General features: G+C 51.7%; 60 protein-coding genes, 1 tRNA gene and 6 pseudogenes (1 of these 67 cut by a window edge). 49 read left to right on the top strand and 18 right to left on the bottom strand.

The window, feature by feature from the left end:
- On the bottom strand, positions 1 to 1865 hold the 5' portion of the coding sequence (locus B5E53_RS09490; protein WP_140401474.1) for a SulP family inorganic anion transporter. 298 nt of this gene lie to the left of the window's left edge; the window shows 1865 of its 2163 coding nt (coding positions 1–1865); the start codon lies at positions 1863 to 1865; its stop codon lies beyond the left edge, outside the window.
- An 852-nt stretch (positions 1866 to 2717) separates the two neighbouring features.
- On the opposite strand from B5E53_RS09490, the gene B5E53_RS09480 reads away from it, so the two are divergent.
- From B5E53_RS09480 to B5E53_RS09390, 16 genes and pseudogenes are all read left to right on the top strand, one after another.
- The gene (locus B5E53_RS09480) at positions 2718 to 4406 is read left to right on the top strand and encodes a carbon starvation protein A (RefSeq protein ID WP_087314394.1); all 1689 of its coding nucleotides are present in this window, start codon (positions 2718 to 2720) and stop codon (positions 4404 to 4406) included.
- 370 nt (positions 4407 to 4776) lie between these two features.
- Entirely contained in the window at positions 4777 to 4980 is a 204-nt protein-coding gene (locus B5E53_RS09475; RefSeq protein ID WP_087235317.1) for a helix-turn-helix domain-containing protein, read from the top strand.
- Positions 4981 to 5251: 271 nt separating this feature from the next.
- Positions 5252 to 6151 carry a DUF6017 domain-containing protein gene (locus B5E53_RS09470; protein WP_087314392.1) on the top strand — a complete coding sequence of 300 codons (900 nt, stop codon included), beginning with the start codon at positions 5252 to 5254 and terminating at the stop codon, positions 6149 to 6151.
- Positions 6152 to 6156: 5 nt separating this feature from the next.
- Positions 6157 to 6639 carry a PcfB family protein gene (locus B5E53_RS09465; protein ID WP_087314390.1) on the top strand — a complete coding sequence of 161 codons (483 nt, stop codon included), beginning with the start codon at positions 6157 to 6159 and terminating at the stop codon, positions 6637 to 6639.
- Entirely contained in the window at positions 6636 to 8405 is a 1770-nt protein-coding gene (locus tag B5E53_RS09460) for a type IV secretory system conjugative DNA transfer family protein (RefSeq protein WP_087314388.1), read from the top strand. Before B5E53_RS09465 ends, B5E53_RS09460 begins: the two co-directional genes overlap by 4 nt.
- A 29-nt stretch (positions 8406 to 8434) precedes the next feature.
- Positions 8435 to 8563: pseudogene (locus B5E53_RS09455) on the top strand (Maff2 family protein); the annotation flags it as partial.
- A gap of 652 nt (positions 8564 to 9215) precedes the next feature.
- Entirely contained in the window at positions 9216 to 11135 is a 1920-nt protein-coding gene (gene tet(W), locus B5E53_RS09445; RefSeq protein ID WP_002586627.1) for a tetracycline resistance ribosomal protection protein Tet(W), read from the top strand.
- A gap of 50 nt (positions 11136 to 11185) precedes the next feature.
- Positions 11186 to 11953 (top strand): class I SAM-dependent methyltransferase, encoded by a 768-nt coding sequence (locus B5E53_RS09440; protein ID WP_002586626.1) that lies wholly within the window; start codon positions 11186 to 11188, stop codon positions 11951 to 11953.
- A gap of 171 nt (positions 11954 to 12124) precedes the next feature.
- A complete protein-coding gene (locus B5E53_RS09430) occupies positions 12125 to 12547 on the top strand; it encodes a sigma-70 family RNA polymerase sigma factor (protein ID WP_002586616.1) in 423 nt (140 codons plus the stop codon).
- The gene (locus B5E53_RS09425) at positions 12540 to 12752 is read left to right on the top strand and encodes a helix-turn-helix domain-containing protein (protein WP_002586615.1); all 213 of its coding nucleotides are present in this window, start codon (positions 12540 to 12542) and stop codon (positions 12750 to 12752) included. The genes B5E53_RS09430 and B5E53_RS09425 overlap by 8 nt, the downstream gene beginning before the upstream one ends.
- A gap of 520 nt (positions 12753 to 13272) precedes the next feature.
- Positions 13273 to 13671: a plasmid mobilization relaxosome protein MobC gene (gene mobC / locus B5E53_RS09415; RefSeq protein ID WP_087314386.1), complete on the top strand. Its 399-nt coding sequence runs from the start codon at positions 13273 to 13275 to the stop codon at positions 13669 to 13671.
- Entirely contained in the window at positions 13643 to 15256 is a 1614-nt protein-coding gene (locus tag B5E53_RS09410; protein ID WP_087314384.1) for a relaxase/mobilization nuclease domain-containing protein, read from the top strand. The genes mobC (B5E53_RS09415) and B5E53_RS09410 overlap by 29 nt, the downstream gene beginning before the upstream one ends.
- Positions 15246 to 15632: a cysteine-rich VLP domain-containing protein gene (locus B5E53_RS09405; RefSeq protein ID WP_087314382.1), complete on the top strand. Its 387-nt coding sequence runs from the start codon at positions 15246 to 15248 to the stop codon at positions 15630 to 15632. Before B5E53_RS09410 ends, B5E53_RS09405 begins: the two co-directional genes overlap by 11 nt.
- A 112-nt stretch (positions 15633 to 15744) precedes the next feature.
- Positions 15745 to 16509, top strand: a complete 765-nt coding sequence (locus tag B5E53_RS09400; protein WP_087314380.1) for a phage replisome organizer N-terminal domain-containing protein — start codon at positions 15745 to 15747, stop codon at positions 16507 to 16509.
- A complete protein-coding gene (locus B5E53_RS09395; RefSeq protein ID WP_087314378.1) occupies positions 16506 to 17345 on the top strand; it encodes an ATP-binding protein in 840 nt (279 codons plus the stop codon). Before B5E53_RS09400 ends, B5E53_RS09395 begins: the two co-directional genes overlap by 4 nt.
- Positions 17346 to 17359: 14 nt before the next feature.
- Positions 17360 to 17554, top strand: coding sequence for a transposon-encoded TnpW family protein (locus tag B5E53_RS09390; protein ID WP_087314376.1), 195 nt, complete (start codon positions 17360 to 17362; stop codon positions 17552 to 17554).
- 66 nt (positions 17555 to 17620) lie between these two features.
- Here the strand turns inward: B5E53_RS09390 and B5E53_RS19265 are convergent, their stop codons facing one another.
- The gene (locus tag B5E53_RS19265) at positions 17621 to 17776 is read right to left on the bottom strand and encodes a hypothetical protein (protein ID WP_162611880.1); all 156 of its coding nucleotides are present in this window, start codon (positions 17774 to 17776) and stop codon (positions 17621 to 17623) included.
- Between the two features lie 232 nt (positions 17777 to 18008).
- Here B5E53_RS19265 and B5E53_RS09385 point away from each other — a divergent pair, with 232 nt between their 5' ends.
- The 17 genes and pseudogenes from B5E53_RS09385 (at position 18009) to B5E53_RS09315 (ending at position 34633) form a co-directional block, all read left to right on the top strand.
- Positions 18009 to 19625, top strand: a complete 1617-nt coding sequence (locus B5E53_RS09385; RefSeq protein ID WP_087314374.1) for a recombinase family protein — start codon at positions 18009 to 18011, stop codon at positions 19623 to 19625.
- 29 nt (positions 19626 to 19654) lie between these two features.
- A pseudogene (locus tag B5E53_RS20125) lies at positions 19655 to 19762 on the top strand (hypothetical protein); the annotation flags it as partial.
- Positions 19716 to 19814 (top strand): annotated as a pseudogene (locus tag B5E53_RS20120) (Maff2 family protein); the annotation flags it as partial. The pseudogenes B5E53_RS20125 and B5E53_RS20120, both read left to right, overlap by 47 nt.
- Before the next feature lie 66 nt (positions 19815 to 19880).
- On the top strand, positions 19881 to 20747 hold the full coding sequence (locus B5E53_RS09375) for a CD0415/CD1112 family protein (RefSeq protein ID WP_087314370.1): 867 nt from the start codon (positions 19881 to 19883) through the stop codon (positions 20745 to 20747).
- Between the two features lie 12 nt (positions 20748 to 20759).
- Positions 20760 to 21656, top strand: a pseudogene (locus B5E53_RS09370) (radical SAM protein).
- A gap of 5 nt (positions 21657 to 21661) precedes the next feature.
- Positions 21662 to 22063 (top strand): PrgI family protein, encoded by a 402-nt coding sequence (locus B5E53_RS09365; protein WP_087314368.1) that lies wholly within the window; start codon positions 21662 to 21664, stop codon positions 22061 to 22063.
- Positions 22014 to 24437 (top strand): conjugal transfer protein TraE, encoded by a 2424-nt coding sequence (locus B5E53_RS09360; protein WP_087314365.1) that lies wholly within the window; start codon positions 22014 to 22016, stop codon positions 24435 to 24437. The genes B5E53_RS09365 and B5E53_RS09360 overlap by 50 nt, the downstream gene beginning before the upstream one ends.
- A 2-nt stretch (positions 24438 to 24439) precedes the next feature.
- Positions 24440 to 25075 carry a hypothetical protein gene (locus B5E53_RS09355; RefSeq protein WP_087314363.1) on the top strand — a complete coding sequence of 212 codons (636 nt, stop codon included), beginning with the start codon at positions 24440 to 24442 and terminating at the stop codon, positions 25073 to 25075.
- Positions 25063 to 26079: a DNA cytosine methyltransferase gene (locus tag B5E53_RS09350; RefSeq protein WP_087314361.1), complete on the top strand. Its 1017-nt coding sequence runs from the start codon at positions 25063 to 25065 to the stop codon at positions 26077 to 26079. The genes B5E53_RS09355 and B5E53_RS09350 overlap by 13 nt, the downstream gene beginning before the upstream one ends.
- Positions 26080 to 27978: a C40 family peptidase gene (locus B5E53_RS09345; protein WP_087314359.1), complete on the top strand. Its 1899-nt coding sequence runs from the start codon at positions 26080 to 26082 to the stop codon at positions 27976 to 27978.
- A gap of 17 nt (positions 27979 to 27995) precedes the next feature.
- Complete coding sequence (locus tag B5E53_RS09340) at positions 27996 to 28736, top strand: phosphoadenosine phosphosulfate reductase (protein WP_087314517.1); 741 nt, start codon at positions 27996 to 27998, stop codon at positions 28734 to 28736.
- A complete protein-coding gene (locus B5E53_RS09335; RefSeq protein WP_087314357.1) occupies positions 28723 to 29004 on the top strand; it encodes a DUF4315 family protein in 282 nt (93 codons plus the stop codon). The genes B5E53_RS09340 and B5E53_RS09335 overlap by 14 nt, the downstream gene beginning before the upstream one ends.
- Positions 28994 to 29482, top strand: a pseudogene (locus tag B5E53_RS20115) (SH3 domain-containing protein); the annotation flags it as partial. The gene B5E53_RS09335 and the pseudogene B5E53_RS20115, both read left to right, overlap by 11 nt.
- 117 nt (positions 29483 to 29599) lie before the next feature.
- Positions 29600 to 30151: pseudogene (locus B5E53_RS20110) on the top strand (DUF4366 domain-containing protein); the annotation flags it as partial.
- A complete protein-coding gene (locus B5E53_RS09325) occupies positions 30148 to 32247 on the top strand; it encodes a type IA DNA topoisomerase (RefSeq protein ID WP_087314353.1) in 2100 nt (699 codons plus the stop codon). The pseudogene B5E53_RS20110 and the gene B5E53_RS09325, both read left to right, overlap by 4 nt.
- Positions 32234 to 32767, top strand: a complete 534-nt coding sequence (locus tag B5E53_RS09320) for a hypothetical protein (protein ID WP_242963615.1) — start codon at positions 32234 to 32236, stop codon at positions 32765 to 32767. Before B5E53_RS09325 ends, B5E53_RS09320 begins: the two co-directional genes overlap by 14 nt.
- Positions 32768 to 32779: 12 nt before the next feature.
- The gene (locus tag B5E53_RS09315) at positions 32780 to 34633 is read left to right on the top strand and encodes an antirestriction protein ArdA (protein WP_087314351.1); all 1854 of its coding nucleotides are present in this window, start codon (positions 32780 to 32782) and stop codon (positions 34631 to 34633) included.
- Positions 34634 to 35013: 380 nt separating this feature from the next.
- Here B5E53_RS09315 and B5E53_RS09310 read toward each other — a convergent pair whose 3' ends face one another.
- The gene (locus tag B5E53_RS09310) at positions 35014 to 35244 is read right to left on the bottom strand and encodes a helix-turn-helix transcriptional regulator (protein ID WP_006573024.1); all 231 of its coding nucleotides are present in this window, start codon (positions 35242 to 35244) and stop codon (positions 35014 to 35016) included.
- 157 nt (positions 35245 to 35401) lie between these two features.
- Between B5E53_RS09310 and B5E53_RS09305 the strand changes: the two genes are divergently transcribed.
- Positions 35402 to 35887, top strand: a complete 486-nt coding sequence (locus tag B5E53_RS09305; RefSeq protein WP_204245515.1) for a hypothetical protein — start codon at positions 35402 to 35404, stop codon at positions 35885 to 35887.
- Entirely contained in the window at positions 35884 to 36087 is a 204-nt protein-coding gene (locus B5E53_RS09300) for a hypothetical protein (protein WP_087314349.1), read from the top strand. The genes B5E53_RS09305 and B5E53_RS09300 overlap by 4 nt, the downstream gene beginning before the upstream one ends.
- On the opposite strand, the gene B5E53_RS09295 is transcribed toward B5E53_RS09300, so the two are convergent.
- From B5E53_RS09295 to B5E53_RS09280, 4 genes are all read right to left on the bottom strand, one after another.
- Positions 36088 to 36420 carry a DUF6050 family protein gene (locus B5E53_RS09295; RefSeq protein WP_087314347.1) on the bottom strand — a complete coding sequence of 111 codons (333 nt, stop codon included), beginning with the start codon at positions 36418 to 36420 and terminating at the stop codon, positions 36088 to 36090.
- 92 nt (positions 36421 to 36512) lie between these two features.
- Complete coding sequence (locus B5E53_RS09290; protein ID WP_087314345.1) at positions 36513 to 37862, bottom strand: relaxase/mobilization nuclease domain-containing protein; 1350 nt, start codon at positions 37860 to 37862, stop codon at positions 36513 to 36515.
- The gene (gene mobC / locus B5E53_RS09285) at positions 37823 to 38152 is read right to left on the bottom strand and encodes a plasmid mobilization relaxosome protein MobC (protein ID WP_087314510.1); all 330 of its coding nucleotides are present in this window, start codon (positions 38150 to 38152) and stop codon (positions 37823 to 37825) included. Before mobC (B5E53_RS09285) ends, B5E53_RS09290 begins: the two co-directional genes overlap by 40 nt.
- A 240-nt stretch (positions 38153 to 38392) precedes the next feature.
- Complete coding sequence (locus B5E53_RS09280) at positions 38393 to 38749, bottom strand: helix-turn-helix transcriptional regulator (protein WP_002584957.1); 357 nt, start codon at positions 38747 to 38749, stop codon at positions 38393 to 38395.
- 398 nt (positions 38750 to 39147) lie between these two features.
- Between B5E53_RS09280 and B5E53_RS09275 the strand changes: the two genes are divergently transcribed.
- From B5E53_RS09275 to B5E53_RS09245, 7 genes are all read left to right on the top strand, one after another.
- The gene (locus B5E53_RS09275; protein WP_003431289.1) at positions 39148 to 39333 is read left to right on the top strand and encodes a cysteine-rich KTR domain-containing protein; all 186 of its coding nucleotides are present in this window, start codon (positions 39148 to 39150) and stop codon (positions 39331 to 39333) included.
- A gap of 16 nt (positions 39334 to 39349) precedes the next feature.
- Complete coding sequence (gene rlmN, locus B5E53_RS09270; protein WP_002584956.1) at positions 39350 to 40333, top strand: 23S rRNA (adenine(2503)-C(2))-methyltransferase RlmN; 984 nt, start codon at positions 39350 to 39352, stop codon at positions 40331 to 40333.
- 473 nt (positions 40334 to 40806) lie between these two features.
- On the top strand, positions 40807 to 41244 hold the full coding sequence (locus tag B5E53_RS09265; protein ID WP_003502131.1) for a sigma-70 family RNA polymerase sigma factor: 438 nt from the start codon (positions 40807 to 40809) through the stop codon (positions 41242 to 41244).
- Positions 41228 to 41470 (top strand): helix-turn-helix domain-containing protein, encoded by a 243-nt coding sequence (locus B5E53_RS09260; protein WP_002604473.1) that lies wholly within the window; start codon positions 41228 to 41230, stop codon positions 41468 to 41470. The genes B5E53_RS09265 and B5E53_RS09260 overlap by 17 nt, the downstream gene beginning before the upstream one ends.
- A gap of 309 nt (positions 41471 to 41779) precedes the next feature.
- The gene (locus tag B5E53_RS19260) at positions 41780 to 41917 is read left to right on the top strand and encodes a hypothetical protein (protein WP_162611879.1); all 138 of its coding nucleotides are present in this window, start codon (positions 41780 to 41782) and stop codon (positions 41915 to 41917) included.
- 145 nt (positions 41918 to 42062) lie between these two features.
- Positions 42063 to 42269 carry a helix-turn-helix domain-containing protein gene (locus B5E53_RS09250; RefSeq protein WP_003510854.1) on the top strand — a complete coding sequence of 69 codons (207 nt, stop codon included), beginning with the start codon at positions 42063 to 42065 and terminating at the stop codon, positions 42267 to 42269.
- A gap of 20 nt (positions 42270 to 42289) precedes the next feature.
- Complete coding sequence (locus tag B5E53_RS09245; protein WP_204245514.1) at positions 42290 to 43684, top strand: site-specific integrase; 1395 nt, start codon at positions 42290 to 42292, stop codon at positions 43682 to 43684.
- A 186-nt stretch (positions 43685 to 43870) separates the two neighbouring features.
- Here B5E53_RS09245 and B5E53_RS09240 read toward each other — a convergent pair.
- Positions 43871 to 43947, bottom strand: a tRNA-Arg gene (locus B5E53_RS09240).
- A gap of 434 nt (positions 43948 to 44381) precedes the next feature.
- Here B5E53_RS09240 and B5E53_RS09235 point away from each other — a divergent pair.
- The 7 genes from B5E53_RS09235 to B5E53_RS09205 all read left to right on the top strand — a co-directional run bounded on the left by B5E53_RS09235 (position 44382) and on the right by B5E53_RS09205 (position 51867).
- On the top strand, positions 44382 to 45725 hold the full coding sequence (locus tag B5E53_RS09235) for a helix-turn-helix domain-containing protein (protein WP_242963613.1): 1344 nt from the start codon (positions 44382 to 44384) through the stop codon (positions 45723 to 45725).
- Positions 45712 to 46242, top strand: coding sequence for a hypothetical protein (locus B5E53_RS09230; RefSeq protein WP_087314341.1), 531 nt, complete (start codon positions 45712 to 45714; stop codon positions 46240 to 46242). Before B5E53_RS09235 ends, B5E53_RS09230 begins: the two co-directional genes overlap by 14 nt.
- 240 nt (positions 46243 to 46482) lie before the next feature.
- Complete coding sequence (locus tag B5E53_RS09225; RefSeq protein ID WP_054352626.1) at positions 46483 to 47007, top strand: DUF5697 family protein; 525 nt, start codon at positions 46483 to 46485, stop codon at positions 47005 to 47007.
- Positions 47008 to 47013: 6 nt separating this feature from the next.
- Positions 47014 to 47682: a DUF6100 family protein gene (locus tag B5E53_RS09220; protein WP_087163220.1), complete on the top strand. Its 669-nt coding sequence runs from the start codon at positions 47014 to 47016 to the stop codon at positions 47680 to 47682.
- A gap of 141 nt (positions 47683 to 47823) precedes the next feature.
- A complete protein-coding gene (locus B5E53_RS09215) occupies positions 47824 to 48930 on the top strand; it encodes a hypothetical protein (protein WP_343215627.1) in 1107 nt (368 codons plus the stop codon).
- Positions 48920 to 50920: a type IV secretory system conjugative DNA transfer family protein gene (locus B5E53_RS09210; protein WP_087314339.1), complete on the top strand. Its 2001-nt coding sequence runs from the start codon at positions 48920 to 48922 to the stop codon at positions 50918 to 50920. The genes B5E53_RS09215 and B5E53_RS09210 overlap by 11 nt, the downstream gene beginning before the upstream one ends.
- Before the next feature lie 20 nt (positions 50921 to 50940).
- Entirely contained in the window at positions 50941 to 51867 is a 927-nt protein-coding gene (locus B5E53_RS09205; RefSeq protein ID WP_087314337.1) for an RNA-binding protein, read from the top strand.
- A gap of 456 nt (positions 51868 to 52323) precedes the next feature.
- Here B5E53_RS09205 and B5E53_RS09200 read toward each other — a convergent pair whose 3' ends face one another.
- From B5E53_RS09200 to B5E53_RS09155, 10 genes are all read right to left on the bottom strand, one after another.
- Positions 52324 to 52578 carry a YgiT-type zinc finger protein gene (locus B5E53_RS09200; protein ID WP_087202395.1) on the bottom strand — a complete coding sequence of 85 codons (255 nt, stop codon included), beginning with the start codon at positions 52576 to 52578 and terminating at the stop codon, positions 52324 to 52326.
- A 70-nt stretch (positions 52579 to 52648) separates the two neighbouring features.
- The gene (locus B5E53_RS09195; protein WP_087314335.1) at positions 52649 to 52837 is read right to left on the bottom strand and encodes a hypothetical protein; all 189 of its coding nucleotides are present in this window, start codon (positions 52835 to 52837) and stop codon (positions 52649 to 52651) included.
- A 38-nt stretch (positions 52838 to 52875) separates the two neighbouring features.
- Complete coding sequence (locus B5E53_RS09190; RefSeq protein WP_087272746.1) at positions 52876 to 53073, bottom strand: hypothetical protein; 198 nt, start codon at positions 53071 to 53073, stop codon at positions 52876 to 52878.
- A 54-nt stretch (positions 53074 to 53127) separates the two neighbouring features.
- Positions 53128 to 53316 (bottom strand): DUF4177 domain-containing protein, encoded by a 189-nt coding sequence (locus tag B5E53_RS09185; protein ID WP_087314333.1) that lies wholly within the window; start codon positions 53314 to 53316, stop codon positions 53128 to 53130.
- Between the two features lie 41 nt (positions 53317 to 53357).
- Positions 53358 to 53753 (bottom strand): hypothetical protein, encoded by a 396-nt coding sequence (locus B5E53_RS19730; RefSeq protein ID WP_087272764.1) that lies wholly within the window; start codon positions 53751 to 53753, stop codon positions 53358 to 53360.
- Between the two features lie 46 nt (positions 53754 to 53799).
- Positions 53800 to 54429, bottom strand: coding sequence for a CatA-like O-acetyltransferase (locus B5E53_RS09175; RefSeq protein ID WP_087314331.1), 630 nt, complete (start codon positions 54427 to 54429; stop codon positions 53800 to 53802).
- 38 nt (positions 54430 to 54467) lie between these two features.
- On the bottom strand, positions 54468 to 54902 hold the full coding sequence (locus B5E53_RS09170) for a DUF4304 domain-containing protein (RefSeq protein ID WP_087314329.1): 435 nt from the start codon (positions 54900 to 54902) through the stop codon (positions 54468 to 54470).
- A 118-nt stretch (positions 54903 to 55020) separates the two neighbouring features.
- Positions 55021 to 55728 carry a hypothetical protein gene (locus B5E53_RS09165; protein WP_087314327.1) on the bottom strand — a complete coding sequence of 236 codons (708 nt, stop codon included), beginning with the start codon at positions 55726 to 55728 and terminating at the stop codon, positions 55021 to 55023.
- Positions 55729 to 55774: 46 nt separating this feature from the next.
- A complete protein-coding gene (locus tag B5E53_RS09160) occupies positions 55775 to 56032 on the bottom strand; it encodes a helix-turn-helix domain-containing protein (RefSeq protein ID WP_087314325.1) in 258 nt (85 codons plus the stop codon).
- 96 nt (positions 56033 to 56128) lie between these two features.
- Positions 56129 to 56833: a hypothetical protein gene (locus tag B5E53_RS09155; protein ID WP_087314323.1), complete on the bottom strand. Its 705-nt coding sequence runs from the start codon at positions 56831 to 56833 to the stop codon at positions 56129 to 56131.
- Positions 56834 to 56923: the final 90 nt, after the last annotated feature.

The following is a 56923-nucleotide window of genomic DNA, read 5'->3' as shown; positions in this document are numbered from 1 at the left end:
TCCAATCCTGCTTCAGAAAGCTTCTCAATGTCCGATATTCCATGGATCTGCTTCACCACATATTTGACAAACTTCTCAATTTCCCGGACCGCATCGGTGCCAAAAGCCCAGGCAAACTCCTCAAGAGTATTCTCTTCTTCCGGCGTCAGAGCATAATATTTTTTCTGATAAACTTCATCTCTCTTGTCACCGAAACTCTCCATCGGGAAGGGCTCTCTCATCCCCAGATCATGAAGAGCCGCAAGGATCGTCCGGCGCACCGCTCCCTCTGTGATCAGATGACCAATTCCCAGCTTTCTCATCTGTTCATTTACATTTTCTGAATGTTCGGTAATATAAAACCGGATATTCTTTTTCTTTAATTTCTCCGCCAGATCGCCAAGACCGTCGGCCGCGGTAACATCCAGGCTGTTTACAGCGCCGGCGTCAATGATGACCGCCCTGGTACTCTCTCTGATACTGTCCTCAATATCATTTTGCAGGATCTTAATGTTGGCAAAAAATAAGTTCTCATTGAAACGATAGATCAGCACATCTTTCACCGGACGGGAAAAATGATTCTTTCCCAGATCATAGAAATCCTTTTTCCCCGGGATCACTCCCAGAAAACATCTCGGCGGATTTGTGGCTTTTATGATTACCGCAATAAAGGAAAGAAGGATTCCCGCCACTACACCGTAGATCGTTCCCAGAAGCAGCACCGTCGCGCAGGCGGCAATAAAGATAAAAAACTCCTGTCTGCTCACCTTAAACAGACGGACTGCCAGGTGAACTTCCACGATATTAAGCAGAGCGGATATCACAATAGCAGTCAGGACCGGTACGGGAAGATATCCGATAAAGCCGGTAGCACACAGCAGAATAACTGCCATGACAAGACCTGCTGTGACAGAGACAGCCTGCGTTTTTCCTCCATACTGCTCATTCATGGATGTTCTGGAAATACTTCCATTGACCGGGCAGCATCCCACAGCGGCAGCGGCGATATTTCCCGCTGCGCATGCGAGGATCTCCTGCCTGTCATCCAGACGGTAACCGTTTTTCCCGGCAAAATTATTCTCACTGAGAAGCGTTTCTGCCATAATGACCACAGCGACCATCAGTCCTCTTCCCGCTGCCTGAATGAGATCTACCTGAGAAAGATCCGGCAGAAACAGCCCCGGAAGTCCTGTCTCCACCTGATCCAAAAGGACAACCCCGTAATCCTGAATATGTACCAGCAGCGTCAGCGCGGCTCCCGCTGCCATGACAGCCACGGACATGGGAAACTTCGGTATGAACTTCTTTCCAAGAAGAAGCACCGCCAGAGAGGAAACACCCAGCACAACGGACACCCCGTTGATATGACTGCACGCCTCCGCCATGTGATGGATCAATTCCGGAAGCTCGCCCACGCCTGCCGGACTCCCAAGAATTTTTGGTATCTGCATTAGAATAATTGTCACCGCAATTCCGCTGATAAAACCTCCCATCACCGGCGTGGAAATAAAGTCGACAATTCTGTCCGCATGGAGCAGATAAAACAACAAAAGCCATAGTCCCGCAAACAATGCGATAAACGGCACATAGTTCATGGCCGCACTGCTCTCATATGCGATTCCGAAGGTGGAAAGCGCCGCTCCCACGATAGCCGCCGGCGCTGCATCCACACCAAATATAAATTGCCTTGATGTGGAAAACAGAGCAAAAAAGATGATCGGCAGTACGGAACCGTATAAACCGTAAACCGCCGGAAGTCCCGCAATCTGCGCATATCCCATGGATATCGGTATGGACACCGCGGCAATGATAATTCCGGAAAATATATCTTTCGCCAGATATTCTTTCTTATAATTCCTAAGCGTGGGAAATAATCTTATTTTCATATTCGTTCTTCCCTTTCTCTGTTACATTTTTTAATCTGTCTTATTTTTTATCTGTTCTTATTGGCATCTTTTCATATGCTCTCATTTTCTGACAGAACATTTTAAATTTATCACACACAAAATATCAGTGTCAATGCACCGCCTGTTTTAGATCATCATAACGTTTCGACCATGCATTTCCGGAATTTCTTTTTATTTCTAAGGCAGCAGCAATGATTACTTTATTTTGCAAAGAATATAAAATTTTTCTTGACAACCACAAATTTGAGAATATAATGGGATGTGAAATTGAACAGAAGCTATTGCACAGAACAGGACACGGCTTTTTGCAAATGGTGTTTTCAGAGAGTTTCTGGCCGGTGAGAAGAAACAGCACCTGTGAAAAGTTATCCCCTGCGAGCAGTCAGAGTGAAACAACGAATATCGATTTCCATACATAATATTTTGAGGAGTAATTCTGACCGGCGTTCCACCGTTACCAGGAAGCCTGTTAATCCGGCGTATATAACATGATATACATACATGGAAGCATATATACCGGCCGACAGAGTCAAGAGACCGTTTTCCGGTAATAGAAGTGGTACCGCGGAGCAGCAAGAATTCTTCGTCTTCTCACAGAGTAATCTGTAAGAGGGCGTTTTTTTTATTTCATAGGCAATTTCCTATGAAATAAAAAACGCTCCGCGAGGATCGCACTGCGGCGGATAGGAAGATGTCGCTTTCGCGACCCGCCGCAGGCGGAGAATCTGCTTTGCAGGATTCTTTCCTGTCTTCTTTTCAATTTATTTTTCAGCTGAAAGACCTTGACAATTTAGTTTCAGATTCATTTAGACAGGTAGGAGAGTGAAAAAAATGAACACACTGGTAATTGTATTGATCGCCGCCGTTTGCCTCTGTGCAGCGTATGTACTGTACGGACGCTGGCTGGCAAAGAAATGGGGAATCGACCCAAAGGCAAAAACACCTGCCGTCGTTCATAACGATGGTCAGGATTATGTTCCAACAGACGGATGGACCGTATTCGCCCATCAATTTTCATCCATCGCAGGAGCCGGCCCTGTCACCGGAGCTATTCAGGCGGCAGCTTTCGGATGGCTTCCTGTTCTTCTCTGGATTATCCTGGGCGGAATCTTCTTTGGAGCCGTGACGGACTTTGGCGCGTTATATGCCAGCGTCAAAAATGACGGTAAATCCATGGGACTTCTCATTGAAAAATATATCGGCAAAGCCGGCCGTAAACTGTTCCTCGGATTTTGCTGGCTGTTTACTTTGATCGTCATGGCCGCTTTTGCAGATATGGTTGCCGACACATTTAATGCGTATGTTGTGACAGACGGTGTGAAGACTCTTTCAGAAAGCGCCACTGTCAATGGAGCTGCCGGCAGTATCTCCTTATTCTTTATTCTTTTTGCCGCTGTCTTTGGACTGATTCAGAAAAAAGCCAAATTCAGCGGATGGAAGGAAGTTGTGTTAGGACTGGCCTGTACAATACTTGCCTTTGTCCTTGGTATGTCCATGCCGGTAATTTTAGGAAAAGAAGCATGGATTTACATTGCTTTTATTTATATCTTCCTGGCTGCTGTTCTTCCTATGTGGTTTTTGATGCAGCCAAGAGATTATATGTCTACCTTTATGTTTGTGGGTATGATTGCAGGCGCTGTGCTGGGATTAATCTTTGCGCATCCTTCCATGAATCTGCCGGCATACACTGGTTTTTACAATGACAATCTGGGAAGCCTGTTCCCGATCCTGTTTGTGACCGTTGCCTGCGGTGCAGTATCCGGTTTCCACAGTCTGGTATCTTCCGGTACTTCATCAAAAACCATATCGAATGAGAAAGATATGCTGAAGGTCGGATACGGCGCCATGGTTCTGGAAAGTCTTCTGGCAGTCATTGCCCTTTGCGTGGCAGGAGCAGCAGCCAGCGCAGACGGAACAGCCGCAGCGGGTACTCCATTCCAGATCTTTTCATCCGGAGTGGCCGGTTTTCTTGAAATGTTTGGAATTCCCGTTTATGTGGCTCAGAGTTTCATGACCATGTGTGTATCCGCTCTTGCTTTTACAACACTGGATTCCGTTGCCCGTATCGGCCGTATGTCTTTCCAGGAACTTTTCAGCGTGGATGATATGGAACACGCCGAGACCTGGAGAAAAGTATTATGCAATAAATATTTTGCAACATTGATCACACTGGTTTTCGGATACATTCTCACACAGGTCGGCTATTCCAATATCTGGCCTCTGTTCGGAAGCGCCAACCAGCTGCTGAGCGCCCTCGTTCTGATCACACTCTGTGTTTTCCTGAAGGTCACAGGAAGAGAAATGCGGACACTGATCCCACCATTTGTCATCATGCTCTGTGTTACATTTACGGCACTGATCCAGAGAACAATCTCCCTCGTTCAGGCATTCAGCGCAGGAACCGGCGTATTTATGGTGGAAGGACTGCAGCTTATCATAGCGATCCTGTTAATGATCCTGGGAGTCACCATCGTAGTTACTTCCGGAAAAGAACTGATCAGGAAAAAAGTAAACGCCTGATCCTGAAAAAATATTTTGAACGATATTTTATATTGATAAAAAGCAAACCGCTGTCAAGTCCTTGAATGGATTGACAGCGGTTTTTCTGACGTCCCCGAGAGGATTTGAACCTCCGACCCCTCGCTTAGGAGTATGGCGTGCCGCTTGGTACATCGTTCGTTTCATAATTTGCCTTGTTGTTTTATCCGAAATTGTATTGCCTGGTTACTGGTCAATCTGCACAAAAATCCCTGTGATGCCGTCTCGTGACGGGGCGTTCAGAAAGTCAAATTAGCAAATTCTTAGCAGGGATGGTGTCTGACAGGGCCTTTCCCATCAGGGAAACCGGGCAGGTATGGGCAAAATGCCGACAAGAAACAGGAGGCAGATTATGAGTGCATCGGGCGGAAAGCAGACGCCGAAAAACAGAACCTACACCGTGGAGGACATCGCCGCTATTCTCGGCATTGGAAAATCCTCTGCCTATAAGCTCGCAAACTCCGGCGAGTTTCAGACGATCCGGATTGGAAACATGATCCGCATTTCCAGAAAATCTTTTGAGGATTGGTTGGGGATGGAGGAGAACGAGGAGTAAGTCCCCCAAATTTAAGGGAACAACTGAATACAGACCGGCCATCTGCCGGGGAACGCCATAGGTTACACAAACCTGTGGCGTTTTTTTATGCCCTGCCAAGGGTGCATGAAACTGTATGAATACGGGTGGAAAATCCCCTGTTTTTTCGCCTGTGGGCGGCGAAAGCGAAACCGCCCATATTCTTTCCCTCATGGGAGGCGGGGTGGTGATACAGGGGCGAAAATCCGCCGAAACGAACACTTTTCAAAACCGAAGGAAGGAGGTATCCAACATGGCGGTATTCCGCATTGAGAAAACCCGTGATTATACGGTGATGTCCAACCACCACCTGAGGGACAAGTCGCTCTCGCTGAAAGCGAAGGGCCTCCTCTCCCTCATGCTCTCCTTGCCGGAGGAATGGGACTATACCACCAAGGGGCTGGCTCGGATCTGCAAAGATGGTGTTGACAGCATCTGCGCCGGGGTGCGGGAGCTGGAGGAACACGGCTATGTGATCCGCCAGCGGGTCCGCAACGCAAACGGTCAGCTCGGCGCCATCGAGTACACAATCCTGGAGCAGCCCAGACCGCCGGAACCTAAACCGGGAAAACCTGAACGGGAAAATCCAGTCTTGGATAATCCTGAACAGGCTTCCCCTGTCTTGGGAGACCCTGAACAGGAAAACCCCGCACAATTAAATACTAAAGAATCAAGTAAAGATAAATCAAAAAAAGATTTATCAAGTACGGAAGGATCAAATCCTATCCTATCAAGCCCCCAAACCCCCAGGGGCTCGGATAGGGCCGGACGGGATTGGATGCGGGAGCGAGAGAGCTATCGGGAATTGATTTTGGAGAACATCGAGTATGACATCCTCGTACAGAATGAGCGCCTGGACCGTGACCGTCTGGATGAACTGGTGGAGCTCATGGTGGACACGGTCTGCTCCCACCGGGAGATGATCCGCATTGCCGGGGACGACTATCCGGCAGAGGTGGTCAAATCCCGGTTCCTGAAGCTGAACAGTTCCCACATCGAGTATGTGCTGGACCGTATGCGGGAGAACACCACCTATGTCCGTAACATCAAGAAATATCTGCTGGCTGCCCTGTATAACGCTCCGGCCACCATTGACAGCTACTACACTTCCCTGGTGAGCCACGATATGTACGGCAGCGGAGAACGGAGGTGATGTGAGTGCAGGAAGAAATCACGCAGCGGACGGTCTCCCTCTCGGTGGAGGCCGGCAAGATGACGGCGGACCTGCTCCAAAAGGCCGTGAAAAAGGTGCTGGAGGAGATGCAGAAGAAGCCCTCCCAGCGCACCCTCCGCCAGGGGAAACAGACCCTGCACCAGCTCAAACAGCATGGGGCCTCCCTGACCAACATCGAGATCACCGAACAGAACATCAAGGCGTTTTCCGTGGTGGCGAAAAAGTATGACATCGACTATGCCCTGAAAAAGGACCCCACCACGGAGCCCCCGCATTACTATGTGTTTTTCAAGGCGAAGGATAAGGACCAGCTCCAGCCGGCCTTCAAGGAGTTCACCGCCATGACCCTGGATCGGGAGAAGCACCCCACCATCCGGGAGCGGCTGGCCCAGGCTCAGGAACAGTCCAAGACCAAACACCGGGAAAGGGAGAAGGTCAAGACCAAGGACCGGGAGGTGACGCGATGACCGATAAGCTGAAAAAGCAGCTCATCCTCAACCTTCCGTATCTCATCTTTGTGTATCTCTTTGACAAGCTCTGCCAGGGTGTGCGGCTGGCTCCTGGGGCTGACGCCTCGGAGAAGCTACTCCATATCGGGCAGGGCTTTTCGGCGGCCTTTGCAAGCCTGGCGCCCAGTTTCCATCTGCTGGATCTGTGTGTGGGCGCCGCCGGCGCGGTGCTGATTCGGCTTGTGGTCTACTCCAAGGGCAAAAATGCCAAGAAATACCGCCGCGGCATCGAGTACGGGAGTGCCCGTTGGGGCACACCGGCCGACATCGCTCCCTATGTGGATAAGGACTTCTCCCAAAATGTTCTCCTTACCCAAACGGAGCGGATCACCATGTCAAGCCGCCCAAAGGAGCCCAAGTACGCCCGGAACAAAAATATCCTGGTCATCGGCGGGTCCGGCAGCGGCAAGACGCGGTTCTTTGTCAAGCCCAACTTGCTCCAATGCCATTCTTCGTATGTGGTCACGGACCCGAAGGGCACCATCTTACAGGAGGTCGGCGCCCTGCTGGAGCGCAGGCAATACCGTATCAAAAGCCTGAACCTCATCAATTTCAAAAAATCCATGAAATACAATCCCCTGGCGTATATCCGCAGCGAAAAGGACATTTTGAAACTGGTGAACGCCCTCATTCTCAACACCAAGGGCGAGGGCGAAAAGAGTTCCGAAGATTTTTGGGTCAAGGCCGAGCGGCTATACTATTCTGCCCTCATCGGCTACATTTGGTATGAGGCGGAGCCGGAGGAGCGCAACTTCATCACCCTGCTGGACCTTATCAACGCATCGGAGGCCAGAGAGGATGACGAGGAGTTTCAGTCCCCGGTGGATCTGCTGTTTGCCAAGTTGGAAAAGGAGCAGCCGGATCATTTCGCCGTGAAGCAATACCGCAAATTCAAGATGGCTGCCGGCAAAACTCTGAAATCCATCCTGATTAGCTGCGGCGCCCGCCTCTCTCCCTTTGACATTCAGGAGCTGCGGGACCTTATGGCGGAGGACGAACTGGAGCTGGACACCCTGGGCGACCGGAAATCGGCGCTGTTCGTCATTCTCTCCGACACGGACAGCACCTTCAATTTTGTGGCGGCGCTCATGTACTCCCAGCTTTTCAACCTTCTGTGCGACAAGGCGGACGACTTCTACGGCGGCCGCCTGCCGGTCCATGTGCGGTGCCTCCTGGACGAGTTCGCCAACATCGGGCAGATACCCAACTTTGACAAGCTGATCGCCACCATCCGGAGCCGGGAGATCTCGGCTTCTATTATTTTGCAGTCACAAAGTCAGTTAAAGACCATCTACAAGGACGCCGCAGACACCATTGTGGGCAACTGCGACAGCACCTTGTTTTTGGGAGGCAAGGAGAAATCCACCCTGAAAGAAATCTCGGAGCTGCTGGGCAAGGAGACCATCGACAGCTTCAATCAATCCGAGAACCGGGGCAGCCAGGTCTCCCACGGCCTCAACTATCAGAAATTGGGAAAGGAGCTGATGACACAAGACGAATTGGCAGTAATGGACGGAGGCAAATGTATTTTCATGCTGCGGGGAGTGCGCCCGTTCCTCTCGGACAAGTACGACCTGACCAGGCATCCCGATTACAAATATACTGCCGACGCCGACAAGAAGTACCTCTTTGATATGGAACGGTACATGAAACGCAGACCGGCCATCGTAAAGCCGGATGAGCCTTTCGAGATGTACGAATTGACAGCCGCAGACCTTCAATAACGATTCTACAACGAAAGGAAACATGAATTATGGATTTTTTCACTAACGCTATCGACGTTTTGCAGACTCTGGTCATCGCCCTGGGTGGCGGCCTGTGCGTGTGGGGCGGCATCAACCTTCTGGAAGGTTACGGCCAGGACAACCCCGCCTCCAATGCTCATGTACGGTAAGGAAGCAAGCAACCGAAAACAAGAGATAGACCGCCAGCACTACACTATTCCGAACCAAAGACCAAAAGATAAGCATTGTGGGAAAATCTAAACTTTTGGATTTTCCTACAATGCCAACTACGGCGGAATCCCTCCCACTCCTTATATCTTTCTGTATACATTGAATTTGTATTTAGTAAAATGCAGACAACACCACGGATCGGCTTTTGGTTGGACAATTCCAACCAAACACCACAGCAGACAGCAGAAAACATTCTGAACGCTAGGAAGCCGGTATGATTGTTACATATAAGGGGAAGAAAAATTTCTTTTAGGTACTTGCTTTCCTAAAACTGATGTGATACAATGATTTAATACAGAAAAGGAGTAAAAAATATGCGGCAAGGTATTCTTAAATAAAACTATAATCAAATAGTGGGAACAAAGGATTATGATAGCTCCTTTTGTAGGGGCTTAGTTTTTTGTACCCAATTTAAGAATACTTTTGCCTTATCAATTTTGACATATCCCCAAAAACAGCAATCACAAACAGGTGTATGCTGTATATGTGTATGTCCGCAACTTATAATCCCCAGTGGTAAAAGTATTTTACTGCTGGGGATTTTTATGCCCTTTGGGGCTGTAAAGGGAGGACAATCACATGAAAATAATCAATATTGGAATTCTTGCCCATGTAGACGCTGGAAAGACGACCTTGACGGAGAGCCTGCTATATGCCAGCGGAGCCATTTCAGAACCGGGGAGCGTCGAAAAAGGGACAACGAGGACGGACACCATGTTTTTGGAGCGGCAGCGTGGGATTACCATTCAAGCGGCAGTCACTTCCTTCCAGTGGCACAGATGTAAAGTTAACATTGTGGATACGCCCGGCCACATGGATTTTTTGGCGGAGGTGTACCGCTCTTTGGCTGTTTTAGATGGGGCCATCTTGGTGATCTCCGCTAAAGATGGCGTGCAGGCCCAGACCCGTATTCTGTTCCATGCCCTGCGGAAAATGAACATTCCCACCGTTATCTTTATCAACAAGATCGACCAGGCTGGCGTTGATTTGCAGAGCGTGGTTCAGTCTGTTCGGGATAAGCTCTCCGCCGATATTATCATCAAGCAGACGGTGTCGCTGTCCCCGGAAATAGTCCTGGAGGAAAATACCGACATAGAAGCATGGGATGCGGTCATCGAAAATAACGATGAATTATTGGAAAAGTATATCGCAGGAGAACCAATCAGCCGGGAAAAACTTGCGCGGGAGGAACAGCAGCGGGTTCAAGACGCCTCCCTGTTCCCAGTCTATCATGGCAGCGCCAAAAATGGCCTTGGCATTCAACCGTTGATGGATGCGGTGACAGGGCTGTTCCAACCGATTGGGGAACAGGGGGGCGCCGCCCTATGCGGCAGCGTTTTCAAGGTTGAGTACACCGATTGCGGCCAGCGGCGTGTCTATCTACGGTTATACAGCGGAACGCTGCGCCTGCGGGATACGGTGGCCCTGGCCGGGAGAGAAAAGCTGAAAATCACAGAGATGCGTATTCCATCCAAAGGGGAAATTGTTCGGACAGACACCGCTTATCAGGGTGAAATTGTTATCCTTCCCAGCGACAGCGTGAGGTTAAACGATGTATTAGGGGACCAAACCCGGCTCCCTCGTAAAAGGTGGCGCGAGGACCCCCTCCCCATGCTGCGGACGACGATTGCGCCGAAAACGGCAGCGCAAAGAGAACGGCTGCTGGACGCTCTTACGCAACTTGCGGATACTGACCCGCTTTTGCGTTGCGAAGTGGATTCCATCACCCATGAGATCATTCTTTCTTTTTTGGGCCGGGTGCAGTTGGAGGTTGTTTCCGCTTTGCTGTCGGAAAAATACAAGCTTGAAACAGTGGTAAAGGAACCCTCCGTCATTTATATGGAGCGGCCGCTCAAAGCAGCCAGCCACACCATCCATATCGAGGTGCCGCCCAACCCGTTTTGGGCATCCATAGGACTGTCTGTTACACCACTCTCGCTTGGCTCCGGTGTACAATACGAGAGCCGGGTTTCGCTGGGATACTTGAACCAGAGTTTTCAAAACGCTGTCAGGGATGGTATCCGTTACGGGCTGGAGCAGGGCTTGTTCGGCTGGAACGTAACGGACTGTAAGATTTGCTTTGAATACGGGCTTTATTACAGTCCGGTCAGCACGCCGGCGGACTTCCGCTCATTGGCCCCGATTGTATTGGAACAGGCATTGAAGGAATCGGGGACGCAGCTGCTGGAACCTTATCTCTCCTTCATCCTCTATGCGCCCCAGGAATACCTTTCCAGGGCTTATCATGATGCACCGAAATACTGTGCCACCATCGAAACGGCCCAGGTAAAAAAGGATGAAGTTGTCTTTACTGGCGAGATTCCCGCCCGCTGTATACAGGCATACCGTACTGATCTGGCCTTTTACACCAACGGGCGGAGCGTATGCCTTACAGAGCTGAAAGGATATCAGGCCGCTGTCGGTCAGCCGGTCATCCAGCCCCGCCGTCCAAACAGCCGCCTGGACAAGGTGCGCCATATGTTTCAGAAGGTAATGTAAAGATACATAATCGTCAAGACGGCAACAATCAGAAGTTATGGAGGGTAACAATGGAATATAGTAAGGAAGATTTAATGGAAGCAAAAAAGCAAATTTGGGGAGTGGGAGAGAACATGGGAACAGAGGAAAGTAAAAAAATCTGGGAGGAGAACGCACAATTTTGGGATAATGCAATGGGTGACGAATCTAATGAATTTCACAGAGAGGTAGTGCGTCCCAAAGTAACGGAACTTCTATCTCCTAATCCTGCGGATTACATTTTGGATATTGCGTGTGGCAATGGAAATTATTCTTCGTATCTTGCACAAAGAGGCGCTTCGGTTGTCGCTTTTGATTACAGCAAAAAAATGATAGAATTGGCTAAAAGACGGCAATCACAATATGCAAAACAAATTGAATTTTGTGTGGCGGATGCGACCGATAGAAAAAGTATATTAGAATTAAAAAGAAATCGAGCCTTTACGAAAGCAGTTTCTAATATGGCAATTATGGATATTACGGATATTGAACCACTTCTTATGGCTGTTTATGAACTGTTGCAGGAAAGCGGAATTTTTGTCTTTGCAACGCAACACCCTTGTTTTGTCACGTTGACTGAAAAATATATGACACCGCACAGTTACTATGATATAGCGATTGAAGGGCAACCGAAAGAGCAGATTTATTATCATCGTTCCATACAAGATATTTTTAACCTTTGTTTTAGAGCTGGATTTGTCATTGATGGATTTTATGAAGAATGTTTTAAAACCAACAAAGAAATTCCTATGGTAATGATAGTAAGGCTTAAGAAGGTAAAACGTGATAGCTTAAAATAAATTCAAGTTTGTCGGGTAAATAGCAAACCCAGCCGAGCCAGTCAACGGTCAAGATGAACGGCGCATATGCGCAGCCGTTGACAGCCCCGCCCGCCTTTGCTGGTAGGCAATCAAGGGGCGACAGCAAGAAGTGCCACCGCCCCGCACTATTATTCAGAAAGGGGAATTTCCATGACCGACCAGATAGCCTATCAAGAATATATCCAGCGCAGGTACAACGCCTTTTGCAAGACTGTTATCCGCTGTGCCGCCTTGGACAAGATTTTGAAGCTTAAACGGCAATGGGAACGGCAAGTTTCCCTTGACTATCTGATGAACGAGAAGTTTGTCCAGTTTGCCGCGTCGGAGCCGGACGAGGAATACCCATTTACCGTCTGCGGTCAGACCGTCCTGCTCTGCAACGCCGCCCTTGCCGACGCGATCTCTGTTTTGCCGGAGCAGACGCGGGAAGAAATCCTGCGCTATTACTTTCTGCGCCAGCCGCAGCGCGTGATCGGCGCGTGTATTGGCCGGTCACGCAGCACAGCGGGGCGGCATATCCAGCTTGCCTTGCAGCGGCTACGCGAAGAAATGGGGGTGAGCCGGTATGAGTAGACTTCTCCCCTATGAAACAATCCTCAAAGCCCGTGAGGGCGACCCAGAAGCCGTGAACGCTGTCCTGCTCCACTACGCCGGATATATCCGCTATTTCTCAAAAGTGAACGGGCAGGTCAACGCCGAGGTGGAGGACTATGTAAAGCAGCGGTTAATTGACTGTCAATTCAAGTTCCGGCTTGACGAACCACCGGACAAGTCATAAAAACTGAATACCAGCCGCCACCGACGCGGCCAGCGAAAGCAGTAAGTCTTGAAAAAGATTTACTGCTTTTTTTGTTGTCCGGCTCCGCTCCCGGCCATTTTGCCCCCTGCCGGTTGTAGTAGTAAGCGAGGAGGGAATTTTTCTGCCCTGGTGTTTGGCATTTGGAGCATTTACCCGTAGTAGAGGGCAAAGAGAAAGGATTTCTCCAACACCGGGTAGAAACCACTGCGTCCGGTGTCATTTTAGCGAAAGCGGGCAGGAATGCCCTTTACAGGATTAGTAGTAGCAGAAAAAGAGAAACAAACTTTTGTGGTTGCAGTTTTCCAAAAAAGTGGCGGACGGAAGTGAGAGAAAGTTTGCAGTCACGGAGAGCAAGTTTCTACCACGGTGCCAAAATCCGCAATTCTGCGGTTTTGCCCCTCGCGGGAAACTTGTTGGGGAGTGCCTTCCCCAAACCCTGCTTTGCGGCTTGCGCCGCATATCCCCGCCGCGCTCATGCGGCAAGAAAGGAGGTCACACCATGCGAAAGAAATACAACACACCCCACCGCAGCCGCGTTGTGAAAACCCGGCTGTCCGAAGATGAATATGCCGACTTCACAGCGCGGCTTGCGCCTTATGGTATCAGCCAGTCCGAATTTCTCCGGCAGGCGATACGGCGGGCGACCATACGCCCGGTTGTCCATGTGTCGGCGGTCAATGACGAACTGCTTTCCGCTGTCGGGAAGCTGACAGCGGAGTACGGCAGGATCGGCGGCAACCTCAATCAGATTGCCCGGTATCTGAACGAGTACGGCGCACCCTACAACGCCCTTTCCGGCGAGGTACGCGCCGCCATAGCCGACCTTGCCGCCCTCAAGTATGAAGTCCTTAAGAAAGTAGGTGACGCGGTTGGCAACACTCAAACATTTAGGCTCTAAGAACGCCGACTACGGAGCCGCCGAAGCCTATCTGACCTTTGAGCATGACGAGTTTACCATGAAGCCCACCCTTGACGAACAGGGGCGGCTAATCCCCCGCGAGGACTACCGGCTGTCCACGCTGAACTGCGGCGAGGAGGATTTTGCGGTTGCCTGTATGCGCTCCAATCTCCGCTATGGGAAGAACCAGCGGCGGGAAGATGTGAAAAGCCACCACTACATCATCAGCTTTGACCCACGGGACGCAGCAGACAACGGCTTGACCGTAGACCGGGCGCAGGCGTTGGGCGAGAAGTTTTGCGCCGAGCATTTCCCCGGCCACCAAGCCCTGATATGCACCCACCCGGACGGGCATAACCACAGCGGCAACATTCATGTGCATATCGTCATCAACAGCCTGCGGATTGCGGAAGTCCCGTTCCTGCCCTACATGGACAGGCCAGCCGACACAAAGGCCGGTTGCAAGCACCGCTGTACCGACGCCGCCTTGCGCTACTTCAAATCCGAAGTCATGGAGATGTGCCACCGGGAGGGGCTTTACCAAATCGACCTCTTGAATGGCAGCAAGAACCGCGTCACGGAACGGGAGTATTGGGCGCAGAAAAAGGGACAGGCCGCGCTGGACAAGCAGAACGCCCCCATGCTTGCGGATGGTATCACACCCCGGCAGACCAAGTTTGAAACGAACAAGGAAAAGCTGCGGCAGACCATACGAAAAGCCCTTTCCACCGCTGCCAGCTTTGACGAGTTTTCCTCTCTGCTGCTGCGGGAGGGCGTGACCGTCAAGGAGAGCCGGGGGCGGCTTTCCTACCTCACGCCGGACAGGACGAAGCCCATTACCGCCCGAAAGCTGGGCGACGATTTTGACCGCGCCGCTGTTCTTGCCGTTTTGGAGCAGAACGCCGCCAGAGCAGCCGAAGCGCCCGCCACCCCGCGCACCATAAAAGACCGTTTGCAGGCCGCCAGAGCCGAGATAGCAGCCCCCAAACAGGACGGTGTGCAGCGGCTTGTGGACATAGCCGCCAAGAGAGCCGAGGGCAAGGGTAAAGGCTACGAGCATTGGGCGAAGATACACAATCTGAAACAGGCGGCAAAGACGCTGAATGTGTATCAAGAATACGGCTTTACTTCCCCGGAGCAGCTGGAAGCGGCCATAGACACCGCCTATGCGGAAATGCGGCAGGCCGGCGGCGAACTGAAAACGCTGGAAACCAAGCTGCAAGGGAAAAAGGAGTTGCAGCGGCAGGTGTTGGCTTACGCCCAGACCAAACCCGCCCGTGACGGGCTGAAAGCGCAGAAATCCGAGAAAGCCCGCGCCGCATACCGGCAGGCGCATGAGAGCGATTTTATCATAGCCGAGGCCGCCGCCCGGTATTTCCGGGAGCATGGCATTACCAAGCTGCCCGCCCGGAAAGCGTTGCAGGCCGAGATCGAGCAGCTTATTTCCCAAAAAGACAGCCTTTACAACGGCTACCGGGAACAGAAACAGCGGTTCAAGGAGTTGCAGACGGTTAAACGGAACATCGACCAAATTCTGCGCCGGGAGGAACCGAACCCCAGAAAGGAGCAGAGCCATGAGCGATAATGTACCCCGCATGGACTACCGCCAGCACCGGCGGGCGCGGCGGCTGGTGCATGAGTGCTGTAACTACGACGAGGGGAACTGCCTGCTTTTGGATGACGGGGAGCCTTGCGTGTGCGTCCAGAGCATTTCCTATTCCCTCATGTGCCGCTGGTTCCGTGTGGCTGTCCTGCCCCTTGACGGGGAGCTGACCGCAGCACTCTTGTCCCGGGGAAGCCGGAAACGGTGCGCGGTCTGCGGGGCGGCTTTTGTCCCCAAATCCAACCGGGGAAAATACTGCCCCGACTGCGCCGCCAAAGTGCGCCGCCGCAAGGAAGCCGAGCGGCAGCGCAAACGCTACCACCTTTCTACGCATTTAGGGGCTTTCAAACCCTTGTAAATCAAGGATTTTTTACCCGCCCTCAACGGGGGCTTGATAGATTTATCCTTTTCCCCCGGAAACGGCGTTCTAAATGCGTACAAATGCCCCAAATCAACCCAAAGGAGGAACCATGTCAGATAACCGAAAATATTACTACCTGAAGCTGAAAGAGAACTACTTTGACGAGGACGCTATCGTGCTGCTGGAGAGTATGCAGGACGGTGTACTCTACTCCAACATCCTCTTGAAGCTGTACTTGAAATCGCTGAAAAACGGCGGGAAGTTGCAGCTTGATGAAAATATCCCCTATACCGCCCAGATGATTGCTACCATAACCCGCCAGCAAGTCGGCACCGTAGAACGGGCCTTGCAGATCTTTATGAAACTGGGGCTTGTGGAGCCGCTGCAAAACGGCGCGCTGTATATGAGCAACATTGAACTGCTGATCGGCCAATCCTCTACCGAGGGGGAGCGGAAACGGCGGGCAAGGCTGGCTTTGCAGGAGCAAAAAGCCTTGCCAAAGGCCGGGGCGGACAAATGTCCACCATATCAAGCGGACATTTGTCCACCAGAGTTAGAGATAGAGAAAGAGAAAGAGATAGAGATAGAAAAAGAGAGAGAGCGAGAGTTAGATACGGGACAGGCCACCCGCGCCGCCTATGGCCGGTATGGAAATGTCTTTCTGACCCAATCGGAACTGGACGGGCTGAAAGCTGACCTGCCCGGCAAATGGGACTACTACATTGACCGGCTATCCTGTCATATCGCGTCCAGCGGCAGGACATACCGCAGCCATGCCGCCACGATTTACAAATGGGCGCAGGAGGACACCGCCAAGAAAGCCCCCAAAAAGGGCATACCCGACTACTCATGCAAGGAGGGCGAGAGTTTATGAAGAACGAAATCAACGCTGTTTTGGGAAATATGACGACCACCACACCAGAGCCGGAGGACTACACCGGCGAGGACGGTTTGCTGTACTGCGGCAAGTGCCACAAGCCCAAAGAAGCCTACTTCCCGGAGGGCAAGGCATTGTTTGGGCTTGACCGCCACCCGGCAGAGTGCGACTGCCAGAGAGCGCAGCGGATTGAGCGTGAAGCCGCCGAACAGCGGCGCAGGCACCTTGACACCGTGGAGGAACTAAAACGCCGGGGCTTTACCGACCCCACCATGTGGGACTGGACTTTTGAAAACGACAACGGCAGGAACCCGCAGACCGAACTTGCCCGCCGGTATGTGGAGCATTGGGAGGATATGCGAGCCGACAACATCGGCTGCCTGTTCTGGGGCGGCGTGGGAACCGGGAAAAGCTACCTTGCGGGCTGTATCGCAAACGCCCTCATGGAGAAAGAAATCCCTGTCCACATGACGAACTTTGCCCTTATCCTCAATGACCTTGCCGCCAGCTTTGAAGGGCGCAATGAGTACATTTCCCGCCTTTGCCGCTATCCGCTTCTGATCCTTGACGACTTCGGCATGGAGCGTGGCACCGAGTACGGGCTGGAACAGGTTTTCAATGTGATAGACAGCCGTTACCGCAGCGGCAAGCCGCTGATCGTCACCACTAACCTCACGCTGGACGACCTGCACAACCCGGAGGATACCGCCCATTCCCGGATTTATGACCGGCTGCTTTCCATGTGCGTCCCGGTGCGCTTTACCGGCGACAACTTCCGGCAGGAAGCTGCACAGCGGAAAATGGAGAGCATGAAGAAACTGATTACTGACTGAAAGGAGTATTGACTATGGCAGATAACAAGCAGCACGACAACCGAACCACCCGCCGCCCCGACTGCGTGACAGAAATCCGCATGGGCAATTCCGTCCTTGTCGTGTCCGGCTATTTCAAGAAAGACACCACAACCACCGCTGCCGATAAAATGGCGCGGGTACTGGAAGCGGAAGCCGCTGCTACACAGAAACCGACTTATCCGGCGTGAGCCGAAGCATGGAAAAAGCGGCCATGCCGGGGAGCGTGGCCGCTGGAACGATAGCCGGATTTGAGATTATTTCTGCTTTCTTTTTCTGCTTCCGATTATTGATACTGCAAACACAAAACAGGCAATGAGCAGATAGAAAATCCAATCCTTTGTAAATATCGCCGCTATCAGTAAAACGATTGCGATAACAATAGAAATAGCTAATAAAACACTTCTTTTCATAAGTGCTACTCCTCTAAACAAGCCGAGATTTTGTAATAAAATAAGTATAGCATACGAATTTGAATTTTTCTACCACCATATTTGCAACGAGAAGCCTTGAAATAAAAATTATCATTTTTTATAGACTATAAAGAAGCGGTTTTGACGCTTTTACCGCTATACAGCCCCCGCTGTTCCGTGGTACAATAAAGTTACGGAATAGTAGGGCTGGCTGTCGGAAACGGAGGATTTTATGTTAAGACAAGCCACCCAAAACCTGATTACCGCCCTTTATCCGAGATTGTCCCATGAGGACGAATTGCAAGGCGAGAGCAATTCCATATCGAACCAAAAAAGGATACTCGAAGCCTACGCAAAACAGAACGGCTTTACCAATCTGCGCTGGTACACCGACGACGGTTATTCCGGGGCAAATTTCCAAAGGCCGGGCTTTCAGTCTATGCTTGCAGACATTGAAGCCGGAAAAGTGGGAACCGTTATCGTCAAGGATATGTCGAGGTTGGGGCGAAACTATCTGCAAGTGGGGTTTTACACGGAAATGCTGTTCCCTCAAAAGGGTGTGCGTTTTATCGCTGTCAACGACAATGTGGACAGCGCAAACGGCGGCATGGACAACGATTTTACCCCGTTGCGAAATCTGTTCAACGAATGGCTGGTGAGAGATACGAGCAAGAAAATCAAGGCAGTAAAAAGGTCAAAAGGTATGAGCGGAAAGCCTGTTACCAGCAAGCCGGTTTACGGCTATGTGATGGACGAGGACGAGAATTTCATCATAGACGAGGAAGCCGCCCCGGTGGTACAGCAGATTTACCAGCTTTGCCTTGCCGGGAACGGCCCGACCAAGATTGCCCGTATGCTGACGGAGCAGCAAATCCCCACGCCGGGAACGCTGGAATACCGCAGGACGGGCAGCACCCGCCGTTATCACCCCGGCTATGAGTGCAAGTGGGCAACAAACACCGTCGTTCATATCCTCGAAAACCGGGAATACACCGGCTGTCTGGTGAACTTCAAGACGGAAAAGCCCTCTTACAAGGTCAAGCACAGCGTAGAGAACCCCATCGAAAAGCAGGCCATTTTTGAGAACCACCATGAGCCGCTGATCGACACGGAAACATGGGAGCGTGTGCAGGAGTTACGCAAGCAGCGCAAACGCCCGAACCGCTATGATGAAGTGGGGCTGTTCTCCGGTATGCTGTTCTGCGCCGACTGCGGCCATGTGCTGTATCAACAGCGGTATCAGAACAAAGACCGTAAACAGGACTGTTACATCTGCGGCAGCTACAAGAAACGCACCCGCGACTGTACGGCGCACTTTATCCGCACCGACCTGCTGACCGCCGGTGTCCTCTCCAATCTCCGGCAGGTGACGGAATATGCTGCCAAGCATGAGAGCCGCTTTGTGAAGCTGCTGATCCAACAGAACGAAATCGGCGGCAAGCGAAAGACCGCTGCGGCCACCAAGCAGCTTGAACAGGCGCAGGAACGCATTTCTGAAATCAGCCGCATGATTAAGCGGCTGTATGAGGACAATGTAAACGGCAAAATCAGCGACGAGCGTTTCATGGAACTGTCGGCTGACTACGAAGCCGAGCAAGCGGAACTGAAAAAGAGAGCCGCCGCCCTGCAAGCCGAACTGGACAAATCTCAGGCAGCCACCGTCAACGCCGAGAAATTCATGGGCATTGTCCGCAAGCACCTTGCCTTTGAAGAACTGACCCCCACCCTCTTGCGGGAAATGATTGAGAAAATCGTGGTGCATGAGTGCAGCTACGACGAGAACGGCACCCGCAGGCAGGACATTGAGATTTATTACAGCTTTGTCGGCAAGATTGACTTGCCTGAATAACCGCCCGACCTATCCGACACAATGGCCAAGTGCCGGATAGGAACGGCAAAATTTTTTACACTTCTATTGCTTCTTTATCACACATTAGTAAAAAGCCAGGGCATCAAGCAGCTCATGGCGGGCGGCGGTGTTGCCCTCATCGGCATCACCCTGATCCCCCTGCTGTCCGGTCTGCTGTCCACTACCTGATGTCCGCCAACAAACCCCACGGGAGGCCTCGGCACACGGGGCCTCCCGGAAAGGAGGTGATCCCCGTTGATTTTTGACGCAATACAGGAGTGGTTCCAAGAACTGCTCATTGACGGTATCATATCCAACCTGACCGGGATGTTTGATACCCTGAACACAAAGGTGGGCGAGATCGCCGGGGAGGTCGGCATGACGCCCGCCGCCTGGAACAGCGGCATCTTCAATATGATCCGCAGCCTTTCGGAAACGGTCATCGTCCCCATCGCCGGCATCGTCCTCACCTTTGTCATGTGCTACGAGCTGATCCAGCTCATCGTCGAGAAGAACAACCTTCACGATTTCGACACATGGATCTTCTTCAAGTGGATTTTCAAAACCTTCTGCGCGGTGTTGATCGTCACGAACACCTGGAACATTGTCATGGCGGTGTTCGATGTGGCGCAGAATGTGGTCAACCAGTCGGCAGGTGTCATCATTTCGGATGCGGGCATCGACATATCCAGCGTGACCGCTGATCTGGAGACCCAGCTTGCAGACTGGAGCATCGGCGCCCTGCTGGGGCTGTGGTTCCAGAGCATCTTCGTGGGACTGTGTACGCAGATACTTTCCATCTGCATCTTCCTGGTCATTTACGGCAGAATTATTGAGGTGTATTTGGTCACTTCGATAGGTCCCATCCCCTTTGCCACGATGGTCAACCGGGAATGGGGAAACACAGGGCAGAACTATCTCCGTTCCCTGCTGGCCCTGGGCTTCCAGGCGTTCCTCATAATGATCTGCGTGGGCATCTATGCGGTGCTGGTGGAAGGTATTTCGCTCAGCGGCGACAACATTTCCGGCGCTATCTGGGGGTGCATGGGGTACACGGTGCTCCTGTGTTTCACTCTCTTTAAGACCGGCAGCCTCGCAAAATCCCTGTTCGGGGCGCACTAAGGGGGTGGCTGATTGAAGGTTGGATTGATCGATGTGGATTCTCACAACTTTCCAAATCTCTGTCTGATGAAACTCTCCGAATACCATACCCGGCGGGGCGACCGGGTGGAGTGGTGGAGCCCCAAGGGGCATTACGACCTGGTCTATAAAAGCCGGGTGTTCACGGATACCTATTCCAGAGACAACATCACCGTGACCAATGCGGACCAGGTCATCCAGGGCGGCACCGGCTACGGGCCGGGCGGGAAAGACCTTCCGTATGAGATTGAGCACATCCGGCCGGACTACTTTCTCTATCCGCGGTTTTTAGGAGCAGCCTACGGATTTTTGAGCCGAGGCTGTCCGAGAAACTGCGGATTTTGCATTGTCAGCGGTAAAGAAGGGCGCAGGAGCGTCAAGGTCGCTGACCTCTTTGAATTTTGGCGCGGCGAGGATGAGATCAAACTGCTGGACCCCAATCTGCTGGCTTGCCCGGACCATGAGGCGCTGCTGGAGCAGCTTGCCGACAGCCGGGCGCTGGTGGATTTCACTCAGGGGCTGGACATCCGACTGACCAGCCCAGACAACATTTCCCTGCTGAACAAGGTGTGAACCAAGGCGGTACATTTTGCCTGGGATAACCCGGAGGAGGATTTGACGGAGTATTTCCGCCGCTTTGTGGAGCATACCGCCATCCGAAGCGACCGAAACCGGCGTGTCTATGTGCTGACCAACTATGGAAGCACCCATGAGCAAGGCCTTTACCGGGTGAACACCTTGCGGGCTTTGGGGTATGACCCCTATGTAATGATCTATGAGCGCCCCACCGCCCCTAAGATTACCCGCCATCTTCAGCGGTGGGTGAACAATAAGCGAATTTTCCATGCGGTAAAAGATTTCAAAGACTATATTCCCACAAGAAGGAGTTGATGTGATTGGCCTATGTAACGATCCCGAAGGACCTGAGCAAGGTGCAGAGCAAGGTCCTGTTCGGGCTGACCAAGCGGCAGGTGATTTGTTTCGGAACGGCAGCGCTGATTGGCGTGCCACTTTTCTTTTTAGCCAAGGACACGCTGGGCACCACCACGGCGGCTCTGTGCATGATCCTGGTCATGCTGCCCTTCTTCCTGTTCGCCATGTACGAGCGGAACGGGCAGCCCCTGGAGGTGTTCCTTGGGCACCTCATTCAGAACAAGTTTATCCGCCCAAAGGTGCGGATCTACCAAACCAACAACCTGTACTCCGCGCTTGTGCGGCAGCACGAATTGGAACAGGAGGTGAGAGCGATTGCAGGCAAAAACCGCAAGACCCGGAAAAACGGCAAAGCCCAGACGTAAGCTGACCCGTGACGAGCGCAGGCAGATCGAGGCGGTGATCCGGCAGGCCAAGGGCGACGGGAAAGCCCATACGGTGCAGGACAGCATCCCTTTCCGCAATATGTTCCCGGACGGCCTGTGTCGGCTGGATGGCGGTGCCTTCTCCAAAACCATCGCCTATGAGGATGTGAATTACCGTCTGGCAGGGCCGGAGGATCAGCGGAGCATCTTTGAAAGCCTCTGCGACTTCTATAACGGCTATGACCCCACCATTGGGGTGCAAATGACACTCAGTAGCCGGTATGTGGAGCATGGACCGGAGGAGGACCTGTTCGGCATCCGTCCCCAGGGCAACGACCTGGACCCCATCCGTGAGGACGCAGCCGGGATACTCCGTTTCCAGTATGAACGGGGCAGCAACGGTTATGTGAAAACCAAGTATGTCACCCTGACCATCGAGGCGGAGAACCTGGTGGCGGCGCGGGCTCGGTTTGCCCGTATTGAGACCGACACCCTCAACCGCTTCAAGGTCATGGGGGCCGCCGCCCATGTGCTGGACGGGAAAGAGCGGCTGGAGCTGCTTCACGGCATCCTTCACCCGGAGGGCGGAAGGTTCGCTTTCGATTGGGACTGGCTGGCGCCCAGCGGCCTTTCGGTCAAGGACTTCATCGCCCCGTCCTCCTTCCATTTCGGAGAAACCCGTACCTTCCGCATCGGCGAGATGTACGGCGCAGTCAGCTTTTTGCAGATCACCGCCCCGGAGATCCACGACCGCATTTTGGCGGAGTTTATGGAGACCGAGGGCAATATCCTGGTGACTATGCACATCCGGGGCATCAACCAAAACGAAGCCATAAAAATGGTAAAACGGAAGATCACCGACCTGGACGCTATGAAGATTGCGGAGCAGAAGCGGGCGGTGCGCAGCGGGTATGACATGGACATCCTCCCCAGCGACCTTGCCACCTACGGCGGCGCGGCCAAGACTATCCTCCAGGATCTGCAAAGCCGGAACGAGCGAATGTTCAATCTGACCTTCCTGGTTATGCACATGGCGGCAACCAAGCAGAAGTTGGAGATCGCCGTATCTCAGGCGGCCAGCGTCGCCCAGACCTACAACTGCCTCCTCACCCGGCTGGACTTCCAGCAAGAGGATGGGCTGATGAGTAGCCTCCCCCTGGGTCTGAACCGTATCAAGATCGAACGCAGCCTCACCACATCGGCCCTGGCGGTGTTCGTCCCCTTTGTCACCCAGGAATTGTTCATGGGCGGCGAGTCCATGTATTACGGCCTGAACGCCCTCTCCAACAACATGATCCTGCTGGACCGCAAGCAGTCGCGGTGTCCCAACGGTCTGGTGTTTGGTACGCCGGGCAGCGGCAAATCCATGAGCTGTAAGCGGGAGATCACCTTCATCATCCTGACCACCAAAGATAATGTCATCATCTGCGACCCGGAGGATGAATATTCTCCCCTGGTGAAGCGGCTGGGCGGTCAGGTAATCCGGCTGTCTCCATCCAGCACCGACTATGTGAACCCCCTGGACATCAATCTCAACTACTCGGACGAGGAGAACCCGCTGGCGTTAAAAAGTGATTTTGTTCTGTCCTTCTGCGAGCTCATCATGGGCAGTAAGACAGGGCTGGAGGCCATCGAAAAAACCGTCATCGACCGGGCTGTGCAGAAGATCTATCAGCCTTATTTTGCCGACCCCAGACCGGAGAATATGCCCATCCTGGGCGATTTGATGGAGGCGCTTCTGGCACAAGGCATCCCGGAGGCTGACCGGGTAGCCCAGGCGCTGGACCTCTATGTGAACGGTTCGCTGAACTTCTTTAACCACCGCACCACCGTGGACATCCGCAACCGCCTTGTCTGCTTTGACATCAAGGGCCTGGGCAAGAACCTGAAAAAGCCCGGTATGCTCATTGTCCAGGACGCGGTGTGGAACACCGTCACCATCAACCGGGCCATCGGCCGGTCTACCTGGTATTTCGTGGACGAGTTCCACCTTCTGCTGAAGGAGGAACAGACCGCAGCGTACAGCGCCGAGATTTGGAAACGGTTCAGAAAGTGGGGCGGCGTGCCGACCGGGGCGACACAGAACCCCAAAGATCTGCTTTCCTCCCCGGAGATCGAGAACATTCTGGAAAACAGCGATTTCATCTATATGCTCAACCAGGCCGCCGGCGACCGGAAGATACTGGCGGAGCGGCTGAACATCTCCCCGGAGCAGCTTGCCTATGTGACCAATTCCGACCCCGGCCACGGGCTGCTGTTCTTCAACAATGTCATCCTGCCCTTTGCGGACGACTTCCCCAAGGATACGGAGCTTTACAAGCTGCTCACCACCAAACCCAGCGAGGTGGAGCACGCGGCGGAAACGGAGGCATGAATATGAAAAACAAACTGTATGTCATCAACGGCAAGACCTATCTCTCCCATATTAACGATGAGGTCCACCTGTATGGGCTCCTCCACCAGCTCGCTTTTCTGGCTGGCCGCATCAAGGATGAGGAGGATGTGTTCCATGTGCTGGATACGGCGAAGCGGTACGGTGAGATCGCCGAGGAGAAGTTCCAGAGCTGGGGCATCCCCGGCCGCTACCTGGTGTTCGGCGACCCCAAGGATTTGAAGGGGCTCATGGACAAGGAGCTGGACGAGGTGGAGGTGGTCCCGGAGGAGGAGCCGAAGCCCAAGAAATATCGGGATGAGTACATCATCCCCGGCAGCGGTTTCCGTATGCTGGTGGGCGACATCTACAACCTGATCGTTCTCTATCACTCCCTGGCTCGCTGCCTGTCGGAGGCGGAGACGGAGAAGGATTTTCTCCGCTTGAAAAAGCGGGCCGGCAATTATGAGAAAGAGATGAAGCGGATCTACCGTAGCCTGGGGCTCCCGGAGGGCAGCGGCGTCGCCCATGATACCCTGGAGGAGGCCATCATCAAGCGTCATAACCTGATTCCGCTGGAGGAAGTGGAGGACGATCCCCAGGATGACGGTCTTGAAGGGGATGAGGTATGGAGCGACTGACCCATGTAAGCCTGTTCTCCGGCATCGGCGGTCTGGACCTGGCGGCGGAGGCAGCCGGATTCGAGACCGTTTGCCAATGTGAATGGGCGGACTACCCCTATTCTATCCTAGAGCGGCACTGGCCGGATGTGCCGAAGTTCCGGAACATCACCACATTCACGAAGGAGGCGTTTTTTGAGAAAACAGGACTTGAAACAGTCACCATCATTTCCGGCGGCTTCCCCTGTCAGCCCTTTTCCACCGCAGGAAAGCGGCGGGGCTTTGCGGATGAACGCTACCTGTGGCCGGAAATGTGCCGCGTTATTGCCGAACTGCGGCCCCGTTGGGTGCTTGGGGAAAATGTTGCTGGCTTCATCAATATGGGGCTCGACAAAACGATTTTTGACCTGGCAAAAGCGGGATACGCTGTTCTCCCATTCGTATTTCCGGCTTGCGGCGTCGGCGCATGGCATGAGCGCCAGCGAACTTTTATCGTCGCGGCTGATGTTTCCCACGCCCCTTGCCTCCGACAAATCCACCTGCCGGGACGCTGCCAACCTGGATGTGTTCCTGTCGGACAACGGGATCTTCCGAAAGCGGAACAAAGATGGGACGATCTGGAGCCTGTCCCTGTCGGCGGCGGTATTCTACCTGACGCCGGCGGCGTCGGAGGGCTACCGTTCCACCCTGAAACCGACGGCCTTCCGGGGCAAATCCCCATCCTCCAACCTGTCAGCCCAGGTGATCCACCAGGAGCAGCCCCTTTCCGAGAAGGCGGCGCTGAATCCCGATTGGGTGGAATGGCTCATGGGCTTCCCGCAGGGATGGACGGACGTATCCTCTGGGCCAGCGAGCCGGAGGGCGTCCCCCGCATAACCGAGGATACGAAGGATCGGGCGCTGCGGCTGAAAACCCTGGGGAACGCGGTCTGCCCGCCTCAGGCCTATCCCATTTTTCACTACATTTCCCTGATAGAGACCGGGGCGTGCGCCAGCATCTGCCCCTTCGGAGGAGGTGACGGATAAATGCAGGAATGGAAAGCCTCCGAAAAGGAGGCGCAGAAGATGACCCGTGATGGGGCCATCTCGGTGAACTTGGTGACTGGCGAAGCCACCCATATTTCGGACCGTCCCCCGGAGCAGGATTATTCTTCTGCGGATGAAACGGCGGGGGCATTGAACCGGGCGGCGGACGAGGTGGTGGGACACCGGGAACGCCGACAGGCGAAAAAGGCGCGGCGAAAGCGGCGCGACACCTTTCGGGAGGGTGAGGCGGCCAGGGACCGCCCTTCCTCCCGTTTGCAGTTTTCCGAGACAGACCAGGCGGCACCGGAACTGAAAAAGGCGATCCGCAAGTCGGACAAGGCGGCGGATCGGCTGGATGCGGCGAAAGCTGCTGTCCCTGTAAAGCCTCCTGGCAGGGAGCATGGCAACCCATTGTCCCGGCCGGTGCAGGAAATACGGTCCACCCTCCACGGCGAAGTGAGCAAGGTGGAGGGCGATAACTCCGGTGTTCAGGCCGGCCACCTGGGAGAACGGCAGATTGAGAAGGCCGTGGGCTATGGCAATCGGCGTTTCCATCAGGCGCGTGCGGACCGGAAACTGAAACCCTGGCGGGATGTGAAGCGGGCGGAGCAGGTAGCGGTGAAAGCCAATGCCGATTTCTACTGGCGGAAGTCCGTCATGGAAAATCCCCAGCTTGCGTCCAGTAACCCCATCTCCCGCCTTTGGCAAAAAAAGCGGCTGCAAAAGCAGTATGCCGCCGCACATCGGGCAGGAACCGGCGCGGCCCAGGCTGCGGGAAAGGCATCCCAGGCCGCCGCTTCCGCAGCGAAAAAAGGCGGCGGGACCATCGCCCAGAAGCTGGGCGGGCTTGTGACGAAGAACAAACACACCCTTCTCATTGTGGGAGGGATCGGCTTGATCCTCATGCTCATCATGGGGCTGATGCAGTCCTGCACTTCCATGTTCGGGGGCGGGACTTCCGGCCTGGTGGCGTCCTCCTATCTCTCCGAGGACGCGGACCTGACCGGGGCCGAGGCCGCCTATTGCGGGATGGAGGCGGAGCTTCAAGAATACCTGGACACCTACGAGGCCACCCACGACTATGACGAATATCACTTTGACCTGGACGAGATCGGGCATGACCCTTATGTGCTGCTGTCCATCCTGTCGGCGCTCCATGAAGGGGTGTTTACCCTGGACGAGGTGCAAGGCGACCTGGAAATGCTCTTTGACAAGCAGTACATCCTCACCGAAACTGTGACCACCGAAACAAGGTATCGGACGGAAACCCGGACAGACAGCGAGGGCAACGAGTACGAAGTGGAGGTGCCATACACCTGGTATATCTGCACCGTCACGCTGGAAAATTTTGACCTCTCTCATGTGCCGGTCTACATCATGGGCGAGGATCAGCTTTCCATGTACGCCGTGTATATGTCCACCCTGGGCAACCGGCCGGATCTGTTTCCGTCCTCCGGGTATGTGGGCAAGTACATCGAGAACCCGCCTACGGCCTGGGACATCCCCGCCGAGTACCTGACGGATGAACGGTTTGCTACCCTCATCACCGAGGCGGAGAAATACCTGGGATACCCCTATGTGTGGGGCGGGAGCAGCCCGGAGACATCGTTTGACTGTTCCGGCTTCGTCAGCTATGTGCTGACCAGCACCGGCCTGTGCAATACCGGGCGGCTGGGCGCCCAGGGGCTCTACAATATCTCCACGCCGGTATCCGACCCCCAGCCCGGTGATTTGGTGTTCTTCGTGGGCACCTATGACACCAGCGGTATCTCCCATGTGGGTATTTATGTGGGCGATGGGATGATGCTGCATTGCGGAGACCCGATTTCCTACACCAATTTGAATACAAGTTACTGGCAGTCTCACTTTTATGCCTACGGCCGGCCGCCGTACAACTGATGGGAGGTGAAGCACACATCAATATGGTTTCCTATGGGGGCGGTGTCAACAGCACCGCCCTTTTAGTCGGCCTGCACCAGCACCGTATCCCGGTAGACCTGATCCTCTTTGCGGATACCGGGGCGGAGCATCCCCACACCTATGCCTACCTGGACATCATGGACCGCTGGCTGAAGGACCACGGGATGCCGCCCATTACCAGAGTGTATAAAACCACGCGGGACGGAAAGCGGCTGACCTTGGAACAGGAGTGTTTGCAGAGCGGCACCCTGCCTTCTATGGCCTATGGCTTCAAGCGGTGTTCCCTGAAACACAAGATCGGGCCGCAGGAAAAGTTCTGCAACCATTATCCGCCCTGCCGGAAGGTGTGGGCGGCGGGCAAACGGGTGGTCAAGTTCATCGGCTACGACGCCGGCGAAGGCTACCGCAGCGACAAGGTGCTGCTGGGGGATCTGGCCGACCCCAAGTACAGCAAGTGGTATCCCCTGATGGAATGGGGATGGGACCGGGCGGCTTGTCAGCAGGCCATTGATGATGCGGGGCTTCCCCAGCCGGGCAAGTCCTCCTGTTTCTTCTGCCCCAGCATGAGGGCGGAGGAGATCATCCGGCTTCGGGACCACCACCCGGACCTGTTCCGGCGGGCCATCGCGCTGGAGGACAACGCCCGTCCCAATTTGAAAACGGTCCAGGGCCTGGGCCGCAACTACTCATGGAAAGAACGGTTTGGAAAGGAGAATTGCACACATGGCAACTGTTGAAAAAATCCGCCGAGACATCGAAAAGACCAAGGAAAAGATCTCTGAGCAGCAGAAGCGCCTCCGCTCTCTGGAGGCGCAGCTTGTGGAGGAGGAGAACCTGGAGATCGTCCGCATGGTCAAGGCGGTGAAGATGGACAACCGGGAGCTGACGGCCTTCCTGAAGGCATACGCCAGCGGCCTCATCGCCCTGCCGGAGGGCATGATGGAGGCGGAGGCGTCGGCTGACCCCGGCGAGAACGAGATGGAGGACGCCGAGTATGAAGAATAAAACGATCATCCGCCTGTTTACGGCGGCGCTGGCCGTGGCGCTCTGTGCCACGGCCTTTGCGATCCCTGCCTTTGCCGGCGGCGGGGAGGGTGAACCTTACTACACCGAAATGGAGGCAGACCTCACGGAGGATGACGGGACCCCGGAAATCACGGTTTCCGATGATGAAGATACTGCCGGCGGCGATAATGCGGAGGCCGGCGGTGACACCCTGGACCAGCTCACCGAACTGTTGGGTAGCCTGGGAACCGTGAGCGTCACCGAGGATGGCATCCTGTTCACTCCCAACCTGGAGGGGCTGGAGCCCTTACGAACCGGCACCGTGACCACCTGCGGCGGCAATCTGAATGTCCGCACCGGCGCAGGGCTGGACAATGACGCCTTCACCCAGCTTCCCAACGGGGCGCAGGTGGAAGTCATCGGCACCGAGGGCGAATGGGTCAAGGTGCTTCTGCCGGAGCGGGAGGGCTATGTTCATTCCGATTACCTGACCATCACGGATACGGGCAGTTTTTCCCTCTCCCTGGATGGGGCAGACCTCTCCGCTTTGCTGGAACTGCTCCCCTCCGGCCTCTCCGATGGCGGAGGAGCCGCCCTCACTCCGGACGGGAACCTCTCCCTTATCGACGATCTGGGTGGGGCTTCCTCCGGCAAACAGTTCATCACCGTGGAGACGAAGGGCGGCAATGTGTTCTATCTCATCATCGACCGGGACGATGAGGGGGCGCAGACCGTCCACTTCCTGAACCAGGTGGACGAAGCCGACCTCCTGGCCCTGATGGAGGATGGCGAAGTCCAGGAGACCCCGGCGGTCTGCACCTGTACGGAGAAATGCCAGGCCGGTGCGGTGAATACCGCCTGCCCGGTTTGTGCGGTGAATATGAGCGAGTGTGCCGGGAAAGCGCCGGAGGAGGAACCAGAGCCTGAACCGGAGCCGGAGAAGGAGTCCGGCAGCAGCGGCGCCCTGGTATTGATCCTGCTGCTGGCGGTGCTGGGCGGCGGCGGAGCCTTCGCCTATATCAAGTTCATCAAGCCCAAACAGGGCGCAAAGGTCAGCGCCGACCCGGACGACTATGATTTTGAGGATGAGGAGGAATATATTAACGAGGATGCCCCTGAACCGGAAGAAACGGAGGAAACGAAATGAAGCTGGTGATCTGCGAGAAACCGAGTGTTGCAAAAGCCGTTGCGTCGGCCCTGGGTGTCACATCCAGGGCCGATGGCTGTTTTGAAGGGAATGGGCTCATCGTTTCCTGGTGTGTGGGACACCTGATGTCCCCGATGGATGCAGCCGGGTATGACCCCGCCTATAAGAAGTGGAAGTATGACGACCTTCCCATCCTGCCGGAGCCCTTCCGTTATGTGCTGGCGAAGGGCAAAGAGGACGCTTTCCAGAATTTGAAGCGCCTCATGGAGCGCCCGGATGTGACGGAGCTGGTCAACGCCTGCGACGCCGGGCGGGAGGGCGAGCTGATCTTCCGGCTGGTCTATGAGGCTGCCGGATGCTCCAAACCCTTCTCCCGCCTCTGGATTTCTTCGATGGAGGACGCGGCGATCCGGGAGGGCTTTGCCGACCTGCGCCCCGGCGGGGCCTATGATCCCCTGTATCAGTCGGCGCTCTGCCGCCAAAAGGCGGACTGGCTCATTGGTATCAACGCGAGCCGCCTGTTCTCCGTCCTATACCATCGCACCCTGAATGTGGGGCGGGTACAGACGCCCACCCTTGCCATGCTGGTGGACCGGGACAGCAGGATCACCCTGTTCCGGAAGGAAAAATACCATCATGTGCGCCTGGCGCTGGATGGGGCCGAAGCGGTGTCCGAGAAGATTACTGCCCCGGAGGAGGCGGAGAGCCTGCGGGTGGCCTGTGCCGGGGCTTCGGTGATTTGCACCTCCGTCACCCATGAGAAGAAGAAAGAGGCGCCGCCCAAGCTCTACGACCTGACCACTTTGCAGCGGGAGGCAAACCGGGTGCTCGGTTACACGGCCAAGCAGACCCTGGACTACGCACAATCGCTGTACGAGAAGAAGCTGCTGACCTATCCCCGGACCGACAGCCGGTATCTGACGGTTGATATGGCGGAGACCGCCTCTGTGGTCCTGCATCTGGCGGCGCGGGTGCCGCCCTTCGATGTTTGCCCGGACTTCTTCCCTGATGTTGCGGCGCTGGTGAATGATGGGAAGGTGTCCGACCACCACGCCATCATCCCCACGCTGGAGCTGGAGAAAGCCGACCTGTCTGAACTGACTGTGGGAGAACGGAACACCTTGCTGTTGGTGTGCCGGGAGCTGCTGTGTGCGGCGGCGGAACCCTATGTGTATGAAGCGGTCACGGCCGCTTTTGATTGTGGTGGACACACCTTCACCGCCAAGGGGCGGCGCATCCTCTGCGAGGGCTGGCGTGAGATCGACCGCATTTTCCGCGCCTCCCTGAAGGAGCAGCCGGAGGACGAAGCGGAGCCCATCGCCCTGCCGAACTTCACCGAAGGCCAGACCTTTGACCAGGTGGATGCCTCTGTTACCGAACACTTCACCGCCCCGCCCAAGGCGTACACGGAGGACACCCTTCTGGCGGCGATGGAGACCGCCGGAAAAGACGATATGCCGGAGGACGCCGAGCGCAAGGGCCTAGGCACCCCGGCGACCAGGGCGGCGATCCTGGAAAAGCTGGTGGCGGCCGGATTTGTGGAGCGCAGAGGCAAAAGCCTGATTCCCACCAAAGCGGGGATCAATCTGGTTACAGTCCTGCCGGACACCTTGACCTCTCCCATGCTCACGGCGGAGTGGGAACAGAAACTGACCACCATCGCCAGGGGCGAGGGAGACCCCACCGCTTTCATGGCGGGGATCTCTGAAATGACGCGGGAACTGGTAAAAACCTATTCCCATATCTCCGAGGAAGGTCAGAAACTGTTCGCCCCGGAGCGGGAGACCGTGGGCCTCTGCCCCCGCTGCGGCAAACCGGTCTACGAGGGCAAAAAGAATTTTTACTGCTCCGACCGCTCCTGCCGCTTCGTGCTGTGGAAGGATGACCGCTTCTGGACCTCCCGCAAAAAGGAGCTGACCCGGAAGATGGCTGCCGACCTGCTGAAGAAGGGCCGCACCTCCGTCAGGGGGATGTGGTCTGAAAAGAAGGGCGCCGCTTATGACGCGGTGGTGGTGCTGGATGATACCGGCGAAAAGTATGTCCGCTTCAAACCGGAGTTTCCCAAGCGAAAGGAGGGTGTGAATGGCAAAAAGTAAATCGGATATTTCGCTGAACAATCTGAAAGCAATGCTCCCCCAGGAGGGGGAACCTGCGGAGCAGGAGGCAACGCTTCGAGCTCTGTCCTCCCTCTCCCCGGAGGATAGGGATCTCCTGGCCGCTGTGCAGGAGTCTCCCTTCCGCCTGACCACTTTGGAGCAGTTCCGAGAGTTTCCCGCCAACACGGAGTATTTCATCCTGGAGGACAACATCAGCAAAGTGGAGGATGTGGGCTGGCGCTATCTGGCGCAGCATTTGGACATCCTTCTGCCCCCGGAGCTGCTGGACGCCATTAATCCCGTTCCCTTCGGCAATCATGCCATGCAGGAGGAACAGGGGTGCTTCACCAGTAAAGGGTATCTCACCCTCTCCGGCGACGAGTGGGAGCACGAGCGCCCCAGGGAGAGACAGACAGAGAAAAAGCCCTCCATCAAGGAACGGCTGGAACAGAGCCGGAAAGAATGTGCTAATCAGAGCAAGGCGCGGCCCCATCGGGAAAAGCCTGCGCCGGAGCGATAAGGAGGTGTCGCTATGCCCCATTATGACTATGACAAAGATTATCCCTTTGCCGCCTTCATCACCAACCTGGGCAAGTACAACGAGGGCGCCCTTGTGGGCGAATGGGTGAAGTTTCCCACCACGGCAGAGGAACTGAAAAAGGTCTTTGAGCGCATCGGCATCGGCGCGAAGGATGACTTCGGGCAGACCTATGAGGAATGGTTCATCACGGACTACGATTGCTATGTGGACGGCCTCTATGACCTGCTGGGTGAGTATGCCAACCTGGACGAGCTGAACTACCTGGCCTCCAAGCTGGACGACATGAGCCAGGATGAATATGAGCGGTTCCAGGCGGCCATGGAGATCGGCGACCACACGGGCAGCATCCAGGAACTTATCAACCTGACGGAGAACCTGGACTGTTACGATGTTTACCCCGACATCCACGACCACGACGATCTGGGCCGGTATTACATCGAGGAACTGGACGCCATGCAGGTGCCGGAGCATCTGCGCAACTACATCGACTATGAGGCCTACGGGCGGGACATCGCCCTGGAGGAAAGCGGCCAGTTCACCGACCTGGGCTATGTGCGGGACACCGGGGACAGCTTCCATGAGTATTACGATGGCGAGCGCGGCAGCATCCCGGAGGAATACCGGGTGATGACCTTCCAGGATGACATTCCCGAAGAAGAAATTTCGGAATGGGCCATGGACCTTGCCTACGATATGGACGAGTTTTTCCGGCAACACGACCCGCAGTATGCCGCCGAGCACCCGGAGGAACACGCGGCGAAGGAAGAAATCTACGAAAATCTGATGGCCGGGCGTATCTCTGCCCTGGACGAGAAGCTGGCCGCCCTGGGGCAGACCCAGGAGGACTATCTGCCTTCGGAGATCGAGAAGTTCAAGGACGCCACCGGCTATGAGGAATTTCTGGATGTAGACCCCCAGGCGATCCGGGAGGCCATCGAAAACCCGGATCAGTCCCATGTGGACGAGATGCCGGCCTTTGCGGAACAGGCAAACCGGGAGTATGAGGCGGAGTTATATGGGCAGCAAGCGGCGCCTACCCCGGACGACCGGGAGACCGGCGAGACGGTGAGAACCCCCAGGGGCACCTTCCATGTGACGGATATGAGCCGGGAACAGATGGAGGCGGCCGGATACGGTTTCCACCATGAGTCCGAGGACGGGAAATATCTCATCATGGCCAACGGTAGCCGCGCTTTTGCCATCCCCAGCGGAGCCGCCCCCGAACATACCGCGCCGGAGAAGCTGACCGTCCTGGTGGTGGAGCCCATGAAGGAGCCCTATGTGAAGGAGATTGACCCTGGCCTCCATGCGCTGCAAGCGGAAGTAGGCGGTGATATTGCCGCCTCCTATCCCTTTGACGATCCGGTGGGGCTGGTGCTGAATGACGAAGGCAAGCTCATCGGTCTGGACCTGAACCGTTCCCTCCGGGACGAGCATGGGGAGATTTACGACATTGTGGCTGGCACATTCCTGGTGGTGGGTCTCGGCGAGGAGTCCTTCACCTCTCTGTCCCCGGAACTGGCGCAGAAGTACATGGAGCACTTCAAGCAGCCGGAGCAGTTTATCAACCTGAACGGCCAGATTGTCGCCCTGCCGGTGGAGCCGGAGAACCCTCTCCGCACCGCTGAAATGACCCTGGAGGATGACTATGGGATGATCGACGGGATCATCAACAACGGCCGCCGTGGTGAGGAACTGGAGAAAGCCCAGGATGAGGCGCGCAGGACCACGCCGGAGAAAAAGCCCTCTATCCGGGAACGGCTGGAGGACGCAAAGCGGGAGTGCGGCGAGCGCAAGCCCCCGGACAAGGCTCATCAGAAGAAGCCCCCGGAGCATGACTTATGAGCCGGAGCAAGAAATGGCGCCTGGAATGGTCGTTCTTCCTGGGCGAGAACGGCAGGCGTCAGTATAACAAGCTATGCAAGGGTTGTGTCCATCCCTGCAAGCAGAGTTTTCGGGCGGTGGTGGTGTCCTGCCCGCACTACCTTTCTCTCCGTTCTAAAAAGTGCGGCAATTAGTGTTCAAAACAGGCGAAGAAACAGCCTGTGGCGGCTTTTCCGTGTAGGGGCAGTATGATTTCCCATGCGGGGCGGCAGGGCGTTTCTGCATAGGAAAAACGCCGGATTTTCACCTTTTGTCAAGCAAAATGGGAGCGTCAACATCGGATGCAATTATCCGAGGTTGGCGCTCCCATTCTTTTTTTGTTCTGGCTGCGTCGCAGTCGATCAGTCATCCTCTAACAGCTTGGAGGGCGGGATTTTCAGTACTTGGGCGATCTTGAACAGTGTTTCAAGAGATACGCCACGGATCGTACCCGTCCCTTCCACCTGACCAACGAAGTTGACACTTTTCCCGATCCTCTCCGCAAGGACCTCCTGTGTCAGCCCCGCCTTTTTCCTGTAATATGCGATCTTCAAGCCCAGAGTGATATAGCGTTCTGGAAACTCCGTCTGCATAATATCACCTCCTGATATTATGCTACCAACAAAGCAGATAAATTATAATTGAAACCAATTAGAGGATTATTTACTTCAAATCAATGTTTATATATAATGAGAAGTGGATTATTTACTTTGTTGGAGAGGCTGGCTTGAAAATGGCGAAGATAGAACCGTGAACATATTTACTGTTAGTTTTTTTGGACACCGGATCATCCCGGAGTTTCGTGAGGCGGAGGATCGTGTGGAGGCGCTGGTTCATGCGTTGCTTTTGGAAAAGGAGTATGTGGAGTTCCTGGTCGGACGGGACGGAGATTTTGACCAGATCGTTTCCTCCGCTGTCAAACGCCAGCAGCGGCTTGTCCGGGATGACAACAGTTCCTTGGCCTGGATACTGCCATATCCCACGGCGGAGCTGCGCAACAATATGGAAAACTTTGAAGCCTATTATGATGAAATCGAAATATGCAGTAGCGCGGCCAGTAGCCACCCGAAAGGTGCTTTTCAAATTCGCAACCGGCAGATGGTGAAGCGAAGCGACCTCGTTGTATTCTATGTGGATCATACAGGCGGCGGAGCTTATCAGACCATGCGCTATGCGCAGAAAGAAAAAAAGAATATACTTAATCTTGCTGAAGAAGGATACGGAGAAAAAGAATGAGCGCCATCATCATTTCGGTGATGGCGCTCATTTTCAGTAGCAGTAGTAGGCGCTGTGGGAATGTGCGTAAACGGTCAGAGGTGCGGAGCTGTGGGAAACGGTGTTTGCGGGCTGTGGGAAAGCTGGCAGCTTTTCCATCGGGCCGTGAATATCTGTTTTCCATCGGCGGAGCGGCCGTTTTCCACATTTCCATAGTGTAGTCATCCCACAATCAGGCGGTAGATGGTAAGGGGCACATACCAGGCAGCTATCAGCAGCCGCCAAACCAGGACAAAGCCCCCGATGAGACCGCCAATGACGAAGTTTAGTACGAACAGCGCGGCGCCGCCGCCCAGGGAGCCGCCGCCCGGCACAATCCAGACGCACATCCGATGGATGCCGAAGGGCAGGCCGCAGAGTATCCAGAGCCAGAGAAGATCCAGCTTTCCATCCCTTACGCAGGCGGATTTGAAAATGCAGTACAGAAGCCCGGCGATGGCAACGGGCAAAACTGCCTTCTTGAAAAAAACCTTGATGGCCTCGGTTCTCGTCATTTGTGCCACCTCCATTCATACCTTCATTATACAGGCAAAATCCAAACAAGCCCAGGGGCATTTGCTAAATTTAGAAAAGCGTACTACCAGCCCTATTCAAGTTCGTTGCTCCGCTGCCTCTGCGGTTCCGCCTCTCTCGGCTTTTCCAGCAGGGCCTCCACATTCTGGCGAAGGGTGTCATACTCCCGTTCCTCCCGTTGAGCTTTTCGATATTCCGATTGCAGGGCGGTCCGCCTGGCGGTAAGTTCATCCATTTCGGCCCGGAGTCGCTGGGCGGCGGGCAGGGGTACGGCGTTCAACCGTTTCAGTTCCCTTGCCGCCGCCTCGAACAGGATGATCTCACTCTCATGCCCCCGGAGGAATTTCTCCTTGTCCCTGGACTGGCGGTATTGGTCATACAGGGGGCGGAGCTGGCGATAGGTGGCAGCGTGCTTCATAGTGAGGGTCAGCCGCTCCATTTCCTTTTCGGCGGTTCGGAGATCCGCCTTTATCCTGGCGGTGGCGGCTGCCGCCCCATCGCACCGCTCGGACAATTCCTCCAAACTTCCAATGCCATGCTCCGTCAGGAAGTTCAGCGTTTCCGCTGCCCGTTTTAGGTTCTCAATAGTTGCCCAATGTTTGTAGCCGGCACTCTGCTGGGCTTTGATATTGTTCTGGATGTCAATGAGCAGACTGGGCCTCCCGGTGCGCTGTTTCGGCTGGCGGGAAGGACCTGGCCTGCCGGCGATCCGGGCGGTCAGAGCTTCCTCCGCATAGTCCGCACCCAGGGTTTTCAACCGGGTGAACCGCTCTTGACCCGGAGCCCTGGCGGATATGTACTTGCCCCGTTTCAGTTCGTACCCTTCCCGCTGGAGGCGGCGGAGCAGATCCTCCAAATCGATACAGCCGGGCAGCAGCCGGTCGATGGCGGAGCGGAGCTTCGCCTTGTAGCTGGTGCCGCTCTGTTCCGCCTGATGCTCAATGTAGCTCTTGCCCTTGTCTTGACCGGGGATAATGACGGACAGGCCATGCTCTTTGCAGATACGGTCGCTGGTGCGGCGGATCTCATGGTAGCTTCTCTTGTTGGAGTGGTAGTGCCGGTGATCCTGGAAACTGACCGCATTGAAGATCAGGTGATTATGGACGTGGTCCTTGTCAATGTGAGTGGTGAGGACAAATTCATACTTGCCGCCCAGGACCTCCCGCGCCAGCTCCATGCCGATCCGGTGGGCTTCCTCCGGTGTGACCTCCCCAGGCTCAAACGCCTGGATGAGGTGCCGGCCCAGGTTCGTTCCCTTGTCGATGGCGTGGCGGCGGGTCCAGTCAAATTCGATGTCGGCGGTCTCGGCGGTGCAGCCGAAGGAGGATACCAGCAGTTTCCCGTCCGTCTTGTCGGGATTGCAGATATAGTCAATGGCGGCTTTCAGCGTTGACTTAATAGGATGCGTCTTTGTAACTGCCATATCTGATCCAGCCTTTCCCGGATTTCCTCCATATCGGCCTGATAGGTGGGGCCTCCGGCGTTGACCCGCTTGGCGATCTGATTGATGTTCCGGCCAATGGAGCCCAGGGCTTTCGTCATTTCCTTGATGTCGGTGGTGTCCACCTGGATGATATATCCGTCAATCGCCATCTTCCGCAGATATGCCCCATACCTCTTTGTCGGGAGCTGAGCCATCTTTTCGTCAATGAGCCGTTTTTCTTCCTCCGTCACCCAGAACTTCATCTGTATATTCCGTTTTCTGTTTGCCATCGTGGTATCTCGCCTCTTTTCGTATCAGGGTTTGGGATGTTCCCAACAAGCATTTTTTGGGTTTAGGGGCAGGGTTCCCTAAAGCCAAAAATCGCAAACGGGTACTCGTTTGCTGTGCTTGCTATCTACTCCATACCCCCACCGAAAGGCGGTATTTGTTGCGCGTTCCTTTGATTTTGGACGCAAAAAAAGATTGCAGCCGCCATGCGCTGCAATCTCCCGATTTCTCATATTGTGAGGTTAATCCTCTGCTTTTTCGACTTCCGTTATCTCCCTTGCTGTTGCGGTTACAATCCGTATGCCTTTATCGCTCATACCGTCCAGCAGCGCGTCAAGCTGCCGCCGCCCGGTGGATTTCTCCGCATTGCTGTTCGGGAAGAAAAATTGATCTACCGAAATATGATACCGGGTTACAAGGTCATAGAATACCTGTAAACTCGGCTGTTGTCCCTTGTTCTCGATATTCGCAAGGTAGCGCGGGGAAATATATAACTCGTCGCTTACCTTTTTGCGGCTCTCGCCGTATTCATTTCTCGCGGCTTTTATAGCTGCCCCGAAAGCCTTAAAGTCGTACAATGGTACGGGTCTTTTTGCCATTTTCATTCACCCTGTTACATTTTACAGTTCACCTTTCTTTTTGGATATGTCCACACAATTCATATCATTAGGTTAAATACTTCCTGTTGTGTATTGACAGTAGACTGATTTTCTGATAAAATAAAATTTATGTAAAAGGAGGCGGCGTTTATGTTGCATAGCATGCGTATTAGATAAGCATTGAAAAAAAGGATTTTCCCATTTTCAACATGGGCTTTTTTGTCATGCTTATTTTGCGGATGCTATACAAAAAACTAACGACGTATAGATATAGTATAGACATAGTGCAAGCTATGCCTTAGTTTTGTTGTACTGCTCTGTGCATTATAAATGCAGGTCAATGCTCATGTTGAGGATTGACCTGCATTTTTTTGTGTAAAAAGGACGAGTGAAATATAATGCTTAAAAAATATTGGATAAAATGTCCGATTTGTAACGGAAAGACGAGAGTTCAAGTATTTCATAATACTGTATTAAAAGATTTTCCTCTTTTCTGCCCTAAATGCAAATTGACGCATATCATTGATGTAGAAAAATTAGAGATTGTAATCAAAAATACAGAAAAACAAACTTTTATTATTTAGAAGAAAGGATATAAAAATGAAACGTTTACCTAAATATACGCCTGCGGAAGTACGGAATGATCCATACGGATTTACTTACAAAGAAATGTCGGAAGTTATTGGCGAGAATGAAGCAAAAGCCTTATATGAAGAATTATATAAGCAATTACCACGCAAAAAAAATCTATCAATGTTGGTAAAAAATATTTGCAAAAGCAGTGATACTGAAAAGTATGTTTACGAACTGAAAGACAACAAATACATTGAAACGGTTTTTATCAAGCGGCGAGATGGTGGAACTGTTTGCGTGAGCACACAAGTCGGTTGTCCTGTTGGTTGTATTTTTTGTGAGTCCGGGCGAAATGGCTTTGTTCGTAATCTAACATCGTCAGAAATCGTACAACAGATTATATTGTTGCGTCGAAAAGTAAACCGTATCGTTTTTATGGGTATGGGAGAGCCTTTATTCAATTATGACAACTTGATAAAAGCAATCCATATTCTCCGAGATAGATATGGGCTCAACTTTCCAACCGACGGCATTACCATATCAACAGTTGGTCCGGTCGATCAATTAAAAAAATTGCGCGAGGAACATCTTAAAATTCAGTTGACAATATCTTTACACGCAGCAACACAATCTGCAAGAAATCGTATTATTCCTCACATGCGCATATATGCTATTGAAGATGTTGTTAAGCAAGCCTTATCCTATTCTGAAAGGCATAATCGCAAAATTGTCTTTGCGTATTTGCTTTTACCGGGTATAAATGACCGGCCCTCAGATGTAAGACAACTTGCAAAATGGTTTCGGGGCAAAAAAGTTATGATTAACGTGTTACAATACAACCCAACAAGCAATTCAAGAATTAAAGCACCACAGAAACGGGAAATAGTTGCATTCAAACATCAATTAGAGCAAGCAGGACTTGAAGTTACTATGAGAGTTTCTCATGGCAGAGAGATTAACGCGGCTTGTGGACAGTTAGCTAACACATATAATAAATTCAAAAAAAAATGATTAAAAGTGCCAGACGCATAGACGCAGAGCCGATAACGCATTAGGTCAAAAAACCTATGTGTTATCGGCTTTTTTATTTAATATTGCGCAAAAGCCGCTGTTCCCTATTATAGAATGGATTGCGGGTAGTGTATTAAAGTCGCCCTTTTTTAAGGATACGGCGGTATCGGGGAGGTATCGCCGTGTCCATTTTTATTTACTGTAACCCGCCTAATGCTTTGCGGTCAAAAAAAGCTATGCTCCGCAAGCGGGATATTCCGGCTATGAGTATGAACTGTCAATACATCTAAATACTTCTTACATTTCCTTTGCGCTCGTCCGCGTCTTGCGGACGGGCGCATTTTGCTTTTTTCAACTTTTTTCTGAAAAACGCACTCAAGAGCCATCTCCCGAACGGGTACGGAGCGAAAGGGGCAGAGAGGACAAGCCCTTAACTCCCGTCCTCTACTCCACGCGGGAAGGAGGTGAACTCTATGGAGCTATCTTCTTCCGACAAGGAAAGAATACAACATCAGTACGACGCATTAGCAAAGAAAACTTTGGTTGGCGAAGCGAAAAGCCACCGCCGCACTCTTGCGAAACGCGCAGCACGCGAAGTACCTTTTTCGGATTTGAGCGAAAGCGAACTCGCGCAGCTTTTCACAACGGACGAATACAAAAGCGATTATTTCCGTTTTCAAGTGTCCGGCTTTGATGTACTCGTCAAAAATGAACTGCTTGCCGAAGCCCTTAACGCTTTGCCCGAAAGGAAACGCGACATTATCCTTTTGTCCTACTTCTTGGACATGAGCGACGCGGAAATTGCTGAACTGCTGAATGTTGTACGCACGACGGTTTTCCGGCACAGGAAATCCGCGCTTGCGAAAATCAAACAGTATTTGGAGGGAAAAGCAGATGATGAATACCGTTAGGAAATCTGAAAATCTGTTGCCGTTCCCTGTCATTTCCGCAGCGGCAAACGGCGACACAACCGCCATGTGCGCGATCTTGAAGCATTACGAGGGTTACATAGCGAAACTTTGTACCCGCACGCTGAAAGACGACGCGGGCAATACCTATTCCTATGTGGACGAGGAAATGCGTAACAGGCTGCAAGTGCGCCTTATTACCCGCACTCTTGCGTTTCATGTAGGCTAACTCTTTAAGCCCATGCGGGGAGCGTGTACCCCTTTCCACGCTTCCCGTTATGGGCTGTTTGTCGTTCCGTAAAAGCATATCGGAAACGGTATGCTTTTACAGGCTGACAAAGCCTTATTGTTCCTTGATAAAGAAAGCCCGGCGGGAGGCCTCCGGCGCAGCATAAGGCAGACGGATACGATCTGTCTGTGTGGAGCCGGTCGGCCGGTGCGCCACGACCCTGTTGCAAGTCCGCAGGACGGGACCCCTACCAAACAGGTGAGCGACAAAACCGAGCCGTAAAACAGGTGTGGCAGCCTGTGGGCGAGGATGCGCAGACAGGATAATGAGACTCCCGCGTTGAACGCCCTCAAAGCATTGCGCGGCGCACCCATCAGCATGGGCCGGGGTGAGATTCCCGTGGAGCTGCGGCCAGCAGCCATCCGTTTTCTGCCTCTTTCTTTTTAAGTAATCCTGTTGCTTTTGAGTTTATGGATAATTCATAAACTTTTTGATTAGCAGCAGACAAACCTGGAATGGCGCGTTAGAATGAGGATAGGCAAGTTATGACTTTCCTTCAACGCGCCGTTCTTGTTTAAGAAAGGGGGCTGCCATGTCACAAGCATGGAACGGTACGAAGAAGGAGTCCCCGGAGCGAAGAACTTATACGGTGGAGGACATTACTCAAATCCTGGGTATTGGCCGCACATCCGCTTATCTTCTCGTGAAGGAAGGACACTTTAAGATCGTACGAATTGGCAACGCCATACGCATTTCCAAGCGGTCATTCGATGAGTGGCTGGAGTCACTTGACCTATGACTTAGAAAGGAAGTATCGTTATGGCTTCGATTATCAAACGGAAAAAGAATTATTCCATCGTCTACAACTATACGGATGAAAATGGTGAGACCCGGCAGAAATGGGAGACCCGCACCTCTTACCAGGACGCATTGAAGCGCAAGGCGGAGGTGGAAAACCAGCAGTTCACGGGGACCTTCCTTCCGCCCAGCAACCAGACCATCGCAGAATTTCTTTTGGACTTTGTTTCTCTTTATGGGGAAAAGAAGTGGGGCGTGTCCATGTACGACAGCCAAAACTCGCTGATTGCCAACTACATCAACCCCATCATCGGGGATATGAAGGTGCAGGATGTCACCCCGCGGGTAGTGGACAAGTACATCCAGACCCTGCAAAAAACCCCGGCGGTGAATACCAGGACCCATCACGCAAAGACAGACCTAGTCACCAACGCCACCATTGAGAAGATTATCAAGCTCCTGCGCTGCGCTTTCAAGCAGGCAGTACGGTGGGAGCTGATCGCCAAGAACCCCTTTGACAATGTGGTACTGCCCAAGACGGAGTATAAGAAGCGGGACATCTGGACCGCCGATATGATCCGCACCGCCCTGGATCAGTGTACGGACAGCAAGCTCTATGTGGCGATGAACCTGTCCTTTGCCTGCTCCTTGCGGATGGGTGAGATCCTGGGGCTGACCTGGAACAATGTCCACATCTCCGATGACGATATTGCCGATGACAACGCCTATGTTTTCATCGACAAGGAGCTGGCGCGGGCCTCCAAGCGGGCCATTGAGATGCTGGGGCAGAAGGACGTCTACCATGTGTTCACGCCTCTGTTCCCCAACACCAGCACCAGAGTCATCCTGAAAAAGCCCAAGACGGATTCCAGTATCCGCAAGGTGTGGCTGCCTAAGACGCTGGCCTACATCCTGCGGGAATGGAAAAATGCCCAGGATGAGCTGCGGGGCTTTCTCGGTGACGAGTATCAGGATTATGACCTGGTAGTGGCGCTGCCCAATGGCCGACCCTGCGAGGACCGCATCATCCTGAAGGAGTTTGAGAAGCTGCGGGAGAAGGCAGGACTGCCCAGGGTGGTCTTTCATTCCCTCCGTCATTCCAGCACCACCTACAAGCTGAAACTGAACCATGGCGACCTGAAGGCCACCCAGGGCGACACGGGCCATGCGGAGATCGACATGATTACCAGCGTGTATGCCCATATTCTGGACGAGGACCGCAAGATCAACGCCCAGAAGTTTGAGAGCGCCTTCTATGCCAATCCCAACCTGCGGGCGGTCCGCCCGCCGGAGGAGCCGAAGGAACCGGCACCGGCGACGCTCGACCTGGAGGCCCTGGTGGAACAGCTCCGGCAGTCGCCGGAACTGGCAAATACCCTGGCTGCGTTGCTCTCGGCGGCACCGGGCGGCAGGTAAGTCCGAAAACTCCAATTAGCAAAGATGGGATTTTTCTTAGCAAGGACGTGGAAATCGTTCGTTTCTTCTTAGCAGGATATACATTGCAGCGCATAAAATTCTCTCGGTCCCAAACGAGCAAGAGACCGGGAGAAGCAAAATAAAAAACGCTGCAAACCAGCGAAAAATGGCTTGCAGCGGTGTTTTTGGCGTCCCAGACACGACTCGAACGTGCGACCCCGGGCTTAGGAGGCTCGTGCTCTATCCAACTGAGCTACTGGGACATATATCAAAAATATTCAATTTTCCTCCGCCCACGGACTCGAACGAACTGCCGCTTAGGAGAAACCACAACCAAATCAACCAGCGTATAACAAAGACTCCTCTAATGTCCTGGAACGCCCTATTTTCCTGGACATTTTAGCCTTTTGAAACGGGATGGAATAACCTCAAGTTCCATCTCGTTTCTTCTTGTATCCTGGTGTGAAATTAGCAGGTTGTTAGCAGCAAACGGACTGGAATCCGGTACATCCGCCATTTGATTAGCAGATTGTACCACCTCTCAGGAACGCCGACACGCAAAACTAGACATTCTGAATTTTACCCGTAATAAAATAACGTGTCATCTGAAAAATATATGATATTATATAATTTCTCATATAAAATCTTACCACACCGTACCTGAAAACACAAATATTTTAAGCAAAGGAGAGCCCTTATGGAATATCAATTAGAACTCAAACAAATCGTAGATTTTCCACGCTGCCGGATCTACCGCAACTTCATACAGACCTTATTAAATGACAGGAGCATCCGAACCACCGGAGGCTCTTTTCTTTTCTGGTATCTGATTCTTTGCTCCTACGCCAATTACAGCAATTCAAACCGGCGCATGGAGCAGCTCACTTATACGCTCTCACCTGGAGAATGGATCTGCAGCATCTCAGAACTGCAGGATTGGTTTCGTTGCCGGTTTCAGCATCAGGCCATATCCATCCTGAAGCATCTCCAGGAGGAAGGCTGCATTACCTATTCCCTGCTGGAGAAAAACCGTCTGGTCAAATTCCAGATTACCGACTGGCAGAATGATAATACTGCCCTGAAATACAATTATCCCTGCAAAAAGGATACTGGTTTCTTCTTTTTCCCTATTGGAAAAGTCCACAAGCTGATCCAGGCAGGCAAATGCTCGGAGATGGATATCCTGCTCGATCTGTGGATCCACGCTGTATACAATGATCCGTCTGTCCTCTGCTCTGACACCGGCCCTGTCGTCTATTATCGAAACAATACCGGTTCCCCTCTGACCAGCTTCCAGGCACTGGGAGAACGGTGGGGACATTCCAAACCTACTGTCTCCAGGTTATTAAAAAAGCTGGAGAAGATGAACCTGATCACTCTGGTATCCTTCCGTGGAAATCACGGGAGCATGATTTACCTGAACAATTACCTTTCCATTATGTTTAACATCAGCGACGTGCTGATTGACAAGGAGGAGATAGCTATGAAAATGAAACTGCCGATTTACATTCCCAAAGAGACACCTGCAGAGGAAACTGAAGAACCAGAGACTGTGTGCGTACCAGAAACAGTGACGGATGAGCAGATTACTGTTTCAAAACCCATTCCCTGCGTTCCAATTTCGCACATCCGCTACATGGTCAAAAAAGTCGCAAAACTCCTGGATACACAAGGGATTTCCTGCTGTCACTGCCCCCGGACCAGGTATATATTATCTCCCTTATCAGACTGCAAGGATAGTATACCTGTAATTGGTCTAAATATTATCTGCCCCTTTGGAGCCGCAAACTACCGGTTTGAGCTGACCATAGAACCCAGGCCAGAGTCTGCAAAGCTGGAGCCTGAGAAAAAGGGTGGACAGCAGCGCCGAACCGTACTGGCGAACACTGCCCTTCCGAAAGAGGGCAGGACAGGACAGCGGGCTAAGAGGAGGCATAGGATAGATCCCCCGGAAATCTTACTGCCGGATCTTCCCCCGCAAATACCGGATAATGCGGAAGCCGGAAGTCAGGAAGGAGGGGATCTGTATGCCGAAGCGTAAAAGACAGGATTTTCCAACACCGGAAGAAAATCCCCGGTTTCATGATACGTACCAGTTCCTGCGCCGTTACCGGGATGCCACATACAGCCTGAAAGTGGTCGTTCACCAGATGGAGAACCAATTCAAGGTGCAGTACGGTTCCAGCATTGATGAGTTCCTGGATTCCATTTATGCAGCTGGGGCAGACCTGGCAGGAAATGATATTGCGGAACGTGCCAAAAGCATTGAGCGGAGCAACCGGATGCTGAAGCTGCTGGAGTCTTCCGTAGATCTTCTGCGGAATAACCACAAATACGGGGAGCAGTATTACTGGATCCTCTACTATGCCTTTCTCTCGCCACAGCAGCTGAAGAACACGGAAGAAATCCTGGAAAAGCTGGAGCAGCACATTCCCAATATCTCCTACCGTACTTACTACCGGAAACGCCACCTGGCGATAGAAGCTCTGAGCAGCATCCTCTGGGGCTATACGGCAAAGGAAACCATAGACACCCTGAATAAATTCTTCCCGGAGTAGGAAGTGGCACAGCTCCGGCATAGGATTGTCCCGGTTCTGCGATTGCAGGGTAAATTTACCCATGCTACAATAGGTATTGCTTATAGTTTTCTTTTTACAGCACCCTCGGCGGTGCTTTTTTTGTACCCATAAACCAACGCTGACTGCTGTACGTACAGCCTACGTATATAATAAGTAGATATTTCTACGTATACTCTACGTACAGCACACGCACATTCTACTGAACGGAGGAAATCCGGCATGAAAACAAGAGATCAGATATACCACAGGGAAGGAGAAAAGCTCCTGCGCTTCCTGACCACCTACCATGCCCTGAAGTATGAGCAGGTAATGAAGATGTTTGGTAACCAGGACTCCATCAAGTCGCTGATCACCAGCCTGGTCAAGCAGGGGAGGATTTATCATGATAAGGAAGCCGGCCTGTTATGTGACAGCCCGGAGGCTGCCAAAAACCCGGATCGAGGCACGATTGCCGCCTTCTGGGTTTTACTGGATTTTGAAAAGCCCATCGTATTCCATACCAGCGGGGATTTTCCTGTTAAACTTCACTTCTTTTCAGAGAATGAGGAATATGAAATCCTCTATGTGCCGCTGGAACAGGAAATTTTAGTGGATCATGTGATGAAATCCATTCCCCGCCACGATGTGTTGCGTCTTGTGATGCTGGAAAATATCCAGCAGGCGGCGAAACTCTCGATTGAAGGAGTGCTTGCTTTCTGTGTCGTGGATGACTCCGGCTCTGTCAGCTACTACGGAAGGAGGTAATACACCATTTCAAACCAGAAAATACTCTATGAACGGCTTGCGAAGCTGGAAGGAGAGATCCAGAAACTCAACAACACCGTTTTTGCCCTGAAAACCACTGATATTCGTACATATCCGGAAAACTACGGGGAGCTGAGTATGAACGCTGCGCTGCGTGCTGAGCGGATCGCCTGCCAGATGCGGAACCTGGTCTGTCTGGCCGCCCCGGAAAAACGGGGCGGATATTTAAAGGATGCGGCTGATGCCCAAGGGATTGAGATCTGCCAGGACGAAGATCTGATCTCCATTACGCTTCCGGGCCTGCTTCCCAAAAGAAAGCAGCACGTCAACGCTGCCTTTCTCCATGAGCCGCTGAACTATGCGCTGCAGAACTACCTGACGGTCCATTCCCTTCCCCTGTACCGGGAATGTGTGGTCTGCTTCAGCCAGATCTATGACCGGAACGGCCCATTTGACCGGGTACGTGATTACGATAACCTGGAGTTCAAACAGCTTCTGGACACGATTGCCACCTATATCATGGTGGATGACAGCGGGCTTTACTGCGACTCCTACCACACCACGGAGCTGGGAGATACGGATCATACTGTCATCTATGTGATGGGAAAATCCCGGTTTCCCCAGTGGCTGAAAGGACGAAAAAACGAGATTGAAACCATATCGGAAATTTCATGATTTTTCCGTCATTTTATCCGACATTGGTAAAACATCCTTTGAAAGCAGGAAATCCCTGCTTTTTTTGTTTGCCGGGATGCACAACTTTTTACCCAAGTACAGACTTACATGGGTAACTACCGGAAGGAGGGGTGACTGATTTTGTATCCTTCTACCTCCCAGAAATACAGGCTCCTGGAAATGGTCGCTCTTTGCGGGGAATTTCCTGCTGACCAGCTTACCCGTCTGATCCCAAGCCCCTCTTATGGAGAAAAGCTCATTACAGAGTTAAAGGCACAAAAACTGCTGCGGACTCACTATCGGGATCATTTAAGGGGCTATCGCCTGACCGGACGGGCCAAACAGATGCTCCTTGCTCAAAATCCGGAGCGTTTCCGTGACTTCCTCACCGGGAATACCGAAACCAATCAGGTCCGAAGCGAAGTAACCCGTCGGCTGCGGCTGTACCAGAAAGCAGAAACCTATCTGACTCTCCTAAGCGCCGGCATCCCCTTCTTTGCTGACCAGAAACCGGATATTTTCAGGGAAGGCCGCGAAGCCGGTATCCTCACTATGGGGAACCTGCCCCTGTTTTACTCATCACGGGAGTTTAAGCACATCGGTTCAGAGGCAACCAAGATCAGAAATTCCCGGAGCATGGGGGTGCTGCTTGCTCCCCACTGTGCCTATGCACTGTATAACACCGGTGACCATGTACTCAAGTGGGAATACCGGACAGAGGTAAGGCTGAACGCCTTCCTGCAGCATTACCTGCAGGATTTCCCCTATACGGGACATCCGAAAGTCCGGGCGATCCTGACCGGGAAGGACATGGACATCGCTTACCAGCTCCTGACCAGTACCGGCGGATACAAAAAGAGTCTGTTTGTAGCGGATACATCCTATGAACACTTTCACTATCTGCCAAACACACCGGAAGGTGAAACGCTTTTGAAACTGCTGGTCCGGCCACGGCTCATGAAACAGCTGGACCAGTTACTGTTATCCGATTTAGGTTCCCGGCAGCCAGACCTTCCCATCGACCATGATGGGGTGGACGCTTCCGGGAACCCTGCGGTTCTTGCATATGATTTTGACTTGCACCGAATTAACCGATTCAATACCGGGCTGAATGTATACGGCAGAAAGGGGGTGATGATCTGCTTTGATTTCCAAATCCCCTGTCTGAAACGATATCTGACCGCCGACATTCGGTTCTCCAGTATTGACCTCTCTAAGTTTAGAAAGGGGTTTTTGCATGAACCGTAAATGGTGGAAGCTCATTTATCTGCTTCCCATCAGTCTCTGCACCTTATATGCAGGCGGCTATATCGCTCAGTTTATCCGAAACTATCGCATCTGGACTGCCGCCGGTAACACGCCGGGCAATGGCAGTTCCCCACAGATGCCATCCCCGCATCCGGCAGCCTGCTTCCAGGCAGTCACCGATTTTCCGTATAACCTGTATGGGATTGGGATCTGCCTTGTGGTATTTGGGCTGCTGATTTTTTTGCTCATGCGGATGGGCTATGACCGCAACGGCGAAGTCGCAGACCGGGAACGGAACCTGAACTACTCGACCAAAGGAACCTATGGAACCTCCGGTTTCATGACGCCGGAGGAAATGCATAAAGTCCTGGAGCTGACTTCTGATGCAAAGAAGAGCAAAGGCACCATCTTAGGCAAGCTGAACGGCAAAGCCGTCTGCCTGCCCTACCACACCTATATGAATCGGAATGTGGCAGTCTACGGCTCCAGCGGCTCCATGAAGAGCCGTGCCTATGTCCGAAATGCTATCTTCCAAAGTGTTGCCCGCGGAATTGACGGACCAGGAGAAAGTCTCATCATTACCGATCCGAAATCCGAACTCTATGAAAGTATGTCCGTGTATCTGGAGAAGGAAGGCTATACCGTCAAATGTTTCAACCTGGTCAACCCGGAAAACTCCGACAGCTGGAACTGTCTTATGGAGATTAACGGGTCTGAGACAATGGCTCAGGTCTTGGCGGATGTCATCATCCAGAATACCGGCTCTGCTAAAGGGGATCATTTCTGGGATAATGCGGAGATGAACCTGCTGAAAGCCCTGGTTCTGTATGTAGACCAGGGTTTCCCGCCGGAAGTCAAAAATATCGGACAAGTGTACAAGCTGCTGACGATGAGTTCCGAGAAAGAACTGAACAGCCTGTTTGACTTGCTCCCGGTATCCCATCCGGCCAAAGTACCTTACTGCATCTATAAACAGGCCAGCGACACAGTGCGCTCCGGTGTCATCATCGGGTTAGGTGCCAGGCTGCAGGTGTTCCAGAACAAGATGATCCGGCAGATCACCTCTTATGACGAGATTGACCTGACACTGCCGGGCAAACAGAAATGTGCGTATTTCTGCATCACCTCAGACCAGGACAGCACCTTTGATTTCCTCTCTTCCCTGTTCATGACCTTTGTTTTCATTAAACTGGTTCGCTTTGCGGATAAAGAAGGCGTGGACGGAAAGCTGCCGGTTCCGGTACATATTCTGGCGGACGAGCTGGCCAATACCGGCGCTATTTTAGAGCTGAATAAAAAGATTTCTGTTATCCGAAGTCGAAACCTGAGCATTTCCTGTATTTTCCAGAATTTGCCCCAGATGCAGAACCGGTATCCGCTAAACCAGTGGCAGGAAATTATCGGGAATTGTGACAGCCAGTTATTCTTAGGCTGTACCGATGAAGTGACCGCCACCTTTATTTCCAACCGGTCCGGAGATGTGACGGTTGGAGTCAGCAGCGAAGCCAAACAGCTCAATTCCTGGCGGGTGTCGGACTACACGCCGGAGTACCGGCAGACCAGATCCATCGGGAAGCGCAAGCTCTTAACGCCGGATGAGATTCAGCGGCTGCCCTTAAATAAGGCGCTTATCATCCTGCGGGGACAGAAAATCCTGGAAGTGGAGAAATACGATTATACGCTCCACCCGGATTCCAAAAAACTGATTCCAAGAAAAGCAGCAGACCACGTTCCCCAGTGGCGGGCGATTGCCGAGCAGGAAGAATACGACTATACACCGACTCTTGCGGAGAATTTAAAGAAAAAGCCCCGGCCTGGCCGCAGCGGCAGACGCCCTGCCTTTCCCTCTCAGGAGAAACCGCTTCGCCGGGAACCGGACAAACACGCTTACCCTTCCGGGCAGCCGGAAGAGCTTAGTGACCTGCCGGAAGAATTTCCGGATTATCCAGAGGAGATTGTTCCGCTGGATAAAGATTCCATTATGTCTTAATTTTTGAAAGGAGGCAGCTTATGCCAAACGAACTGAACCATGTAACTTCTATCCTTACCCTGGACGCCGATGCTCAGCTGGAAACGCCGCAGTCCAAAGCGGATCTCATCTGGCACGAGATCCAGAACGCCTACCGCACTCGGAAAATCCTTACCGGGAAACTGGGCGGCATTGAGAAAACGGAGGCCGGCAGTCTGATTGCTATTATCTATTACAAGGACTTCCGTACCGTCATCCCCATCTCGGAAATGATGCTGAATCTTGTTCAGGATAACGCCCACGATTACGGGGAACTTTCCCTGCGGCAAAATAAAATCCTCAATAATATGCTGGGGTGTGAGATTGATTTTCTGGTGAAAGGATTAGATGCCAAGACACGCAGCATTGTGGCAAGCCGGAAGGAAGCCATGCTGAAGAAACGCCAGATTTTCTATCTGGATACAGATGCATCCGGAAAGCCGAAGGTATGCGAAGACCGGATCGTTCAGGCCAGAGTGATCGCGGTGGCAGAAAAGGTTGTCCGGGCTGAAATTTTTGGTGTGGAGACTTCCATCCTGGCAAGGGATCTGTCCTTTGACTGGCTGGGAGACGCCAGGGAGCGGTTCCGTGTGGGGGATCACATCCTGGTGCGGATTCTGGATGTAAAGGCAGAATCTCCGGAGCAGATCACCGTCCATGCGGATGTGAAAAGCGTGGAAGGCAATACCAGCAAAGAGAACATGAAGAAATGCAAAGTCCAGGGCAAATATGCTGGTGTCGTGGAAGATATCCACAAAGGCACCGTATTTGTCCGGCTCTCGATTGGCGTCAACGCTATCGCTCATTCCTGCTATGATCCCCGTACCGTAGGGAAAAAGGACGAGGTATCCTTTGTCGTTACGCATATTGATGAGGAGCGCAATGTGGCGGTGGGGCTTATTACCCGGATTATCCGGCAGAACCTGTAAAAAGAAAACGGCAGCACTGTAATATTCGTCTGCAGAGCTGCCATTTCCTACAATATATTTATTGTCAGTGGCTATATGCCATGATATACTATTCCGGTATAATTGAACCAGAAAGACGGATGCTTTTCGATCTTGCCCTCTAGTGAAAAAGGAGGGTGATGCCCATGACTATCACAGAAGTCCTGACTTTACTGTTAGTTATTTTTGCGGCTTTGACTTACATAGATAATCGACATAATAAGAAATAGCATCCTGTACCGTCCAAAGTCAAGGATGCTATCTCTGTATTACTTATAAATTGACTGAGGGCATCAGATTTTGCATCTGATTACCTTTCTGAGTTCATTATACACTGGGGGATGCGAGAAATCAAGTCCCCCAGTTTTATATTTATCCACGCCCCTGGTGAACCTGGCAATTCCAATTTTCTGCACTACAACTTAGGATTTGTCGTCATCAAAGCAGTAAATTCATTACCGACATAATCGTTCCGGCTTCACATTCTGCGTAATCAAGAGTATTGTCTGGATATAAATATACTTTTGAAAATTCTTTTGCCTTTTCTTTTACTTCGTCGCTAATAATTACCGAATTACAGTTCTTGCAATGTAATACAGGTGCATTTATGACTTTTATACTTTTTCCGTTAATAGTCATAGAAAATTCGCCGGTTTCTGAGTGCAATGTGTTATGACATTTCATACATTTCATTGTAAATCCTCCTTGAAAAATTCCAATTCGACAACTTAGGATTTTCCCTTTAAGGCATCATCCATTTTTGCTATTTCTCTTGATGATTTTTTTGATAATCAATCACCGTACCTATAACAATTCCAATCAACATTCCGATACTTGCACAAATAGGAATGGCAAAAATATTTTGTAAAAACACCCATGCCAACACACCTATGCAGCCACCCACAATAAATCCCGTTAATAAGCCAATAGTTAAATATCTATAGTTTTTCATATTGCTATATCCCCTCTAGCTTAGGAGTTGACGTATTCTCAAAGAAGTTCCAATGCTCTTTTATACAATGGGTCTAATTCGCACCCGCAATTTCCACATTCTTTATCAGCCTGCTTAATTGCTGATACTAAAGCATTTTTATCAGCTTCTCCATCTAACCATTGTTGTGCGGGAACAGCTATTAAATCCCAATCTGACGCAGCAAATTTTTCCATGATAGATTTTAATTCTTCCATAAAGTTCTCCTTTCAGGCTTAAAAATTCCAATTTTCTGCTCTACAACTCAGGATTTATTCTTCTTCCTTATCCTCAATTTCTCGCTCAAAAATTGAATATTTCCAATCATCAGTTCCAGAAATCAATCTCCACCCTTGCTTACCATATTCGTTCAGCTTAGCAATATATCTGTCTAACTTAACATGAACATTAAACGAAGGCTCTGCGCTTAAATCTACGGTCATATACTCATATCTTTTCATTTCCAATCTCCTTTTCAACTTCCAATTTTCTGCTCTACAACTTAGGATTTATCATATAAAATATGCAAATCCCCGTCAACAAATCCAATACCAACCGCTAAGTATTCTTTTAATTTGCTTGCATATTTGCCAGAAGAAAGATATTCATTTACTAAATCAATAAAAACCGTTTCCATTGATTTCCAATCACTTTCGCACTCTATCACGAAAGGATTATCTCTTGTAGCAAATACTTCATCACAAGCCCAATCATCATCATCTTTATTGAAAGAAAATGTACCGACTAACTCAATAGACCATTTGTTATCAGCATCTTCATATAGGTTAAAGTTAATCGCTTTTACATCATTATTCAATTCGTCCTTTAAAATCGAATCCAGCCATACAAAAAAATCTTTATTGCCTTTATCCAATTTTAACTTATCAAATAATCCCATACTAAGACCTCCACAACTTCCAATTTTCTGCTCTACAACTTAGGATTTAGCAATCACTCAAAAATCTTTTCAGCTCCTCCACAAACTGTCCGATATGCAGACCATCTACAAATGAATGATGCGCCTGCACGGAAATTGGGATCATGATTCTTCCATCTTTTTCATAATATTTTCCCCAATCAAAAAGAGGTGTTGCATTATCTTTTTTCCCTGAGTTTGTGTGCGATATATGAGTATATGTAACCCAAGGCATTGGAGAACATTGGAAAACATCATTTCCTAATGGTCCTGTAAAATATTCTTTCTGTTCTTCTGCTGTTTTTGCTGCTAACGCACAGTATTCTTTCAAATCATCTAACATTGGAACATTTACCACTTTAAACAAACCCGTATCCTTGTTCAAATAAGTAAAGGCGGTATCTATTTTATTATAAAGGGCAACTTTCCCATCTACAAAACGATAGCGAAAAGCCTCTATATGATTGGCACATTTGCATACTGCATATACCATAGCTAATGTAAAGGATAATCCTTCTTCCTTGACCATGTGCTTAAAATTTGTAATATCCACTTCAAATGTTACGCAAAAAGCAGGCTCAACACTGTTTCTAAATATAGCACAATGAATTGCCCTTTCCCATGTTTTCTCATCTATTATCTGATATGAATTAGCCATATATTAACCCTCCAACATCCAATTTTCTGCTCTACAACTTAGGATTTGTAGTATTTACTATTTAAAAATTCTCTTAATTCCTTCTTTGCAACACAAATAGCTTTGGGATACAGCTCAAAATATTTCATAATACCGCCATTTGCCACAGGAAATATAATGTCATTAACATTAGTCTTTAAACTTTCAATTAACATTTCAGATGTAAGAGAAGATAACTCATATTCATCTTTATCATTTATCGTAAAGCGTCCCACAACATCACATAGGCAGATATTAGAACAATCCATATTTTTATGTATTTCCTTTACTAAAAAACCATAATTAATGTAAAATCCATTTGAAAAGTTTGATTTTTGTGTCTGTATAATAGCTATCAACTTCTCAGATAGCAAATAGCATTTATTTTTTCTAAAAGCAAAACCATTTTCTATCATACATTCCTTAAAAATTCTCCTAAATTCCGAACTATCCATCAAATCCCCCTTCTGCCTTTCTCAAAAGTCACTTTTTCCAAATTCGATACCTTCCAATTTTCTGCTCTACAACTTAGGACTTATCGCTTAGGCTTTGTAATGTTTTTAAGATATGATCTCACAAGGTAAATTCTTTCTTTAATTTCTTATATGAAGGTTTACTGGAGAAAAAATTCCTTCTGCGTTCAATCATATCGCATACCATTTTATATGCTGTTTCTTCGGATTCCAATTCAGGACAAAGCTGTTCAATACAATGATTATATAATTCTTCATGCCATTCAATATACAGATCTCCTACATAAAAGGAGTCCTTGAGTATCTGGAGAAAACGATTAAAGTATTCTTTTCCCTCTTCAAAATCTCTTTTTAGAAAGCAAAGCATCGCCAATTCGTATACCTCCCAGAATCCTCTTCCTTTCGGTATGTTATTAAGCTGACTTTTCATCTGTCTTTTTGCATAGTCCATATCACGAAACTGACGATACTCCCTTACTTTTTCCATGGCAGCTTCTGCAAAATCTTCCATCTTTTTCTCATAGGCAGCATCATTTCCTCTATACGAAACATATCCCACTTTATTTACACGATAGCCGATATTAAACGCCAGCGTTTCGTTTAAGCCTTCACTGGTTTCCCATAAGAAACTGATTCCGACATTCAGATATGAACCCCTGTCATATGAACTGGGCTGAAATTCTACCTGTATTACAAAATACCCGTTATCATCAATCCATGTTCGTGAAGATCCCACTCTAAAAAGTCCTTCAGGGGCGAGTATTCTCTTGGCTGCTGCATTTATTATTTTATTATGTTGTCCTGCCATCTTCCCCTCCCAGTAATAATTCCATCAAAAATTTCAATTTGTCTCTTCATTCCTTCGCCGCTTCCTTCTTTGCTTCCTCCAGCGGGAAATTCGGTATCTCTTCCAGCAGCTTCAGCCCGATCTGCTGTTTCAAATCCTCATCCACAATCTTCTTCACGCTTCCATCCGGCTGTTCGATTTCTACTGTCGCCAGTTCCTCAATATAATCCGCATAATATGCCAGCACCTTCTCCAGCGCCCATTTCTCCCCGGCGACTGCCGCCTCGATTGTATTCAGATCCAGCGTACATTCCTGCTCCTGCATCACATCCCGCTCCCTTCCCTTAGAATACTTTCATCATACCATATGCGATCCGGATAGCATAGTGGCAGCCTGCCTGATTTCCCATGGAATTTCCCGTCAATCCCGCACTGGCGCATAGACCGCTTCCACCTCCATCCCGTCATCCGTCTGATCCAGCCGTACATAATAATCCCGGATGTAGTAGCTGGCATACTGCTCCTGCAGGGAATACAGCTCTTGCGTCTGAAAATCCACCAGGCACAGATCCCTGGGCTTTGGTTCCTCCCCTTCCGGTCCGTAGGTTTCCATGACAGAGAGCAGCTTATCCAGGCAGTCCTGGCAAAGAATAGCTTTTGCCTTCTCCACATCCAGGATGCTATCTTCCCCATAACTGACTTCCACCGTGGAAATCCCACGGGAGGGCGTCTGTGTGCTGGAAAAGAAATCTCCACCTTCCCCAGTGCCTGTCATGGCAGTCCTGGTGCCGCTGGTATCTGCTCCGTCCTCCTCATGAGGCAGGATGCCGAAATCCAGCACATACCACTGGTTTACACTGATAATCCCCAGATCATCAAACTGCCGGAAATATCCCATCAGGCTTTCCTTTGCTGTACCACACAGATAACAGCCCTCCGGATCCGACAGCTCCGACTGGACTGCTGGCAATTCTTTATACTCCATAGAAGTGAACTCTTCTTGTTGCGGCATATCTGCCGTATCTTTCATTTTGCCAAAAGCTGTGAAAGAAAGAAGCAGGGCAGCCAGGATGCCCGCTCCCCATACCAGTTCTTTTCTCATCCGGTAATACTTTCCCTTCTGCATCGTCCTTCCTCCCGCTTTATTTATGTCTGTAACAAGCATTATTTGTGTCTGTTATGAGCATAAATAGTGTGTGGTTCAGGCACTATTTAT

The sequence above is a fragment of the Eubacterium sp. An11 genome (assembly GCF_002161065.1).
GTDB lineage: Bacteria > Bacillota > Clostridia > Lachnospirales > Lachnospiraceae > Anaerobutyricum > Anaerobutyricum faecale.
The sequence above is the reverse complement of the archived record's forward strand: the minus strand, read 5'-3'. Positions and strand labels throughout refer to the sequence as shown.

Coding starts and splice junctions, on each gene's coding strand:
- B5E53_RS09480 (WP_087314394.1), top strand. CDS start 2,718: ATGAACACACTGGTAATTGTATTGATCGCCGCCGTTTGCCTCTGTGCA.
- B5E53_RS09475 (WP_087235317.1), top strand. CDS start 4,777: ATGAGTGCATCGGGCGGAAAGCAGACGCCGAAAAACAGAACCTACACC.
- B5E53_RS09470 (WP_087314392.1), top strand. CDS start 5,252: ATGGCGGTATTCCGCATTGAGAAAACCCGTGATTATACGGTGATGTCC.
- B5E53_RS09460 (WP_087314388.1), top strand. CDS start 6,636: ATGACCGATAAGCTGAAAAAGCAGCTCATCCTCAACCTTCCGTATCTC.
- B5E53_RS09440 (WP_002586626.1), top strand. CDS start 11,186: ATGGAATATAGTAAGGAAGATTTAATGGAAGCAAAAAAGCAAATTTGG.
- B5E53_RS09430 (WP_002586616.1), top strand. CDS start 12,125: ATGACCGACCAGATAGCCTATCAAGAATATATCCAGCGCAGGTACAAC.
- B5E53_RS09425 (WP_002586615.1), top strand. CDS start 12,540: ATGAGTAGACTTCTCCCCTATGAAACAATCCTCAAAGCCCGTGAGGGC.
- mobC (WP_087314386.1), top strand. CDS start 13,273: ATGCGAAAGAAATACAACACACCCCACCGCAGCCGCGTTGTGAAAACC.
- B5E53_RS09405 (WP_087314382.1), top strand. CDS start 15,246: ATGAGCGATAATGTACCCCGCATGGACTACCGCCAGCACCGGCGGGCG.
- B5E53_RS09400 (WP_087314380.1), top strand. CDS start 15,745: ATGTCAGATAACCGAAAATATTACTACCTGAAGCTGAAAGAGAACTAC.
- B5E53_RS09395 (WP_087314378.1), top strand. CDS start 16,506: ATGAAGAACGAAATCAACGCTGTTTTGGGAAATATGACGACCACCACA.
- B5E53_RS09390 (WP_087314376.1), top strand. CDS start 17,360: ATGGCAGATAACAAGCAGCACGACAACCGAACCACCCGCCGCCCCGAC.
- B5E53_RS19265 (WP_162611880.1), bottom strand. CDS start 17,776: ATGAAAAGAAGTGTTTTATTAGCTATTTCTATTGTTATCGCAATCGTT.
- B5E53_RS09385 (WP_087314374.1), top strand. CDS start 18,009: ATGTTAAGACAAGCCACCCAAAACCTGATTACCGCCCTTTATCCGAGA.
- B5E53_RS09355 (WP_087314363.1), top strand. CDS start 24,440: ATGAAAAACAAACTGTATGTCATCAACGGCAAGACCTATCTCTCCCAT.
- B5E53_RS09350 (WP_087314361.1), top strand. CDS start 25,063: ATGGAGCGACTGACCCATGTAAGCCTGTTCTCCGGCATCGGCGGTCTG.
- B5E53_RS09345 (WP_087314359.1), top strand. CDS start 26,080: ATGCAGGAATGGAAAGCCTCCGAAAAGGAGGCGCAGAAGATGACCCGT.
- B5E53_RS09335 (WP_087314357.1), top strand. CDS start 28,723: ATGGCAACTGTTGAAAAAATCCGCCGAGACATCGAAAAGACCAAGGAA.
- B5E53_RS09325 (WP_087314353.1), top strand. CDS start 30,148: ATGAAGCTGGTGATCTGCGAGAAACCGAGTGTTGCAAAAGCCGTTGCG.
- B5E53_RS09320 (WP_242963615.1), top strand. CDS start 32,234: ATGGCAAAAAGTAAATCGGATATTTCGCTGAACAATCTGAAAGCAATG.
- B5E53_RS09315 (WP_087314351.1), top strand. CDS start 32,780: ATGCCCCATTATGACTATGACAAAGATTATCCCTTTGCCGCCTTCATC.
- B5E53_RS09310 (WP_006573024.1), bottom strand. CDS start 35,244: ATGCAGACGGAGTTTCCAGAACGCTATATCACTCTGGGCTTGAAGATC.
- B5E53_RS09300 (WP_087314349.1), top strand. CDS start 35,884: ATGAGCGCCATCATCATTTCGGTGATGGCGCTCATTTTCAGTAGCAGT.
- B5E53_RS09295 (WP_087314347.1), bottom strand. CDS start 36,420: ATGACGAGAACCGAGGCCATCAAGGTTTTTTTCAAGAAGGCAGTTTTG.
- B5E53_RS09290 (WP_087314345.1), bottom strand. CDS start 37,862: ATGGCAGTTACAAAGACGCATCCTATTAAGTCAACGCTGAAAGCCGCC.
- mobC (WP_087314510.1), bottom strand. CDS start 38,152: ATGGCAAACAGAAAACGGAATATACAGATGAAGTTCTGGGTGACGGAG.
- B5E53_RS09280 (WP_002584957.1), bottom strand. CDS start 38,749: ATGGCAAAAAGACCCGTACCATTGTACGACTTTAAGGCTTTCGGGGCA.
- B5E53_RS09275 (WP_003431289.1), top strand. CDS start 39,148: ATGCTTAAAAAATATTGGATAAAATGTCCGATTTGTAACGGAAAGACG.
- rlmN (WP_002584956.1), top strand. CDS start 39,350: ATGAAACGTTTACCTAAATATACGCCTGCGGAAGTACGGAATGATCCA.
- B5E53_RS09265 (WP_003502131.1), top strand. CDS start 40,807: ATGGAGCTATCTTCTTCCGACAAGGAAAGAATACAACATCAGTACGAC.
- B5E53_RS09260 (WP_002604473.1), top strand. CDS start 41,228: ATGATGAATACCGTTAGGAAATCTGAAAATCTGTTGCCGTTCCCTGTC.
- B5E53_RS19260 (WP_162611879.1), top strand. CDS start 41,780: ATGCGCAGACAGGATAATGAGACTCCCGCGTTGAACGCCCTCAAAGCA.
- B5E53_RS09250 (WP_003510854.1), top strand. CDS start 42,063: ATGTCACAAGCATGGAACGGTACGAAGAAGGAGTCCCCGGAGCGAAGA.
- B5E53_RS09245 (WP_204245514.1), top strand. CDS start 42,290: ATGGCTTCGATTATCAAACGGAAAAAGAATTATTCCATCGTCTACAAC.
- B5E53_RS09235 (WP_242963613.1), top strand. CDS start 44,382: ATGGAATATCAATTAGAACTCAAACAAATCGTAGATTTTCCACGCTGC.
- B5E53_RS09230 (WP_087314341.1), top strand. CDS start 45,712: ATGCCGAAGCGTAAAAGACAGGATTTTCCAACACCGGAAGAAAATCCC.
- B5E53_RS09225 (WP_054352626.1), top strand. CDS start 46,483: ATGAAAACAAGAGATCAGATATACCACAGGGAAGGAGAAAAGCTCCTG.
- B5E53_RS09210 (WP_087314339.1), top strand. CDS start 48,920: ATGAACCGTAAATGGTGGAAGCTCATTTATCTGCTTCCCATCAGTCTC.
- B5E53_RS09205 (WP_087314337.1), top strand. CDS start 50,941: ATGCCAAACGAACTGAACCATGTAACTTCTATCCTTACCCTGGACGCC.
- B5E53_RS09200 (WP_087202395.1), bottom strand. CDS start 52,578: ATGAAATGTATGAAATGTCATAACACATTGCACTCAGAAACCGGCGAA.
- B5E53_RS09195 (WP_087314335.1), bottom strand. CDS start 52,837: ATGAAAAACTATAGATATTTAACTATTGGCTTATTAACGGGATTTATT.
- B5E53_RS09190 (WP_087272746.1), bottom strand. CDS start 53,073: ATGGAAGAATTAAAATCTATCATGGAAAAATTTGCTGCGTCAGATTGG.
- B5E53_RS09185 (WP_087314333.1), bottom strand. CDS start 53,316: ATGAAAAGATATGAGTATATGACCGTAGATTTAAGCGCAGAGCCTTCG.
- B5E53_RS19730 (WP_087272764.1), bottom strand. CDS start 53,753: ATGGGATTATTTGATAAGTTAAAATTGGATAAAGGCAATAAAGATTTT.
- B5E53_RS09175 (WP_087314331.1), bottom strand. CDS start 54,429: ATGGCTAATTCATATCAGATAATAGATGAGAAAACATGGGAAAGGGCA.
- B5E53_RS09170 (WP_087314329.1), bottom strand. CDS start 54,902: ATGGATAGTTCGGAATTTAGGAGAATTTTTAAGGAATGTATGATAGAA.
- B5E53_RS09165 (WP_087314327.1), bottom strand. CDS start 55,728: ATGGCAGGACAACATAATAAAATAATAAATGCAGCAGCCAAGAGAATA.
- B5E53_RS09160 (WP_087314325.1), bottom strand. CDS start 56,032: ATGCAGGAGCAGGAATGTACGCTGGATCTGAATACAATCGAGGCGGCA.
- B5E53_RS09155 (WP_087314323.1), bottom strand. CDS start 56,833: ATGCAGAAGGGAAAGTATTACCGGATGAGAAAAGAACTGGTATGGGGA.